The 57,671-nt window shown below is 61.6% G+C and carries 45 protein-coding genes; 21 read left to right on the forward strand and 24 right to left on the reverse strand.

Features of this window, described 5'->3' with window-relative positions:
• The first annotated feature begins 35 nt into the window (after positions 1 to 35).
• The 6 genes from WI754_RS03655 (at position 36) to WI754_RS03680 (ending at position 5,764) form a co-directional block, all read left to right on the forward strand.
• A complete protein-coding gene (locus tag WI754_RS03655; protein WP_349437716.1) occupies positions 36 to 413 on the forward strand; it encodes a YkvA family protein in 378 nt (125 codons plus the stop codon).
• Positions 414 to 891: 478 nt separating this feature from the next.
• A complete protein-coding gene (locus WI754_RS03660) occupies positions 892 to 1,395 on the forward strand; it encodes an invasion associated locus B family protein (RefSeq protein ID WP_349436281.1) in 504 nt (167 codons plus the stop codon).
• A gap of 330 nt (positions 1,396 to 1,725) precedes the next feature.
• The gene (gene rlmN / locus WI754_RS03665; protein ID WP_349437717.1) at positions 1,726 to 2,898 is read left to right on the forward strand and encodes a 23S rRNA (adenine(2503)-C(2))-methyltransferase RlmN; all 1,173 of its coding nucleotides are present in this window, start codon (positions 1,726 to 1,728) and stop codon (positions 2,896 to 2,898) included.
• Positions 2,899 to 2,992: 94 nt separating this feature from the next.
• Positions 2,993 to 3,946 (forward strand): ABC transporter substrate-binding protein, encoded by a 954-nt coding sequence (locus WI754_RS03670; protein ID WP_349436282.1) that lies wholly within the window; start codon positions 2,993 to 2,995, stop codon positions 3,944 to 3,946.
• A 148-nt stretch (positions 3,947 to 4,094) separates the two neighbouring features.
• The gene (locus tag WI754_RS03675) at positions 4,095 to 4,973 is read left to right on the forward strand and encodes an ABC transporter permease (RefSeq protein ID WP_112849180.1); all 879 of its coding nucleotides are present in this window, start codon (positions 4,095 to 4,097) and stop codon (positions 4,971 to 4,973) included.
• Positions 4,970 to 5,764: an ABC transporter ATP-binding protein gene (locus WI754_RS03680; RefSeq protein WP_349436283.1), complete on the forward strand. Its 795-nt coding sequence runs from the start codon at positions 4,970 to 4,972 to the stop codon at positions 5,762 to 5,764. Before WI754_RS03675 ends, WI754_RS03680 begins: the two co-directional genes overlap by 4 nt.
• A gap of 7 nt (positions 5,765 to 5,771) precedes the next feature.
• Here the strand turns inward: WI754_RS03680 and WI754_RS03685 are convergent, their stop codons facing one another.
• On the reverse strand, positions 5,772 to 6,413 hold the full coding sequence (locus tag WI754_RS03685) for a LysE family translocator (protein ID WP_349436284.1): 642 nt from the start codon (positions 6,411 to 6,413) through the stop codon (positions 5,772 to 5,774).
• A 205-nt stretch (positions 6,414 to 6,618) separates the two neighbouring features.
• Between WI754_RS03685 and WI754_RS03690 the strand changes: the two genes are divergently transcribed.
• On the forward strand, positions 6,619 to 7,170 hold the full coding sequence (locus tag WI754_RS03690; RefSeq protein ID WP_349436285.1) for a BA14K family protein: 552 nt from the start codon (positions 6,619 to 6,621) through the stop codon (positions 7,168 to 7,170).
• Positions 7,171 to 7,413: 243 nt separating this feature from the next.
• Positions 7,414 to 8,631 carry an argininosuccinate synthase gene (locus tag WI754_RS03695; protein ID WP_349436287.1) on the forward strand — a complete coding sequence of 406 codons (1,218 nt, stop codon included), beginning with the start codon at positions 7,414 to 7,416 and terminating at the stop codon, positions 8,629 to 8,631.
• 60 nt (positions 8,632 to 8,691) lie between these two features.
• On the opposite strand, the gene WI754_RS03700 is transcribed toward WI754_RS03695, so the two are convergent.
• Both WI754_RS03700 and WI754_RS03705 read right to left on the reverse strand, forming a co-directional pair.
• Positions 8,692 to 9,906: a multidrug effflux MFS transporter gene (locus WI754_RS03700; RefSeq protein ID WP_349436289.1), complete on the reverse strand. Its 1,215-nt coding sequence runs from the start codon at positions 9,904 to 9,906 to the stop codon at positions 8,692 to 8,694.
• Positions 9,903 to 10,382 carry a MarR family transcriptional regulator gene (locus WI754_RS03705; RefSeq protein ID WP_349436290.1) on the reverse strand — a complete coding sequence of 160 codons (480 nt, stop codon included), beginning with the start codon at positions 10,380 to 10,382 and terminating at the stop codon, positions 9,903 to 9,905. Before WI754_RS03705 ends, WI754_RS03700 begins: the two co-directional genes overlap by 4 nt.
• A 246-nt stretch (positions 10,383 to 10,628) precedes the next feature.
• Between WI754_RS03705 and WI754_RS03710 the strand changes: the two genes are divergently transcribed.
• From WI754_RS03710 to typA, 5 genes are all read left to right on the forward strand, one after another.
• A complete protein-coding gene (locus WI754_RS03710) occupies positions 10,629 to 10,892 on the forward strand; it encodes a hypothetical protein (protein WP_349436291.1) in 264 nt (87 codons plus the stop codon).
• A gap of 100 nt (positions 10,893 to 10,992) precedes the next feature.
• Positions 10,993 to 11,634, forward strand: a complete 642-nt coding sequence (locus tag WI754_RS03715) for a LysE family translocator (protein ID WP_349436292.1) — start codon at positions 10,993 to 10,995, stop codon at positions 11,632 to 11,634.
• 118 nt (positions 11,635 to 11,752) lie between these two features.
• Positions 11,753 to 13,843, forward strand: a complete 2,091-nt coding sequence (locus tag WI754_RS03720) for a M3 family metallopeptidase (RefSeq protein WP_349436293.1) — start codon at positions 11,753 to 11,755, stop codon at positions 13,841 to 13,843.
• Between the two features lie 131 nt (positions 13,844 to 13,974).
• Positions 13,975 to 15,540 (forward strand): alkaline phosphatase, encoded by a 1,566-nt coding sequence (locus WI754_RS03725; RefSeq protein ID WP_349436294.1) that lies wholly within the window; start codon positions 13,975 to 13,977, stop codon positions 15,538 to 15,540.
• Between the two features lie 136 nt (positions 15,541 to 15,676).
• Positions 15,677 to 17,500: a translational GTPase TypA gene (gene typA / locus WI754_RS03730; RefSeq protein WP_349436295.1), complete on the forward strand. Its 1,824-nt coding sequence runs from the start codon at positions 15,677 to 15,679 to the stop codon at positions 17,498 to 17,500.
• 89 nt (positions 17,501 to 17,589) lie between these two features.
• Here the strand turns inward: typA and gfa are convergent, their stop codons facing one another.
• The 8 genes from gfa to WI754_RS03770 all read right to left on the reverse strand — a co-directional run bounded on the left by gfa (position 17,590) and on the right by WI754_RS03770 (position 27,197).
• Positions 17,590 to 18,165 (reverse strand): S-(hydroxymethyl)glutathione synthase, encoded by a 576-nt coding sequence (gene gfa, locus WI754_RS03735; RefSeq protein WP_349436296.1) that lies wholly within the window; start codon positions 18,163 to 18,165, stop codon positions 17,590 to 17,592.
• 227 nt (positions 18,166 to 18,392) lie between these two features.
• A complete protein-coding gene (locus tag WI754_RS03740; protein WP_349436298.1) occupies positions 18,393 to 19,031 on the reverse strand; it encodes a metallophosphoesterase family protein in 639 nt (212 codons plus the stop codon).
• 169 nt (positions 19,032 to 19,200) lie between these two features.
• A complete protein-coding gene (locus WI754_RS03745) occupies positions 19,201 to 19,770 on the reverse strand; it encodes a CarD family transcriptional regulator (protein ID WP_037129806.1) in 570 nt (189 codons plus the stop codon).
• Between the two features lie 415 nt (positions 19,771 to 20,185).
• Positions 20,186 to 20,524 carry a ferredoxin FdxA gene (gene fdxA / locus WI754_RS03750; RefSeq protein ID WP_349436299.1) on the reverse strand — a complete coding sequence of 113 codons (339 nt, stop codon included), beginning with the start codon at positions 20,522 to 20,524 and terminating at the stop codon, positions 20,186 to 20,188.
• A gap of 203 nt (positions 20,525 to 20,727) precedes the next feature.
• Entirely contained in the window at positions 20,728 to 21,141 is a 414-nt protein-coding gene (locus WI754_RS03755) for an RNA-binding S4 domain-containing protein (RefSeq protein WP_349436300.1), read from the reverse strand.
• 4 nt (positions 21,142 to 21,145) lie between these two features.
• The gene (locus tag WI754_RS03760) at positions 21,146 to 24,217 is read right to left on the reverse strand and encodes a helicase-related protein (protein WP_349437718.1); all 3,072 of its coding nucleotides are present in this window, start codon (positions 24,215 to 24,217) and stop codon (positions 21,146 to 21,148) included.
• Positions 24,218 to 25,161: 944 nt separating this feature from the next.
• A complete protein-coding gene (locus tag WI754_RS03765) occupies positions 25,162 to 25,887 on the reverse strand; it encodes a beta-ketoacyl-ACP reductase (protein WP_349436301.1) in 726 nt (241 codons plus the stop codon).
• A gap of 128 nt (positions 25,888 to 26,015) precedes the next feature.
• Positions 26,016 to 27,197, reverse strand: coding sequence for an acetyl-CoA C-acetyltransferase (locus WI754_RS03770; protein WP_349436302.1), 1,182 nt, complete (start codon positions 27,195 to 27,197; stop codon positions 26,016 to 26,018).
• 228 nt (positions 27,198 to 27,425) lie between these two features.
• On the opposite strand from WI754_RS03770, the gene phaR reads away from it, so the two are divergent.
• Entirely contained in the window at positions 27,426 to 28,007 is a 582-nt protein-coding gene (phaR, locus tag WI754_RS03775; protein WP_113003661.1) for a polyhydroxyalkanoate synthesis repressor PhaR, read from the forward strand.
• A 46-nt stretch (positions 28,008 to 28,053) separates the two neighbouring features.
• Here the strand turns inward: phaR and WI754_RS03780 are convergent, their stop codons facing one another.
• The 4 genes from WI754_RS03780 to mtgA all read right to left on the reverse strand — a co-directional run bounded on the left by WI754_RS03780 (position 28,054) and on the right by mtgA (position 30,499).
• Positions 28,054 to 28,461, reverse strand: coding sequence for a hypothetical protein (locus tag WI754_RS03780; RefSeq protein WP_349436303.1), 408 nt, complete (start codon positions 28,459 to 28,461; stop codon positions 28,054 to 28,056).
• A gap of 217 nt (positions 28,462 to 28,678) precedes the next feature.
• Positions 28,679 to 28,864, reverse strand: a complete 186-nt coding sequence (gene rpmF / locus WI754_RS03785) for a 50S ribosomal protein L32 (RefSeq protein WP_026203804.1) — start codon at positions 28,862 to 28,864, stop codon at positions 28,679 to 28,681.
• A 158-nt stretch (positions 28,865 to 29,022) separates the two neighbouring features.
• Positions 29,023 to 29,670 carry a glutathione S-transferase family protein gene (locus WI754_RS03790; RefSeq protein WP_349436305.1) on the reverse strand — a complete coding sequence of 216 codons (648 nt, stop codon included), beginning with the start codon at positions 29,668 to 29,670 and terminating at the stop codon, positions 29,023 to 29,025.
• A gap of 79 nt (positions 29,671 to 29,749) precedes the next feature.
• Complete coding sequence (mtgA, locus tag WI754_RS03795; protein ID WP_349437719.1) at positions 29,750 to 30,499, reverse strand: monofunctional biosynthetic peptidoglycan transglycosylase; 750 nt, start codon at positions 30,497 to 30,499, stop codon at positions 29,750 to 29,752.
• Positions 30,500 to 30,658: 159 nt separating this feature from the next.
• On the opposite strand from mtgA, the gene WI754_RS03800 reads away from it, so the two are divergent.
• The 3 genes from WI754_RS03800 to WI754_RS03810 all read left to right on the forward strand — a co-directional run bounded on the left by WI754_RS03800 (position 30,659) and on the right by WI754_RS03810 (position 33,562).
• Positions 30,659 to 31,573, forward strand: coding sequence for a polyprenyl synthetase family protein (locus WI754_RS03800; protein ID WP_349436306.1), 915 nt, complete (start codon positions 30,659 to 30,661; stop codon positions 31,571 to 31,573).
• Positions 31,574 to 31,576: 3 nt separating this feature from the next.
• Positions 31,577 to 32,632 carry a histidinol-phosphate transaminase gene (gene hisC, locus WI754_RS03805; protein ID WP_349436308.1) on the forward strand — a complete coding sequence of 352 codons (1,056 nt, stop codon included), beginning with the start codon at positions 31,577 to 31,579 and terminating at the stop codon, positions 32,630 to 32,632.
• Between the two features lie 291 nt (positions 32,633 to 32,923).
• Positions 32,924 to 33,562, forward strand: coding sequence for a LysE family translocator (locus tag WI754_RS03810; protein WP_349436310.1), 639 nt, complete (start codon positions 32,924 to 32,926; stop codon positions 33,560 to 33,562).
• Position 33,563: 1 nt separating this feature from the next.
• Here the strand turns inward: WI754_RS03810 and ispG are convergent, their stop codons facing one another.
• The 4 genes from ispG to WI754_RS03830 form a co-directional block, all read right to left on the reverse strand.
• Positions 33,564 to 34,817, reverse strand: a complete 1,254-nt coding sequence (gene ispG / locus WI754_RS03815) for a flavodoxin-dependent (E)-4-hydroxy-3-methylbut-2-enyl-diphosphate synthase (protein ID WP_349436312.1) — start codon at positions 34,815 to 34,817, stop codon at positions 33,564 to 33,566.
• Positions 34,818 to 34,938: 121 nt separating this feature from the next.
• The gene (locus WI754_RS03820) at positions 34,939 to 36,132 is read right to left on the reverse strand and encodes an MFS transporter (RefSeq protein ID WP_349436314.1); all 1,194 of its coding nucleotides are present in this window, start codon (positions 36,130 to 36,132) and stop codon (positions 34,939 to 34,941) included.
• A gap of 24 nt (positions 36,133 to 36,156) precedes the next feature.
• Positions 36,157 to 36,537 carry a VOC family protein gene (locus WI754_RS03825; protein WP_349436315.1) on the reverse strand — a complete coding sequence of 127 codons (381 nt, stop codon included), beginning with the start codon at positions 36,535 to 36,537 and terminating at the stop codon, positions 36,157 to 36,159.
• Positions 36,534 to 37,316: a DeoR/GlpR family DNA-binding transcription regulator gene (locus WI754_RS03830; protein ID WP_349436317.1), complete on the reverse strand. Its 783-nt coding sequence runs from the start codon at positions 37,314 to 37,316 to the stop codon at positions 36,534 to 36,536. Before WI754_RS03830 ends, WI754_RS03825 begins: the two co-directional genes overlap by 4 nt.
• A 296-nt stretch (positions 37,317 to 37,612) precedes the next feature.
• Between WI754_RS03830 and WI754_RS03835 the strand changes: the two genes are divergently transcribed.
• The 3 genes from WI754_RS03835 to WI754_RS03845 all read left to right on the forward strand — a co-directional run bounded on the left by WI754_RS03835 (position 37,613) and on the right by WI754_RS03845 (position 39,939).
• Positions 37,613 to 38,389: an amino acid ABC transporter substrate-binding protein gene (locus WI754_RS03835; protein ID WP_349436319.1), complete on the forward strand. Its 777-nt coding sequence runs from the start codon at positions 37,613 to 37,615 to the stop codon at positions 38,387 to 38,389.
• Positions 38,390 to 38,500: 111 nt separating this feature from the next.
• Positions 38,501 to 39,181: an amino acid ABC transporter permease gene (locus WI754_RS03840; RefSeq protein WP_112847512.1), complete on the forward strand. Its 681-nt coding sequence runs from the start codon at positions 38,501 to 38,503 to the stop codon at positions 39,179 to 39,181.
• Positions 39,178 to 39,939 (forward strand): amino acid ABC transporter ATP-binding protein, encoded by a 762-nt coding sequence (locus WI754_RS03845; RefSeq protein WP_349436321.1) that lies wholly within the window; start codon positions 39,178 to 39,180, stop codon positions 39,937 to 39,939. The genes WI754_RS03840 and WI754_RS03845 overlap by 4 nt, the downstream gene beginning before the upstream one ends.
• A gap of 86 nt (positions 39,940 to 40,025) precedes the next feature.
• On the opposite strand, the gene pyc is transcribed toward WI754_RS03845, so the two are convergent.
• Together pyc and WI754_RS03855 are read right to left on the reverse strand one after the other, a co-directional pair.
• Complete coding sequence (gene pyc, locus WI754_RS03850) at positions 40,026 to 43,484, reverse strand: pyruvate carboxylase (protein ID WP_349436323.1); 3,459 nt, start codon at positions 43,482 to 43,484, stop codon at positions 40,026 to 40,028.
• A 110-nt stretch (positions 43,485 to 43,594) separates the two neighbouring features.
• Positions 43,595 to 44,335, reverse strand: a complete 741-nt coding sequence (locus WI754_RS03855; protein ID WP_349436325.1) for an autoinducer binding domain-containing protein — start codon at positions 44,333 to 44,335, stop codon at positions 43,595 to 43,597.
• 453 nt (positions 44,336 to 44,788) lie between these two features.
• Here WI754_RS03855 and WI754_RS03860 point away from each other — a divergent pair, with 453 nt between their 5' ends.
• Complete coding sequence (locus WI754_RS03860; RefSeq protein WP_349436327.1) at positions 44,789 to 46,540, forward strand: glucan ABC transporter ATP-binding protein/ permease; 1,752 nt, start codon at positions 44,789 to 44,791, stop codon at positions 46,538 to 46,540.
• A gap of 57 nt (positions 46,541 to 46,597) precedes the next feature.
• On the opposite strand, the gene WI754_RS03865 is transcribed toward WI754_RS03860, so the two are convergent.
• From WI754_RS03865 to WI754_RS03875, 3 genes are all read right to left on the reverse strand, one after another.
• Positions 46,598 to 47,524 (reverse strand): LysR substrate-binding domain-containing protein, encoded by a 927-nt coding sequence (locus tag WI754_RS03865; RefSeq protein WP_349436329.1) that lies wholly within the window; start codon positions 47,522 to 47,524, stop codon positions 46,598 to 46,600.
• 232 nt (positions 47,525 to 47,756) lie between these two features.
• The gene (gene opgC, locus WI754_RS03870) at positions 47,757 to 48,920 is read right to left on the reverse strand and encodes an OpgC domain-containing protein (protein WP_349436331.1); all 1,164 of its coding nucleotides are present in this window, start codon (positions 48,918 to 48,920) and stop codon (positions 47,757 to 47,759) included.
• A gap of 130 nt (positions 48,921 to 49,050) precedes the next feature.
• A complete protein-coding gene (locus WI754_RS03875) occupies positions 49,051 to 57,540 on the reverse strand; it encodes a glucoamylase family protein (protein WP_349436333.1) in 8,490 nt (2,829 codons plus the stop codon).
• Between the last annotated feature and the right edge of the window lie 131 nt (positions 57,541 to 57,671).

A 57,671-nucleotide genomic window follows, 5' to 3' on the forward strand; every position in this document is an offset into this window, starting at 1 on the left:
GACAGACATTTCCCATGACGGACGGGGCAAAGAAGATGGATGACGTCAAGATCGGCGAGATTTTGCTGCCTGGCGAAGAGAGCGAGCAGCAAGCAAAGGCCCGCAAGGTAGAGCGCCGCTTCTGGCCCACCCTGAAGCGCGCCATGCGGCAGGTGCCCTTCAGCCGCGACCTCGTGGCCGCCTACTATTGCGCCATGGATCCGGCGACGCCGATGCGCACGCGTGGCATCCTTCTCGGCGCGCTCGCCTATTTCGTCCTGCCGTTCGATTTCATCCCCGACGTTCTCGCCATGGTCGGCTTTTCCGATGACATCGCCGTCCTGACAGCCGCCTTCGCCGCGATCGCCGGCCAGATCAAGGAACAGCATTACGTCAAGGCGGACGAAGCATTGCAGGACAAGCTGCCGGACTGAACCGCCGTTGGCGAGCGGCGAAATGCCGTCTTGCCGACATCCATTCCCTTGACGGCCGTCCCGCCATGTTTTCTCAGTATCCTCCTACAGCGACGGCTTTTTTCGAAGGTCAAACTCTTGCCTAATTCTTTGTGACATAAACGAGCGCCGAGCACGCTTTGGCTGATGGGCAGTCGCCCGGCAAGCGAAGCGCGCAAGGCAGACGGAATTCGGCATGTTCTCGCCGGGAACCGTTCCCTGGATTTTCGCACAACCGTGGACCAAACAGGCTTGCATCGTTCGGGCGCGTTTCCGCAAGCCTGAAACTCGGGCAGGATTTGCGTCGTAATGTGTTCCGTATTAAAGCGAATGCGCCGTGAATTCAGAGAATGTTGACGGTTTGGTAACCTGAATTAAGTCAAAATAAAACAAATCGTGGCCATGCGTTGCCCGGCTGATGCTGATCGGGCCTTGGCAGCCAAGAAACCGGCAGGACAAGATGTTTGTAAGAAAGCTTAACCTCGCACTCGCACTCGTGACGGCATTTGCCGGCGTGGCTTCGGCCCAGTCGCCGACCCGTATCCAGCAGTTCAATGCCTGGGGTGCTTATTCCTATCAGTCCGGTTCCAGCAAGGTCTGCTACGTTCTTTCCGTGCCGAAGGAAAAGAGCCCGGCCAATGTCGATCATGGCGATATCTTCTTCCTCGTGTCGCAGCGCCCCGGCCAGAACATCTCTTACGAGCCGCAGGCGATGATGGGCTACCCGCTGCAGGAAAATTCAAAGGTGACCGTCACGATCGACGCCAAGGACTTCGTCATGTTCACCAAGGGCAACTCCGCCTGGGTCGAGAACGCCGCCGAAGAGCCGGCTCTCGTCGCTGCGATGAAATCCGGCAAGGCGATGTCCGTTGCCGCCAAGTCGCGCAAGGGCACGCCGACGGCCTACTCCTACTCCCTGTCGGGCATTTCGGCCGCGCTGAAGCAGATCGAAGGCTGTAAGTAAGACCGGTTCGATCCTATCGTTGTCACAGAAGGCCGGTTCGTCCGGCCTTCTGCCGTTAAGGCATTCGTCTTTTTGCAGATCTGCCCTGATGCGCCGGATGGTGACGTCAGGCAAAAACCGTGCTAAAGGCCCGCTCCATGATGGCTGCGCGGATCCTTGGCGATCCCAAGGCGCGGCAAACGAACTCTGATCTCAGCATTTTACGCGACCGGCTCCAGGCGAAAGCGCTTGAACGGGCGTTGCGTATCCAGGACACGGGAACTGGCGAGAATGGCCGCGACTGAAGCACTCAATCTGGACCGCCCTTTAACGGCACCGGTCCGTCCGGCCATGCCGGCCGAAATGCCGTCGCTGATCGGTCTCGCGCGCGAGGACATGGGCAAGGCTCTGGCCGAAATCGGCGTTCCTCAGAAGCAGGTGAAAATGCGGGTGAGCCAGCTCTGGCACTGGCTCTATGTGCGCGGCGTCTCCGATTTCGACCACATGACCAATGTGTCGAAGGACATGCGCGAGATGCTGAAGAAGCATTTCACCATCGCCCGGCCGGAAATCGTCGAGGAGCAGATCTCGACCGACGGCACCCGCAAGTGGCTGTTGCGCTTCCCGCCGCGCGGTGCCGGTCGCCCGGTCGAGATCGAGACCGTCTACATTCCCGAAGAAGGTCGCGGCACGCTGTGCATTTCCAGCCAGGTCGGCTGCACGCTCACCTGTTCCTTCTGCCACACCGGCACGCAGAAGCTGGTGCGCAACCTGACGGCCGAGGAAATCCTGGCGCAGCTTCTGCTTGCCCGCGACCGGCTGGGCGATTTCCCAGACCGCGATACGCCGGCCGGCGCCATCGTGCCGGCTGAGGGCCGCAAGGTCTCCAACGTCGTCATGATGGGCATGGGCGAGCCGCTCTACAATTTCGAGCACGTCAAGACGGCGCTGCTGATCGCCACCGACGGCGACGGGCTTTCCCTGTCGAAGCGGCGCGTGACGCTCTCGACCTCCGGCATCGTTCCGGAAATCCACCGCACCGGCGCGGAACTCGGCGTGATGCTGGCGATCTCGCTGCATGCCGTGAAGGACGATCTGCGCGACATGCTGGTGCCGATCAACAAGAAATATCCGCTGAAGGACCTGCTGGATGCCTGCCGCACCTATCCCGGTCTGTCGAACGCGCGCCGCATCACCTTCGAATATGTGATGCTCGAAGGCGTCAATGACAGTCTCGAAGACGCCAAGGAACTGGTGCGGCTCTTGAGGGGCATTCCCGCCAAGATCAACCTCATCCCCTTCAATCCGTGGCCCGGCACGAACTACCAGTGTTCCTCCTGGGAGCACATCGAGAAATTCGCCGATTTCATCAATGCCGCCGGCTACGCCTCGCCGATCCGCACCCCGCGCGGCCGTGATATTCTCGCCGCCTGCGGCCAGCTGAAATCCGAATCCGAACGCATGCGCAAGGTCGATCGCATGGCCTTCGAAGCCATGATGATCTCCAATCACGGCGAGGATTGATCAGCAAATTTGATGGATCCAGGTCTCCAATTCGATTGATTTAACCTTTCGCGCTTCCTAAGAAGGCCGGAAAAATCAGTCTCGGAGGACACCCATGCGCTCAATCCTGCTTGCTCTCGCAGCAACCGTCGCCCTCGCCCTGCCCGCGCGGGCAGACGAAGTGACCGTCGCCGTCACCGCCATCGTCGAACACCCGGCGCTCGATGCCGTGCGCGACGGCGTCAAGGAAGCGTTGGCCGCCGCCGGATACAAGGAAGGCGAGAATCTCAAGTTCCTCTATGAGTCCGCACAGGGCAACCCGGCGACAGCAGCGCAGATCGCCCGCCAGTTCGCCGGCGAAGCCCCTGATGTCATCGTCCCGATCTCAACGCCCTCGGCCCAGGCCGTCGTCTCCTCGACGCGCGACATTCCGGTCGTCTTCACCGCCGTCTCCGATCCGCTCGGCGCGCAGCTCGTCAAGGACATGGACAAACCCGGCGGCAATGTCACCGGCCTGTCGGACCTCTCGCCGGTCGCCGAGCACGTTGCACTCATCAAGGAAATCCTGCCGAACGTGAAATCGATCGGTTATCTCTACAATTCCGGCGAGGCGAACTCGGTTTCGCTGCTCGCCGTCCTGAAGACGGAAGCCGAGAAGGCCGGCCTGACCGTCGTCGAATCCGCCGCGACGAAGTCCGCTGAAGTACAGGGCGCCGCGCGCGCCCTCGTCGGCCGTGCCGACGTCATCTATATCCCGACCGACAACACGATCATCTCGGCGCTCGAAGGTGCTGTCGCGGTCGCCGAGGAAGCCAAGCTGCCGCTCTTCACGGCCGACACGGACTCCGTTTCGCGCGGCGCGGTCGCTGCTCTCGGCTTCAACTACCATGATGTCGGCAAGCAGACTGGCGACGTCGTCGTGCGTGTCCTGAAGGGTGAAAACCCGGGCGATATCGCCGTCAAGGTCGCAGCAGGAACCGATCTCGTCATCAACAAGGCTGCCGCCTCGAAGATGGGCGTGACCTTCCCGGAAAGCGTGCTCGGCCGCGCCACCCGCGTGATCGAATAGGCGCGCATCGCATCACGCCTGCACAATCCGATTGATTTCGAACCGCCCTCCTTCCATGCGGGGGCGGTTCATCTGTAAAAGCACTCGCTCTTCCATTTGCCGATGCGGGCGGAAGCGCGGAGACTTCAAGAGAAGAGGACCGACAGCGGTGAGCCAAATTGCCTTCTGGGGAGCGGTGGAGCTGGGGCTCGTCTATGCCTTCGTCGCAATCGGCGTGTTCCTTGCCTTCCGAGTGCTCGATTTTCCGGACCTGACCGTCGACGGCTCGTTTCCGCTCGGCGCCGCCGTCACCGCCGTGCTGATCATCGCCGGCGTCAATCCCTGGCTTGCCGCAGGTGTTGCCATGATTGCTGGGGCCGCCGCCGGGATCGTGACTGCGATCCTCAACGTGCGCTTCCGCATCCTCAACCTGTTGGCCTCGATCCTGACGATGATTGCGCTCTTCTCCGTCAATCTGCGCGTCATGGGCAAGCCGAACGTTGCGCTGATCAACGCCGACACGATGCTGTCGCCGTTCTACGGCCTCGGCCTGCGCGATTTCTATGTCCGGCCGCTGTTCGTCGGACTGCTGGTGGTGATCGCGGCGCTCGCCGTGTGGCGCTTCCTCGAAAGCGACGCCGGGCTTGCCATGCGGGCAACCGGCGCCAATGCTCGCATGGCCCGGGCGCAAGGGGTCGACACCAGCCGCCAGATCTATCTCGGCATGGCGATGTCGAACGCGCTGGTCGCGCTGGGCGGTGCGCTGTTTGCCCAGACGAACGGTTTTGCCGATGTCACCTCCGGCGTCGGCACCATCGTCGTCGGCCTTGCTGCCGTCATCATCGGTGAAACCCTGCTCGGCAGCCGCGGCATACTGATCGCGCTTGCCGGCTGCGTGCTCGGCTCGATCCTCTATCGCATCGCCATCCAGCTCGCCCTTTCGACCGACATGCTGGGGCTGCAGGCCTCCGACCTCAATCTGGTCACCGCAGCGCTCGTCACCGTCGCCCTCGTCCTTCCCCGCCTGCGCCGCGGAGGTGCCGCATGATCAAGCTCGACAACATTCAGGTCGTCTTCGGCAAGGGAACGCCGCTTGAAAAGCGGGCGCTGAACGGCATCGGCCTCACCATCGACGAAGGCACCTTCGTTACCGTCATCGGCTCGAACGGCGCCGGCAAATCGACCGTGCTTGGCGTACTCGCCGGCGACGTGCTGCCGACCGCCGGTCAGGTCACGATCGGCAACACCGATGTCACCCGCAAGGGAACCGCCGCCCGCGCCGGGCTCGTTGCCCGCGTCTTCCAGGACCCGTTGGCGGGAAGCTGCGGGGCGCTGTCGATCGAGGAAAACCTGGCGCTTGCCGCAAGGCGCGGCGAAAAGCGCGGCCTGGCGCCGGCGCTTGGGGCCAAACGCCGCGAACATTTTCGCGAACGCATCGCCGAGCTCAATCTCGGCCTTGAAAACCGCATGAGGGACCGCATGGACCTGCTCTCGGGCGGCCAGCGCCAGGCGGTTTCGCTGGTCATGGCGACGCTCGCCGGCTCCGAAGTGCTGCTGCTTGATGAGCATACGGCAGCACTCGATCCCGGCATGGCCGAGTTCATCATGAACCTCACCCAGAAGATCGTCTCGGAGCGCAAGTTGACGGCGTTGATGGTCACCCACTCGATGCGCCAGGCACTCGATTTCGGTCACCGCACGATCATGCTGCATGCCGGTGAAGTCGTGCTCGACGTTTCGGGCGACAGCCGCAAGACGCTGCAGGTCGAGGACCTCATCGCCATGTTCCGCCGCATCCGCGGCCAGACGCTGGATGACGACGCGCTGCTGATCGGCTGAAGGCCGGTCAGCGCGTCTGCGTGAACAGGATCTTCACCGCAAAGATCGAAAAAACGCCTGCAAACGTGTAGTCGATGCCGCGCATGACGCTCTTCCTGCGCTGCAGCCAGCCCGACAGCCAATCGGCAGTCAGGATCACCAGCACGTTGACCGGCATCGCCGCGGCGATGAAGAAGAAGCCGAGGAAGAGCAACTTCTGTGTCACGGCCGGATCATTGGCGGTGACGAATTGCGGCAGAAAGGTCATGAAGAAGATGATGACCTTCGGGTTCAGCAGATTGACCCATAGCCCCGTCGAAATATTGGCCATGGCGGATGCGCCGGTATCCTCCACCTTTTTCACCGACAGGCTCGATCCGTAACGGATCGCCTGCACCGCCAGCCAGAACAGATAGGCCGCACCGCCGGTCTTGAGGATCATGAAGGCTGTCGGCGAAGCGGTGATCAGCGCCGAGATACCGAAGGCGACGAGAAGCGTGTGCACGACGCAGCCAAGGCTCGTGCCGATCACGATGAAGAACGCGGCTGCCTTGCCCTGCGACAGCGCCCGGCTGATCGACAGCGTCATGTCAGGACCCGGCGTCGCGGCCAGAAGCAGCGTTGCGGCGGTGAAGGCGAGAAGGGTCGGCAGGCTGGGCAGAAAATCCATGAGCGAATTCCTCGAAAGGCAACATGCGCGATCGCTGGAGCATGTACCGAAAACAACGCGATATCGCTAGTACAAAAAGCGAGCGCGGCGGATGTTCTAAAAGCGCAGGACCGCTTAGGACCCCCTTCGGAACGTTTGAGCATGTTCGAGAGTTCTTATATAAGAAAAAGAGGAGAGGAGAAGGGCTGACACAGGAGAGAAGCTGATGAGAAAACTCGCGATCATTTTGGTGTCGCTGATCACAGCCTTCACAAGCATTACACCGGCACAGGCTTTCCCGCCCGTCAATATGGCCACCGCCGTTAAAAATCCGGATGTCATCGACGTCCGTCACCGGCGCTATCATGGCGGGCACTACTCCGGCTACGGGCGAGACCACTACCGCCACGGCTATTACCGCGGACACCACGGGCACAACTATGGTGGCGCGGTTATCGGTGGTCTTGCGGCCGGCATGGTCTTCGGCAGCATGCTCGGCTACCCGTACTATGGCTCGAGCTACTATGGATCGAGTTACTATGGCCCAGGGGCTTACTATGGCCCGGGGGCTTACTATGGCTATGGCCCCAGAGCTTTTTATGGTCCCAGAGCTTACTATGGTCCCAGAGCCTACTATGGTCCTAGAGCGTATTACGGCCGCGGAGCTTACTACGGCGGCAACGCACATGTTCGCTCGTGCTTTGCCCGTTATCGCTCCTATCGCGCGTGGGATAACACCTACCAGCCGTATTATGGCCCTCGCCGGCTGTGCTGGTAAGGTGGTGTGACACAGACCAATCAGGGGCACACCCGCCGCCATCCCTGGCGGCGGGGCGATCTTTCACGCTGGTCGATGCTGAGACCGCTCTTCGCCCTGCCCGAGAAAGGCACGCTGCACGCAATTCCCTTGACCGAAAGGCTTGCGCACCCCGGCAATCTCGCTAAAAGTGCCCCAGAATTTTTTCCCGAGAAATCCCCTGGGGCGCGCGATCAGCGCTTTCCGACAGACGGACAGACAAACATGGCAAAGCAAGTGAAAAAGGTCGTCCTCGCCTATTCCGGCGGTCTCGACACCTCCATCATCCTCAAGTGGCTGCAGACCGAACTGGGCGCGGAAGTCGTCACCTTCACCGCCGACCTCGGCCAGGGCGAGGAACTCGAGCCGGCCCGCAAGAAGGCGGAGATGCTCGGCATCAAGGAAATCTACATCAAGGACGTCCGCGAGGAGTTCGTGAAGGATTTCGTTTTCCCGATGTTCCGCGCCAACGCCGTCTATGAAGGCGTCTACCTGCTCGGCACCTCGATCGCCCGGCCGCTGATCTCCAAGCACCTGATCGACATCGCCCGCGAAACAGGCGCCGACGCGATCGCCCACGGCGCGACCGGCAAGGGCAACGACCAGGTCCGTTTCGAACTGTCGGCTTACGCGCTGAATCCCGACATCAAGATCATTGCCCCCTGGCGCGACTGGTCGTTCAAGAGCCGCACCGACCTGCTGGAATTCGCCGAAAAGCACCAGATTCCGGTTGCCAAGGACAAGAAGGGCGAAGCGCCGTTCTCCGTCGACGCCAACCTCCTGCACTCGTCCTCCGAGGGCAAGGTGCTCGAAGACCCGGCGCAGGAAGCCCCTGAATACGTGCACATGCGCACGATCTCGCCGGAAGCCGCTCCGGACAAGGCGACCGTCATCAAGATCGGTTTCGAAAAGGGCGATGCCGTCTCGATCAACGGTGTCCGCCTCTCGCCGGCATCCCTGTTGGCCAAGCTCAACGAATATGGCCGCGACAACGGCATCGGTCGTCTCGACCTCGTCGAAAACCGTTTCGTCGGCATGAAGTCGCGCGGTGTCTACGAAACCCCCGGCGGCACCATCCTGCTCACCGCCCATCGCACCATCGAATCGATCACACTCGACCGCGGAGCTGCGCATCTCAAGGACGAGATCATGCCGCGTTACGCCGAGCTGATCTACTACGGCTTCTGGTTCTCTCCGGAACGCGAGATGCTGCAGGCGCTGATCGACAAGAGCCAGGAACATGTCGAGGGCGAAGTGACGCTGAAGCTCTACAAGGGCAACGTCATGGTCACCGGCCGCGAGAGCGCAAAGTCGCTCTATTCCGACAAGCTGGTCACCTTCGAGGACGACCAGGGCGCCTACGACCAGAAGGACGCCGCCGGCTTCATCAAGCTCAATGCGCTGCGCCTGCGCACACTGGCTGCCCGCAACCGCGACAAGTAAGCGGGACACACCGCATGATCCAGGCCCGTATCCGCGAGGATGCGGGCCTTTTTATTGTTTCTATTCGCCGGCCGCCGTTTCCGCCATGACAGTCCGCCGGGTGACGTGCAGGAACAGGCAATAGCTTGCGATCGCCGTCAGGGTCATCGCCGGGATGATGATCCCGAACGCCGTGAGCGGAATGCCGATCAGCGCCGCCGCGAAGCCGCCGAGGAAGCCGCAACCCATCTGGATGAAGCCCAGCATTGCCGAGGCGGAGCCCGCGATATGCGGAAAGGGGAGCAGGGTCGCCGTCGTCATGTGGGGCGTGAGGAATGCGATGCCGAAACTCAGGAACCCAACCGGCACCATGATCGAGACATAGCTCGGCTCGACCAGCTGCACGGAGAGCCCCGCCAGCAGGCCGGCAAGCCCGAGCGAGACGAGGCCGGCGCGAACAGAACCCTCACCACCGAGCCGAGGCGACACCAGCCGCAGGCAGACCGATCCGAGGAAATAAGGCACCGTTTGCCCCAGCATGCCGATCCCGAAGGCGGTCGGCGTCATCCCGACACGCTCGATCAGGATGAATGGCAGCATCGTCGCCTGCGCATAGAGCGTTCCAATCGACCCTCCGAGAACCAGCGCCCCAAGGAGGAACCGCCAGTGGGAGACCAGTTCGCCATAGGCGGCAAGCAGCCTCGACGGTCGGGCGCGAGATCGATCGGGGACGCTGGTTTCACGCATGAAGGCAATGACGGCGCCAGCGACCAGCAAGCTGAACCCGATCAGGAGGAAGAAGATCGCCTGCCAGCCGAAGGCGGCCAGCGCCAGCCCGCCGAGCGTCGGCGCCATGGCGGGGCCGATTGCCAGCATGATGCCGATCAGGTTCATGATGCGCGATGCTTCGACGCCGGTGAACTGGTCCCGGACGACGGCGCGGGCGACGGTGATGCCGACCGAAGCGCCGATACCCTGGACCAGCCGGCCGGCGAGCAGCCATTCCACGGATGGTGCGAAGGCGCAGACGAGGCTGCCCAGGAGGTTGATGCCGACGAACGCCAGCGTCGCGTTTTTGCGGCCAAAGGCATCCGACATCGGCCCGGCAACGAGTTGCGCGATGGAAAAACCGCCAAAATAGACGGAGAGTGTCAGCTTGATCATCGATTCCGTGGTGCCGAAGGCCTGCACCAACTCCGGCATGGCCGGCGTGTAGATCGACATGGAGATCGGTCCAAGGGTCGCCAGCAATGCGCCGAGCATGCTGGTGCGGCGCTCGCTCATCCGGACGCTCATTCGGCAATACCCTTCTTGTCGGCGGACCCGCAACGATCCAGCAGATGCAGGTTCTCGCGCAAGCCCTTGAGGCTCAGCCGCAATGCCTCGCGACCATCGGCGTCCAGGCCAGCCGTTACCTGGTCCATCAGCGCGCGCACTTCCTTGCGGATATTGAGGAGCAGCAGATCCGCCCTGGCTGTGACAACCACGTTCTTGGCCCGCCGGTCGCAGGGGTCGGGAACCCGCTCGACGAGCCCAAGTCCTTCAAGCCGATCGAGATAGGTCGAGAGCGTCATCGGTTCGATGCCCATCCGGATCGCGATATCCGCCTGCTTGATGCCTTCGGTGGCCGCGACCTGGATCAGCGCGCGGGCCTCTCCCGGTGTCACGCCGAGGCCGGACGCTGCGATGCGCCGGTCGAAGGCGCCGCGCAAAAGCCGCGACACATCGGTCAGCAACATACCGATCGTATCGCTTTCTAATCTGACGGGCATAAGAACTCGTGGCACCGTTTATCGTAAGTTTTACTTAGCATCTTGCGACGAAGGCGACAAGTTTGGCCCCGGGGACGCATCTGAGCATGCGCGACAACAGGAATGGACAGATCACGGAAATATCACAGACAGGCACGCCAGATAACAACGGCGTGCATCGCGAACGCGTGAATTGAACGTGTTCGCATGGCGGGCGCACAGTCCGTCTTGGGGCAACCACGCCCCGTGTTCTCTGGGAGAGAGAAAATGTTGAAGACAATTCTTGCCGCCACGGTCCTCGTTTCCTGCCTGTCGGCCCCGGCCTTCGCTCAGGGCATGATGGCCTGCGACGAGGCTTCGATCATGAAGACCGAGGAAATGGCCAAGGGCATGACCGATCCGATGAAGAAGGACGCGATGATGATGGCGATGAAGGAAGTCGACAGCGCCAAGATGGCCATGAAGGACGGCAAGACCGACGACTGCGCCAAGCATCTCGACAATGCCATGAAGGCGACCGAAGCGAAGTAGTTCGAATTACCCGGCGCGGCAGGGCCCTCAAAAGCCCTGCCCCATCTTGACGGAATCGACAACGCAAGGTGGAATGGCATTCCACGCGCAAGGAGATTCCATGACGCAGGCCCTGCTCTTCGGCGCCTTTTTGGCGGCACTGTTCTACGTGCTCATTCCCGGCCCAGCCTTTCTTGCCCTGCTCGGCATCGGCGCCGGTCAGGGCCGCACGGCGGGCGCACTGTTCATGGGCGGCCATCTGGCGGGCGATCTTCTCTGGTCGGCGCTGGCGCTGGTGGCGATCGTCGGTGCCAAGACTGTCGGCAGCACGATCTTCGATATTCTCGGTCTGCTCTGCGGCTTCTATCTCGCCTGGATCGGCTGGACGGCGCTCCGGGCGAAGCCCCGCGGCGAAAACCGGCCCTTGCTCACCGTCGAACGGCCTTATCGCCGCGGCCTCATTTTCGGCCTCACCAACCCCAAGGGATATCCAGTGGCGCTTGCCACGTTTACGGCCCTGCTTGCCAGCTCCTCGAATGTACTGGATTTCCACGCCTTGCCGGCGCTGCTCGCCGTGTCCGTCCTCGGATTTCTCGTCGCCTACGCTATCCTGATCGGCATCATCGGCGCGTCCGTCGTGCGGCGTTTCTATCGCAGACACGAACTAGCCATCGTCCGGCTTTCGGGCGTGCTGTTCATGGGCTTTGCCGTGCAGGCGATCTGGCATGCGGCGCCGGGGCTACTGGGCGTCCGCAAGGCTTGATCCGGAGCCGGCACACGCCCACCTGACAATCTTGATATTTCCACAATCGCTGCCGACAAGATCAGGCAGCACCCGCCATCTTCGGTGGGAAAAATCGGAATGCGAAAGGACTGACCCCATGACTTCGAGCCCCGCGCTGAACCCCGCCATCACCGACTGGAATGGCCCGGATGGCCTGCCCCGCTTCGAGGCGGTCAGCGATGGCGATTTTGCGCCGGCATTCGACGTAGCGCTTGCCGAGCATCAGGCGGAGATCGATGCCATCGCCGATGATGCCGATGCGCCGACCTTCGAAAACACCATCGTGGCGCTGGAGATCGCGGGCGACCGGCTGTCGCGCGTCTCCTCACTGTTCTGGAACCGCGCCGGTGCCCATACCAACGACGCGATCCAGGCGCTGGAGCGCGATATCGCGCCAAAGATGTCGCGGCACTATTCGAAGATCGGCATGAACGCAGCACTTTTTGCCCGCATCGACGCGCTGTGGGAAGGCCGCGACAAGCTGGGGCTCGACCTTGAGGCGACGCGCGTCCTCGAGCGGCACTGGAAGGGTTTCGTCAAATCGGGCGCGAAACTGCCGAAGGCCGAGCAGGAGCGGTTGGCGGCGATCAACGAGACGCTCGCAAGCCTCGGTGCGAAGTTCGGGCAGAACGTGCTGGCGGACGAGAAAAGCTGGGCGCTGGTTCTCGACAATGAAGGCGATCTCGCGGGCCTGCCCCAGTTCCTGAGAGATTCCATGGCCGCCGCCGCGAGCGATCGTGGCGAGAACGGCGAATATGCCGTCACCCTGTCGCGCTCGATCATCGAGCCGTTCCTGACCTTTTCCGAAAAGCGTGACCTGCGCGAACAGGCCTTCAAGGCCTGGGTCGCCCGCGGTGCCAATGGCGGCGGGACCGACAATCGCGACATCATCCGCGAAACGCTGGCCCTGCGCGCCGAAAAGGCACAGCTGCTCGGCTACGAAAACTATGCGGCGCTGAAGCTCGACAATACGATGGCCAAGACGCCGGAGGCTGTGAACGGGCTTCTTACCCAGGTCTGGGAAAAGGCGGTCGTTCGAGCGCGGGAAGAAGAGGCCGATCTTACCGCGTTGATCGCGGCGGAGGGCCGCAACCACCCGGTCATGCCCTGGGACTGGCGCCACTACGCCGAAAAACTGCGGGCGCAGAAATTCAACTTCTCCGAAAGCGAGCTCAAACCCTACCTGCAGCTCGAAAAGATCATCGACGCTTGCTTCGACGTGGCGCAGCGGCTGTTCGGCATCACGGCAACGGAGAAGAAGGGCGTCAGAGGATATCATCCGGATGTCCGGGTGTTCGACATCCGCGACGCGGACGGCAAGCTCGTTGCGTTGTTCCTCGGCGATTATTTCGCCCGCGCCTCGAAGCGCTCCGGCGCCTGGATGAGTTCCTTCCAGTCCCAACATCGCCTGCCGCTGAAGAGCGGCGCGATCGGCGAGCTACCGATCATCTACAATGTCTGCAATTTCGCCAAGCCGGCGGACGGCAAGCCCGCCCTGCTGTCGCTCGACGATGCCCGCACCTTATTTCACGAATTCGGCCACGCCCTGCACGGCATGCTGTCGGATGTGACCTATCCCTCCGTTTCCGGCACCAGCGTCTCGCGCGACTTCGTCGAACTGCCCTCGCAGCTTTACGAACATTGGCTGACGGTCCCAGCGATCTTGAAGAAATATGCCGTGCACGAGGCAACCGGTGAGCCGATGCCGCAGCAATTGCTCGACAAGGTCCTCGCCGCCCGCACCTTCAATTCAGGCTTCGCCACCGTCGAGTTCACCTCCTCGGCGCTGGTGGATATGGCGTTTCATACGCAGGGCACGGTCGCGGATCCGATGGCGGTGCAGGCGGAGGTCTTGGAAAAGATCGGTATGCCGGCCTCGATCGTCATGCGCCACGCGACGCCGCATTTCCAGCACGTCTTTTCCGGCGACGGCTACTCGGCCGGCTACTATTCCTACATGTGGTCGGAAGTGCTCGACGCCGATGCCTTCGCAGCCTTCGAGGAAACGGGTGATGCCTTCGATCGAGAAACGGCGAAAAAGCTGAAGGACAACATCTATTCCGTCGGCGGCGCCATCGATCCGGAAGATGCCTACAAGGCCTTCCGCGGCAAACTCCCGAGTCCGGAGGCAATGCTGAGGAAAAAGGGGCTGGCAATGATGGAGGAACTGTCCGGCTCCGACGCTTGATACGCGTCAGTCATGGAACTGTCGCCAAACCGTTGGAATAGATTCATCCAACTGTAAAGCAGCTGACATCTGTTTCACCAAAGGTCCGCCTCGGGAATCAAGTGATTCCCGAGATGGTATCGGAGACAGATTTGGCGACTATCCAGGATACTCTGACCCGCCGCTCCTTTCTGCTTTCTGCGGGGGCGGCAGGCTTTGCGGCCACGTCGGTTCTTGCCAAGCCCTTCTATGCGCGAAACTTCGGCAGGCCTTCCTTCACCCACGGCGTCCAGTCTGGCGATGTCGATACCAAGTCCGGCATGATCTGGACTCGGGTGGATCGCCCATCGCGCATTGCTGTCGAGTATTCGACGACCGAGAGCTTTACATCGCCTGTACGACTGCCGTCGATCGACGCTCTGCCGAACAGCGATTTCGCCGCAAAGTGCCTGCTCGACAACCTGCTGCCCGATCAAGACATCTTCTACCGCTTCACCGCGGCCGACCTTTACGACAGCAACAGCGTCTCCGAGCCGATCGTCGGCCGCTTCCGCACCGCGCCGCTTGATAGGCGTTCCGTCCGCTTCGTCTGGTCCGGTGACACGGCCGGACAGGGCTGGGGCATCGACGATGTCGGCATGAAGACCTATTCGACGATGAAGCTGCACGAACCGGACTTCTTCATCCATTCCGGCGATACGATCTATGCGGACAATCCGATCCCCGACGAGATACCGCTCAGGGACGGGACACTGTGGAAGAACCGCATTGTCACGCCCGAGAAACGGGAGGTGGCACGAACGCTGGACGAATATCGCGGCCAGTGGAAATACAATCTTCTCGACGAGCACGTCCGCGCCATGAACGCCGTTTGTCCAACCTTCTATCAGTGGGACGACCACGAGGTGCTGAACAACTGGTCGGCATCGACCGACCTTCGCGACGATCCGCGCTATCCGGAAAAGGATGTCTCGGTCTACGCGGCGCGCGCCATGCGCGCCTTCCAGGACATGACGCCGATCCGCTCCATTCCGGCCCAACCGGGACGCATCTTCCGCAAAATCCCCTATGGCCGGCTGCTCGAAGTCTTCTTCGTCGACCTGCGCTCCTATCGCGGCGCCAACCAGGGCGACGCGAAGGCCGATCTCTTCGGCTGGCGCCAAGTGGACTGGCTGAAGCGGGAACTGGCCGCCTCCAAGGCCACCTGGAAGGTGATTGCCTGCGACATGCCGCTCGGCCTTGTCGTCTGGGACGACTACGCCCATCGCCGCGGCTCAGACGCGATCGCCAATGGCGACAACGGCCAGCCCAGCGGGCGCGAGCGGGAATTCGCCGATGTCCTACGCTTCATCCGCGACAATGCCATAGAGAACATCGTCTGGCTGACCGCCGACGTGCACTATACCGCAGCCCACCACTACGACCCCGCCCGCGGCGCCTTCAAGGATTTCCTGCCCTTCTGGGAGTTCGTCTCCGGCCCGCTGCATTCCGGCACCTATGGGCCGAAAGAACTGGACATGACCTTTGGCCCCGAAGTGCGCTTCGTCAAGGCCTCCGGCACCGGCATCGACCAGAACCTGCCGCCTTCGGCCGGCCTGCAATTCTTCGGCCTCGTCGATATCAACGGCCAGACCGAACAGATGACGGTCAGGCTGATGGACCGGGAGGATCAGGAGTTGTGGCGGGTCACGCTCGATCCGGCGGGAAACAGCGTATAGCGTGCTTTGCGGATTCACCGATCATCAAGACTTTGCCGCCTGCCCCCTTTCGCAAATGCAAAAAAACCTGTATGAGCCGCGCAATTGTAGATGCGGCGTTCCTCAGATACGCCCCGAAACCTCCGAGTATTCACACATGAAAATGCGCAACATCGCGATCATCGCACACGTTGACCATGGGAAAACCACGCTTGTCGACGAACTTCTGAAGCAGTCGGGTTCCTTCCGCGACAACCAGCGCACGACCGAGCGCATGATGGACTCGAACGAGCTCGAAAAAGAGCGCGGCATCACCATTCTCGCCAAGGCGACCTCGATCGAGTGGAAGGGCACGCGCATCAACATCGTCGACACTCCCGGCCACGCCGACTTCGGCGGTGAAGTCGAGCGCATCCTGTCGATGGTCGATGGCGCAATCGTCCTGGTCGACTCCTCGGAAGGCCCGATGCCGCAGACCAAGTTCGTGGTCTCGAAGGCGCTGAAAGTCGGCCTTCGTCCGATCGTCGCGATCAACAAGATCGACCGCCCGGATGGCCGCCACGAGGAAGTCATCAACGAAGTCTTCGACCTCTTCGCCAATCTCGACGCGACCGACGAACAGCTCGACTTCCCGATCCTCTACGGTTCGGGCCGCGATGGCTGGATGAACGTCAACCCGGAAGGCCCGAAGGACGCAGGCCTCGCGCCGCTGCTGGACCTCGTTCTGGAACATGTTCCGGAGCCGACCGTCGAAGAAGGTCCGTTCCGCCTGATCGGCACCATCCTCGAAGCCAACCCCTTCCTCGGCCGCATCATCACCGGCCGTATCGCATCCGGTTCGATCAAGCCGAACCAGGCGGTGAAGGTTCTCGGCCAGGACGGCAAGCTGATCGAAAACGGCCGTATCTCCAAGATTCTCGCGTTCCGCGGTATCGAGCGCACGGCGATCGAGGAAGCGCATGCGGGCGACATCGTCGCGATCGCCGGCCTTTCCAAGGGCACGGTTGCCGACACGTTCTGCGATCCGTCCGTAACCGAGGCGATGAAGGCGCAGCCGATCGACCCGCCGACCGTTACCATGTCCTTCATCGTCAACGATAGTCCGCTCGCCGGCACCGAAGGTGACAAAGTCACCTCGCGTGTCATCCGCGATCGCCTGTTCAAGGAAGCAGAAGGCAACGTCGCGCTGAAGATCGAAGAATCCTCCGAGAAGGATTCGTTCTTCGTTTCCGGTCGCGGCGAATTGCAGCTCGCCGTTCTGATCGAAACCATGCGCCGCGAAGGCTTCGAGCTTGCCGTTTCGCGTCCGCGCGTCGTCATGCACAAGGACGAAGCAACGGGCCAGATGCTGGAGCCGATCGAAGAAGTCGTGATCGACGTCGACGAAGAATATTCCGGCGTCGTCGTCCAGAAGATGTCCGAGCGTAAGGCCGAGATGTCCGAGCTTCGTCCCTCTGGCGGTAATCGCGTTCGTCTGAAGTTCTTCGCACCGACACGCGGCCTGATCGGCTACCAGTCGGAACTTCTGACCGACACGCGCGGCACGGCGATCATGAACCGCTTGTTCCACGACTACCAGCCTTACAAGGGCGATATCGGCGGCCGTGTACAGGGCGTTCTGCTCTCCAATGATGCCGGCGAATCCGTCGCTTATGCCATGTTCAACCTGGAAGACCGCGGCCCGATGATCATCGACGCCGGCGAGAAGGTCTATGCCGGCATGATCATCGGCATCCATACGCGCGACAACGATCTGGAAGTGAACGTGCTGAAGGGCAAGAAGCTCACCAACATGCGCGCCTCCGGCAAGGACGAGGCCGTCAAGCTGACCCCGCCGATCCGTATGACGCTCGACCGCGCGCTTTCCTGGATCCAGGACGACGAACTGGTTGAAGTGACGCCGAAGAACATCCGCCTGCGCAAGATCTATCTCGATAGCAACGACCGCAAGCGTTTTGAAAAGTCGCGCGGCGCCGCATAAGCGGCAGCTTCACGCTGAACAGGAAAGAGGGCGCTGCGATGGAGATCGCGGCGCCCTCTTTCATTTCTCACAGGTCGTCCGGCAGGCCATCAGGATTGCAGGACACCGCTCTTCTTGGCCGTCCAGGTGGCGATGTAGTCCATCAGCCCCGGCGACAGGCAATCGGAGGGTGGCAGGCCGAGGTCGCTGAGGCGCTGGCGGATAGCGCTCATATCGGCCGGATCGGTGCCGGATTCGATGATGGACGAGACGAAGGCGGCGAATCCGGGCGGTGCCCAGCCATCCTTGTCGAACCGTTCGGGGTGAATGAAATCCAGTCCCTGGAAAGGATGCTCGCGCACCACCGGGCCGTACATGTGCACACCGCAGCCCTGGCAGGCGTGCCGCTGGATCAGCGCCGATTTATCGACCACTTCGAGCTTGTCGCCGTTTTCAAGAACGGTGATCTTGTCATGCGGAACGACAGCAACGATCGAAAACGTCGCACCGGCCGGTTTCCAGCATTTCGTGCAGCCGCAGGCATGGTTATGGGCGACGTCGCCTTCCACCTTGACCTTGACGGGTCGGTCTGCGCATTCGCAGACGAGAGTCCCGCCTGTAAAGCCCGGCGAGCCCGTGGGCAAGCCCTTGTCGAGTAGCGGATGTAGAGAAACGGTACCTGTCATTTTCTCCTCCAGTGCCGGTCATGGTTTCGCCCTGCCGCGCCGGCAGATCGCAACAGGACGCCTCGCCGACAGCATAGCACGATGGCGCTACAGCACCGCGCGTCTTTTAAGACACACCAAGGTCGCTGTAAAACTTTGATCTGCTGCATAATTTTATCCTTAAATCGATTCCGATTTAAGGAATTATGCAGTAGGAGTCGCCCGTGTTCATGAGGTCCGCGGAGCGCTCACCATCCCGCTTTAAGGAACTCAAGCGGGCCACCGGCCACATCATCGTCGAAGACCGCGCAGGTCAGCTTGCCGCCAAAGACACAGCCGCTGTCGATATTCGTTCTGTTACCGATGGTCCGAGGATTGGCTCTGGACGGCGTATGTCCATGGCAAAGGTGTTTGCCCCAGTAGTACGCTGACGTTTGCGGCCGCAGCCAGAGCAGGTCCTGCGGCGATTGTTTGTCGAGCGGGACATCGGGATCGACGCCCGCATGGACGAAGATTCGGTGTGTGTCCAGAAGCATGAGTGGCAGCCGCTCGGCCCATGCCAGATCCTCAGTCGGCACCCTGCCATTATAGGACAGCTCGGTCTCCAACCCGCCATTGTCGAGCCACCAATTCCGATCATAGCGGCCCGCATAGGCGCCAACCATCATGTCCTCATGATTGCCCTTGAGCATGATCCATCGCCAGCCTGGTTTTGCCGGGCCAGCCTTGAGCAGATCGATCACGCCCCGGCTGTCGGGGCCCCGATCGATATAGTCTCCGATATACACGATGGTTCCTGAAGCCCAGCGAGCCTCGATCATGGCCTGGAGCTTGCGCAACGGTTCGCAGCAGCCATGGATATCACCGATTGCGAACGTGTAGCTCATGGGACATTCCGGCCTGTATAACGATGACGCAACAGCGTCGCCACGCAGCCAGAATACAACGATCTGCGACAGACAGATATGGCATCGCCAAGGGCGTGGCGCGGACAAAAAAAGCCCCGTCATTGCTGACAGGGCTTTTTGAATGTGGGCGCCGGCCGTTGAAGCGTGCTTACGCTGCTTCTTCCTGCGCTTCGTCTTCTTCGAGGGCCTTGCCGCGCTTCGGACCCTTGCTGAGGTTGGCTTCGACGAGACGGACAGCTTCCGTTTCCGACATCTTGTTCACGGCTGCGATCTCGCGCGCCATGCGGTCAAGCGCAGCTTCGTAGAGCTGACGTTCGGAATAGGACTGCTCCGGCTGGTTTTCAGCACGGTAGAGGTCGCGTACGACCTCGGCGATCGAGATCAGGTCGCCGGAATTGATCTTGGCATCATATTCCTGCGCGCGGCGGGACCACATGGTCCGCTTGACGCGCGCCCTGCCCTGGACAACCTTCAATGCACGCTCGACGAAATCGGTTTCGGACAGCTTGCGCATGCCGATGCTGACGGCCTTTGCAACCGGCACCTTGAGGCGCATCTTGTCCTTTTCGAAATCGATCACAAACAGTTCGAGCGACATGCCCGCAACCACCTGCTCTTCGATTGCCACGATCTGTCCAACACCATGGGCCGGGTAAACGATCGATTCACCGGTCTTGAAGCCATGGCGTGTTGAAGATTTTTTCTGCTGGGTCGTCATTCGTTTCAAAAACTCCCTGTTACGCTCCCGGCTGCAAGCCGGGGCCGGGTCAGTCAGGCCCGGGATGGACGGGGGCACCGTCGGGTGACTCCATGCTGATCCGAGCCAACGGTCACCAAATCGATCTTCTGCGGGGCGATCACACACAAGCAACAGACGTTGCGTATTTGGGGTCAGCCGCGCCGTGGGACTCTTTTGCTTTCGTGATGGTTTTCAGGCACACGTACGTGCCGTGATGTGGATCAGTTTTTCGACCCTATCATAAAAAACTGCCTAAATCAATAATTTGCTTTACAACGGGAGGCAAGGTCAACCCGTCCGGCACGGACATGGTTAAGCCACAATTCCCCAAATTTCGCCACTTTTTTCGACCGGAAAATCACACCCTGAACCGGTCGCACAAAGCCCTTGAAGGTCAATCGCCCTTGCCGGGCTCGGGCGAAAAATATTTCTCGTACTTGCCTTCAACGCCGTCCATTTCCTTGGCTTCCGGCATCTCGTCTTTCTTGACGGTGATGTTCGGCCACTGGGTCGCGAATTCGGCATTGACTTTCAGCCACGCGTCGAGGCCCGGCTCGGTATCGGGCTTGATGGCTCCTGCCGGACATTCCGGTTCGCAGACGCCGCAGTCGATGCACTCGTCGGGATGAATGACCAGGAAATTCTCGCCTTCGTAGAAGCAGTCCACCGGGCACACTTCCACGCAATCAGTATATTTGCAGCGTATGCAATTGTCGGTCACGACATACGTCATGAGGTACTCCAGCGATTTCTCACATTCGATGGCAGACAGCAACCGAGAGCGAAGTCCGCTTGTCCGCATCCGTTCGGGATATCAGCCCGCCAGCGCCTTTGGCGGCGCCATGGGACTGCTCATTTGTCCCGTCAGGTAAAGGCTTTGCCTGGGCTTTGCAAGAATAATCCATGCGCCAAAGCGCCGTCCGGCGAGACAGTTTTCTAATCCTCCTGCCAGCCCGGCCGCAGCCGGTCTACCTCTCGGCGCTCCTTCTTGGTCGGCCGGCCGCTGCCGCGCTCACGCGTCGCCTGTTCGAAAGCATTCGGCTTTTCGCCCGGCACTGGCGGCGGCGTCAGATCCTCGTAGAGAAGCCGCGCTTCCTCGTAAGGGCCGCGTCGATTGCCAGGCTGCAGGACGCGCACCGTCATATCGCACCGGTCGAGCGAAAGAATGACGACATCCCCGGCTTTCACGGCGAAGGACGGCTGGGTGGTGCGGGTCTCGTTGACCCGGACATGACCAGCCTCGATCGCCTTCTGGGCGATCGAGCGGGACTTTTGCAGCCGCGTGAAAAACAGCCATTTGTCGAGACGCTGGCGGAGAACCGGCAGGGACTGGGGCTGCTTTTCGGTCATGGCCTTATTTTTTCATCTGCTCCTTCAGGGCAGCGAGCTTGGCGAAGGGCGAATCCGGATCGATCGGTTTTTCCTTGCGCGGAGGACGCGCCTCGAACTTGGCGGCCTGCGGCTTAGTGCCGCGGTCGTTGCGATCGGGACGATCCTGGCGCTCGCCCTTTTCAGGACGCTGGCCACCCTGCGGCTTGCCACCGTCGCGGCCGCGATTGCGGTCCGGCCGGCCACCGTTGCCCTTGCGGCTGTCATCACCACGCGCTTCGCGACGACCGTCGCCGTCGCGGCGCTGCTCACCGCCATCGCGGCGGGCTTCACCCTGCTGCGCCCGGTTGTTGGCCCCACGGTGATTGCCGTGCGGACGTCCGCCTGCGCGCTGGTTGTCGTTGCGGCCGCCGGGGCGCCACAGAAGAACCGGCTTGGCTTCGACCGGCTCTGCGGGTTCGCCAGCCGGTTCAGCAACGGCTTCTGCCTCCGGAGCAGCCGCAGCGGGCGCTGCCTGTTCCTGTGCCGGCTCGGAAGCCTGGGCCTCGTCGCCTGGGGCATCCGCATCATCGTGGTCGGCCGTCTCGGTCGGCGTTTCGACGGCCGTCGGCTCCGCCGGCGTGGTCGCATTGCCCGTCTGCGCAGACAGGAATGCGGCAGCTTCTTCGGTCTTCACACTGTCGGCACGATAACCGAGACCCTTGAGGATCTCTTCCATATCGTCGGGCGTCGCACCGAGAATGGACAGCATGGCCGTCGTCGCGGTGAAGCGGCGACCGTCATAGGCGCCGTCCGGACGCGGCGTCGTGCCCGGCTTCCACTGCAAGAGCGGCCGGATGAGGTCGGCGAGCCGCTCGAGGATATCGATGCGGACGGCGCGCTTGCCGAGGAAACGGAAGCCTGCCAGCTTGTAGAAGGTGCGCTCGAACGACGGATCGGTGACGACCGACGTACGGCCAGCCGCCAGGACCGGGATGAGGTCGCCGTAACCGGGCTTGTCCAGGCCGTCATTCTTCAAGGCCCAGAGGAGTGTGATGAGCTCGGCCGGAGCAGGCTTCAGCAGAGCCGGCATGAAGATGTGATAGGCGCCGAAGCGGATGCCGTGGCGGCGGATCGAGGCGCGCGCCTCCTGATCCAGCGACTTGACCTCGTCGGCGACGTCGCGGCGGAACATCACGCCGAGATTTTCAACGAGCTGGAACGCCAGACCCTTGGCAAGGCCCTCGAGATCTTCAGCACGCGACAGGTCGTCGAGCGGCTTCAGGACCGTCGAGATATGGTGGTTCACGAAACGCTCGATGCGAGCAAGGACATGGTCGCGGGCGTTGCCCTGAAGCTGCTCGTCGGCCAACAGGATGACGCGCGGGCGCATGACATGCTCGCTCGCTGCCAGCCGCGCTACGGGATCGCCGAGCCAGCGCACGAGACCATCGGAAGCAAGCGCCAGATCGGCATTGCCCGCCGCATGCAGGCGCGCTGCCCGCGCTTCGAATTCCAGCGCCAGCGCCTTTTGTGCCGCCCCCTGCACCGCGCGCGCGTCGAGACCGTCGGTCACTGCCGCCAGCGTGAAACGGAACCCGGCCAATTGTCCCACATGATGTCCTTCAACAAAGACATCGCCATTTACACTGATTTCAGCTTCCAGCATCGCATTCTCTCTCAGGCGCTTCATGAGCACAGATGTCCTGCGATCAACAAAGCGTTTCGTCAACCTTTCATGTAACGCGTCAGACAATCGATCTTCGATTTCCCGCGTCTTTTCTTGCCAGTGTGTCGGATCGGCAAGCCACCCCGGACGGTTAGACACATAGGTCCATGTCCTGATTTGTGCAATTCTCGCGGACAATGTGTCGATTTCACCTTCCGTAAGGTCCGCGCGGCGAACCTGTTCGGCCATGAAATCTTCGTTCACTGTGCCACGCCGGACGAGATCGGCATAGATCGTCGAGATCAGATCCGCGTGTTGCGCCGGCGTTATACGACGATAGTCTGGAAGCGCACAGGCCTCCCAGAGTTTTTCTACACGCTCCGGTGTCGTTGCGACACTGGTGATTTCCGGATAACGCGAAAGATAGTCCAGCGCCTGCTGGTCGACGGCCGGCAGAGCCCGCGTCAGGCCGTTTACCGTGGGTGCGGCATCGAGGCTCTTCTTCAAAGCCGCTATCGAGGCGAAGTTGAGCGCCTTCGAGCGCCATTGCAGCACCCGCACGGGGTCGAACTGGTGCGATTCGATGCGGTGGACGAGCTCGTTGTCGAACGGCTCCACCCGCGAGGTGACGCCGAAGGTCCCATCGCGGAGGTGGCGGCCGGCGCGGCCTGCGACCTGCGCCAGTTCACCCGGGTTGAGATTGCGGAACTGATAGCCGTCATACTTCCGATCCTGGGCGAAGGCGACGTGATCGACATCGAGGTTCAACCCCATGCCGATCGCGTCGGTTGCCACCAGATACTCGACGTCGCCCGCCTGATAGAGTGCCACCTGCGCGTTGCGGGTGCGGGGCGACAGGGCTCCGAGGACGACGGCGGCACCACCCCTCTGGCGGCGGATCAGTTCCGCGATCGCATAGACCTCTTCCGCGGAGAAGGCGACGATCGCCGTGCGCTGCGGCAGCCGGGTGATCTTCTTCGCGCCGGCATAGAGGAGCTGCGACAGGCGCGGCCGCTCGACGACGGTAATGCCCGGCAGCAGGTGCTCGAGGATCGGCCGCATGGTCGCTGCGCCGAGAAGCAGGGTCTCGTTTCTGCCGCGCAGATGCATCAACCGGTCTGTGAAGATGTGGCCGCGCTCGAGATCACCGGCGAGCTGCACCTCGTCGATCGCGACGAACGCTGCCTTGGTCTCGCGCGGCATGGCCTCGACCGTGCAGACCGAGAAGCGCGCCATATGCGGCGTGATCTTTTCCTCGCCGGTGATCAGCGCGACATTGTGGGCGCCGACCTTCTCGACGAGACGGGTATAGACCTCGCGGGCAAGCAGCCGGAGCGGCAATCCGATCACGCCGGATTCATGCGCGACCATGCGCTCGATCGCATAATGCGTCTTGCCGGTATTGGTGGGGCCGAGGACCGCGATCACACCGCGGCCGCTCAAGATCATGGGTTGGTCAGGCACTGTCTCGATCCTGCGCACTTTCAGTCTGCGAAGGCCATTCACGGCGGTAAAGCCGTTCAACCGGCGCAGCACACATGCCCACGCGGCAACACAAACGCAAGGGTGCAAGGGCATGAAACAATGCAAATGGGGCTCGCGACGCGCATTTCCACCCGGATTTTCCGGAATCGGAACAGCGATGGAACGAATCGGCGACGAATCACTGACTCTTTCTGATTCATCTTTTGTTCACCGCTAGATATTGATTTTCTGAGCCAGATTCGCACCAGATGCTGAATCGCCAAATTCGGGCGGAAATGCCCGCGGATATTGATCTCGACAACATCCGGAGTTTCATGAGATTCAGAATCCAAATAACTGAAAATTCAGAAAAATTTAACCATAATCGTTACTCAGTTCGCCGCGGATGCACCGCTTGCCGATACCGTGGCCAAAGGCGGAACGAATCGGCGACGAATCGCGACGCTACGGATTTCCCGATTTGTTCCCCACAAGATATGGTATGAATAACGGAAATTTAACCATAGGAAAAATTGTGTCTTTTGCCAGATTCCTATTGGCTCGTTAGTATTTTCATCTCCGAAATCGACGACGTCCCATCGCAGGCGTGCACTGGTAAAGCGGAGAGGCAGGCGAAAAAGCACCGCATGCTGTCGAGAATCGGGGCGTCCAAAAAGCCTTCGAACGGGACCTTCCAGCTGCCATATTGATCTTCTCAGCCAAAGCGGGAAACGAATCGGCGGTGAATCGCAGACACGGAATGTGTCCCGGTTTCTTCACCACAAGAGATTGTTTAAAATCAATTTGTTAACCATAGGAAACGGTGGATAACCTGCTCTGCAGGGATACCAAGAACGACGGCGTCAATCTTTTCCCATAACGAGAACGGCGCCACAGGGGCGCCGTTCGCAACAGCAAGAACCAATCGATCAGACGAAGAACTGGCCGCCATTGGCGGAGATCGTGGAACCGGTGATGAAGCCGGCATCGTCGGACGCCAGGAACACGGCAATACGGGCAATCTCTTCCGGCTCGCCGAGACGACCGACAGGGATCTGCGGGATGATGCGTTCCGCCAGAACCTTTTCAGGGATCGCGCGGACCATCTCCGTACCGATATAACCGGGGCAGATGGCGTTGACGGTGATGCCCTTGGCGGCACCTTCCTGCGCGAGTGCCTTTGTGAAGCCGAGATCGCCCGCCTTCGCTGCCGAATAGTTGGCCTGGCCCATCTGGCCCTTCTGGCCGTTGATCGAGGATATATTGATCACACGACCGAAATTGCGGTCGCGCATGCCGGTCCAGACCGGGTGCGTCATGTTGAAAAGGCCGCTGAGGTTGGTGTCGATGACGTCCTTCCAGTTCTCCGGCGTCATCTTGTGGAACATGGCGTCGCGCGTGATCCCGGCATTGTTGACGAGAACTTCGATCGGACCGAGATCGGCCTCGATCTTGGCGATGCCTGCAGCGCAAGCCGCGTAGTCGGAAACGTCCCATTTATAGGTCGGAATGCCGGTTTCGGCGGTAAAGGCCTGCGCCTTCTCATCATTGCCGGCATAGTTTGCCGCGACGTTGTATCCTGCGCCCTTCAAGGCGATGGATATGGCAGCGCCGATGCCGCGTGATCCACCAGTGACCAAAGCTACTCTGCTCATCCGTCTCTCCCCTGTTACCCTGTTCTTGGCTTGATGCCGCGCCCGCGGACGCAAACACTATTCTTCCCGCTGTTGCCGGGAAGTCTGCTCCGGCCGCGAGGCCGGAGCGAATGCCTAGCGGATGATTGTCACAGCCGTTCGACACACATGGCGACACCCATGCCCCCGCCGATGCAGAGTGTTGCGAGACCTTTGGACACGCCGCGGCGCTTCATTTCGAACAGCAGCGTGTTGAGAACGCGCGCGCCGGAGGCGCCGATCGGGTGACCGATGGCGATTGCACCGCCATTGACGTTGACGATCGACGTATCCCAACCAAGATCCTTGTTGACGGCGCAGGCCTGCGCCGCAAAGGCCTCGTTGGCCTCGACAAGCTCGACATCGCCGACCGACCAGCCGGCCCTTTCAAGCGCCTTGCGCGAAGCGGGAATGGGGCCGGTGCCCATGATCTGCGGATCAACGCCGGCGGTCGCCCAGGAGACGATCCGGGCCAGCGGCTGGATGCCGCGGCGGCCGGCTTCTGCCTCGGTCATCAACAACGTTGCGGCCGCACCATCATTGAGCCCGGAGGCGTTGCCGGCGGTGACGGTGCCCTCCTTGTCGAAGGCCGGGCGGAGCTTTGCCATCGAGTCCAGCGTGGCGCCGTGGCGGATATATTCGTCCTGATCAACGGTGACGTCGCCCTTGCGGCCCTTGACGATGAAGGGAATGATTTCGTCGGCGAAGCGGCCGGCCTTCTGGGCGGCCTCGGCCTTGTTCTGCGAGGCAAGCGCGAACTGGTCCTGCTCGTCGCGCGACAGCTGCCATTTCTTGGCGATGTTCTCGGCGGTGGTGCCCATGTGATAGCCGTAGAAGGCATCGGTCAGGCCGTCCTTGATCATGGTATCGACCATCTTGAAGTCGCCCATCTTGACGCCGCCGCGCAGGTGCGCGCAGTGCGGTGCCATCGACATCGACTCCATGCCGCCGGCCACGATGATCCTGGCGTCACCCGTGGCAATTTGCTGCATGCCGAGTGCAACCGCGCGCAGGCCGGAACCGCAGAGCTGGTTCATGCCCCAGGCGGTCGCTTCCTGCGGAATGCCGGCCTTCATGGCCGCCTGGCGGGCCGGATTCTGGCCTTCGCCGGCCGACAAGACCTGACCGAGAATAACCTCGTCCACTTCGCCGGCATCGACGCCGGCGCGCTCAAGCACACCCTTGATGACCGCGGCGCCGAGTTCGTGCGCAGGCGTATTGGCAAAGGAACCGTTGAAAGACCCGACGGCGGTGCGGCCGGCGCTGGCGATGACGATGGAGGGAGTGCTCATCAGATATTTCCTCGTTCATTTTTTTCGCGACGACCGAAGACTGGCAAAGGTCATCGCGCAAGTCAAACGCCATAATGTGACGACCGCTGCAGTTTCGATCCGCAATCGTAAGATGAGACGAATTTTCGCACCTGCGTCGTCGCATTGCACAAAGAGATTGTCAGAACCGGTTTTTTACGGATACTCTGAAAAACACAATAAAGACGGGAGCATGGGGAGGAGACCCTGATGGCAAAACACGACGGCCAGATCGTTATCAAGAAATATGCCAACCGGAGGCTCTACAATACCGGAACCAGTACATACGTCACGCTCGACGATCTCGCGGTCATGGTGAAGAAGGGGGAGGAATTCACCGTTCAGGACGCCAAATCAGGCGAGGACATCACGCATCAGGTGCTGACGCAGATCATTTTCGAGCAGGAATCGAAGACCGGCAACACGCTTTTGCCGATTTCCTTCCTGCGCCAGCTGATCTCCTTCTACGGAGACCAGATGCAGATGGTGGTGCCGAGCTATCTCGAACATTCGATGCAGGCCTTCACCGACCAGCAGGTGCAGATGCGCGAGCAGATCAACAAGGCCTTCGGCGACACGCCGCTCGGCAAGAACCTGTCCGTCCCGCTGCAACTGGTGGAAGAACAGGTCCGGCGCAATACCGAGCTCTTCCATCAGGCGATGCAGATGTTCTCGCCCTTCATGGCAGCGACACCGCAAGCCAAGGAGCCGCGCAAGGCTGAAGCCAAGGACATCGATGAACTGAAGGAACAGCTTCGCGCGCTGCAGACGAAACTGGAAAACCTCGGCTGACCAGCCTTTGCCGCGCCGCCGGAGGGCGCGGCATTTGGCCCCATCCTTAAAGTCCGATCGAGACGTCCCGCCCGGCCGTGCGCATCGACACCGAGAAACCGGCGATCACGTCGATGAAGCTGATCGTCATCAGGATGAAGAAGACGTGCGTCGCCGCGTTGGGGACCAGCAGGAATTCCACCAGGAAGACGATGAACAGCACCATCGACAGAAGATGATCCATCAGCGCCTTGGAGCTGATGCGGGTCGCCTTGATGATTTCGACGAAAAGCAGCGCCAGCGCGATGACGATCAGCAGATCCCCGACGCTCATCGTCCAGACGGCGCCCGACAGCATGGTCAGCGACAGGATCGTCTCTTCGAAGACCGCGACACCGCCGCTTCCCAGGACGCCGACCATTCCAAGATTGTAGAGAATGAACGGCAGGATCAGCAATGGAATGGCGGCAATCATCGGCACTAGCTCCCAGTTTGGCGCGCCGGACCTCACGAGCCGGGCGTCGATCGATATTTGCTTACAGCACGGTTATGGTCAAGAAAATGACCGCCCGACGCAGATAGGGCGACGATCCCGGAAACCGACCCGAAGGCCGGACGTGCCCGCAAGCAGACAACAGAAAAGGGCCGGCGAAAGCCAGCCCTTCAAAAATTGAGCCTGACGGCGACGCTGATTAAGCGGAAGCCTTCGGGGTCAGAACCTGGCGACCGCGATACATGCCGGTCTTCAGGTCGATGTGGTGCGGACGGCGCAGTTCGCCGGAGTTCTTGTCTTCGACGTAAGTCGGAGCCTTCAGCGCGTCAGCGGAACGGCGCATACCGCGCTTGGACGGGCTTGTTTTTCTTTTCGGTACAGCCATTTCATACTCCACTTATCGGGCAAAACTCTGTTGAGCGGCCAGACCGTTGGCCGGGACAAACAGATGTCAATCTCGGAATTTGCCGGGCTTATACATGCCTCACAGGCGTTTGACCAGTCCCCAAGGCCATTTTTTCGCGATCGCCGGCCTGAGACAGATCAAGCCTCGTCTTCCGGTACGATCCATGTTTCCTGGAGCGCAGCCTCCTGCCATTTCCGGAAGGAGGGATGGGTCTTCACCGCATCCATGTATGCGAGCGAGCCTGGATTGCGGGTGAGGTCGTAAACCTCGAACCGGTTGACCACCGGCGCAAACATGGCATCTGCGGCGGTGAAGCGTCCGAACAGGAACGGACCACCCGAGCGGGCTACGGCCTCGCGCCAGATCGTCTCGATCCGCTCGACATCGTCCATGACGCCGTCCGGCAGGTTGATCGCCCGCTTCTTGCGGCGGATGTTCATCGGGCAGGCGCCGCGCAGCGCGCGGAAACCGGAGAGCATCTCCATGGAATAGCTGCGGGCGACCGCCCTTTCGGCGGGATCCTGCGGCCAGAGTCCGGCTTCGGGAAAAAGCTCGGCGACATATTCGATGATCGCCAGCGATTCCCAGACGCGGACATCGCCATGGTGCAGCACCGGAACCCGCCCCGTCGGCGAGATGTCCCTGAACTTCGGATTACCAGCCGGAAAGTCGAACGGGATGACGACATCCTCGAACGGCACGCCGCAGGCTTCAAGCGCAAGCCATGGCCGAAGCGACCAGGAGGAATAGTTCTTGTTGCCGACATAGAGCGTGAGCTTGGTCACCGGTCTTCTCCAATCCTCGTGAATGAGGCTCTCGCTATAAAGGGAAAGCCACGTTCAGCGCCAATGAAAAGGCCTGATCTCATTCATAAAGGCATTTGATATATTCGCCCGATCGGCCGGCGCGGCGCTCGATCAGCGAGGCGAGCCGCCGCAGGCCGCGGCCGGGCTTGCCGGCATTGCGCTCGATCGGATTGGGAAGCGCGACCGCCAGAAGAGCAGCCTGGCGACGCGTGAGCTTGGCGGCCGAAACGCCGAAATGGTGCCGGGCGGCGGCTTCCGCACCGTAGATTCCCGGCCCCCATTCCGCGACATTCAGGTAAAGCTCCATCATCCGCCGCTTGCTCCAGACGAAATCGGCCACCAGCGCCAGGGGTAGCTCCATGCCCTTGCGGAGGAAGGAACGGCCGTTCCAGAGAAACAGGTTCTTGGCCGTCTGCATCGGGATCGTCGAGGCGCCGCGGGTGGATTCGCCTTCCAGCGCATCGTTGACGACGCCGCGCATCTGCACCCAGTCGACGCCGTCGTGAATACAGAATTGGCCGTCTTCCGACATCATCACCGACTGCACGAGATTGGGCGAAATATTGTCGAACGAGACCCATTGGCGATCATAGCCGCGCAGAAGCACGAGATCGCGCAACATCAGCGTCGAAATCGGATGAATGAAACTCGGTACATAGAGGATGATCAGGATATAGGGGAGCACGAGGATGCCGAACATGGCCATTGCGATGCGCCGCCAGCGCTGACGCAGAACATCCCGCCACCCTCGCGAACGGCTGGAAGACACGTCCTCCTCCTCTTCCCGAGTCTCCGGTACGATGTCCACCCCTGAAGCGCCCGCCTGATAATCCATAAAATTCTCATAGAGCAAGAACGGGCAAAATTGAACGGTTTTCTCGGCTTTGCACTGCAAGCCGCGCCGACGCCTGCCGATATGGTAAAATCCCGTTGCCAGCGGCCTTACAGTCATGCCAAAGAGCGCCGCATGAGCGAAAACTCCGCATCCTTCAAAATCCGCCTGAAGAACAATGCTGCAGAGGTCGAGGCCTGTCTGGCCAGTATTCTCACCGACACGGCACAACCGGATGAAATCGCCCGGCCGGAACCGCTGCTGGCGGCCATGCGCCACGGCGTGCTGAACGGCGGCAAGCGCCTGCGCCCGTTCCTGGTGATGGAAAGCGCCGCCCTTCTCGGGGGCGATCCGGAGGCCGCCTTGCGCGTCGGCACGGCATTGGAATGTGTCCACAGCTATTCGCTCGTTCATGACGATCTTCCGGCCATGGACGACGACGACCTCCGCCGTGGCCAGCCGACCGTGCACATCGCGCACGGTGAGGCGAATGCGATCCTTGCCGGCGACAGCCTGCTGACACTCGCCTTCGATATCATCGCCGCACCGGAAACACGGCTCCCCGACCGGCAGAAGACCGAGCTGGTCCTCGCATTGGCGCGCGCCTCGGGCGTCGGCGGCATGGCCGGCGGCCAGGCCCTCGACCTGGCGGCGGAAGGCTGCGCGCTCGACGAGACAGGCATCACGACGCTACAGGCGATGAAGACCGGCGCACTGATCCGCTTTGCCTGCGAGGCCGGCGCCATCATAGCCGGTAGCTCCGATGCCGATCGACGGCTGATGCGGCAATACGGCGAAAAGATCGGGCTCGCGTTCCAGCTGGCCGACGACCTACTCGACCTGACGGCCGACGCGGAGACGATGGGAAAGGCGACCGGCAAGGACGCCGCCCGCGGCAAGGGCACGCTTGTTGCCCTGCATGGGAAGGACTGGAGCGAGGCCCAGCTCGCCCGGCTGGTGCAGGAGGCTGCCGCACTGCTTGAACCATTCGGTGAGCGTGCGGACATTCTCAACGAAACGGCCCGTTTCGTCGCCAATCGCAGGAGCTGACTGATGAGCAAGTTCTGGTCGCCGATTGTCGGCACGCTGAAGCCCTATACGGCAGGCGAGCAGCCGCGCATCGCAAACATGGTCAAGCTCAACACCAACGAAAACCCCTATGGTCCGTCGCCCAGGGCGATCGCCGCCATGCAGGCGGCCGTGGCCGATACGCTGAAGCTCTATCCGGACCCGAGCGCGCGTGCGCTGCGCGAAGCGATCGCCAGGGAATACGGCGTTTCGCCGGACGAAGTCTTTGTCGGCAACGGTTCCGACGAGGTCCTGGCACATGCCTTCGTGGCGCTTCTCAAGCACGAGAAGCCGCTGCTCTATCCCGACATTACCTACAGTTTCTACCCGACCTATTGCCGCCTGTTCGGCATCGAGGCCGTGGAAGTCCCGCTGAACGACGATTTCTGTATCGACTTCGGCGACTATGACCGGCCCTGCGGCGCGATCATCCTGCCGAATCCGAATGCGCCCACCGGCATCGGCCTGCCGCTGTCGGCGATCGGGACCCTTCTTGCAGCGCATCCCGAGCAGCCGGTCGTGATCGACGAAGCCTATATCGACTTCGGCGGCGAGAGTGCGATCCCTCTCACCCGGAAATACGACAATCTGCTGGTCGTCCACACCTTGTCCAAGTCGCGCTCGCTGGCGGGCCTGCGCGTCGGCTATGCCATCGGCCAGCGGCCACTGATCGATGCGCTGGAGCGCGTGAAGGACAGTTTCAACTCCTATCCGCTGGACCGCATCGCACAGGCTGGCGCCACCGCCGCCATAGAAGACACCGCATGGTTCGACGAAACACGCCATGCCGTCATCGCCTCGCGCGACCGCATCTCCGGTGCACTGCGCCAGCGGGGCTTCGAGGTGCTCCCTTCGCAAGCCAACTTCGTGTTTGCCCGTCACCCGGACCACAGCGGCGAGGCACTGGCAAAGGGCCTGCGCGCGCGGGCGGTGCTCGTGCGCCACTTCGCCAAGCCGCGTATTTCCGATTTCCTGCGCATCACGATCGGCACGCCGGAGCAGTGCGACGCACTCATTGCGGCACTGGAAGACATTCTCTGAGGGCTTTCGTTCGGGCGGTTCAGGTCGTTTCAACCTCTGCAACCCGATGTCCGACATCCTGCCCTGCCTGTCGCAACTCGTCGTCGCCTGGACCGCCTACCTGATCGCCAACGCCTCGCCCGGCCCGGCTATCCGCCATCATCGCGACTCTGTCAGCCAGGGTCGCAAGGGGGCTCGTCGCTGGCCTTCGGATGGGCAGCGGCAGGGAATATTGTCACCACAACAAAATGCCTGTTTCGCTGAAAAAAGGAACGGGCATAGTGGCGGTGAAAAACCAACCGGAAATCGCTTATGTCTTCCCTCATGCCCTACTTGCCACAACTCATGGTCGCCTGGGGCGCATACATCATCGCCACGGCTTCACCCGGACCGGCGATCGTTTCCATCATTTCCACCGCGATCAGCCATGGCCGCAATGCCGGTCTTGCGCTCGCCTTCGGCGTTCTGACAGGGTCCTATACTTGGGCGATGCTGGCGGCAGCCGGGCTCTCTGCGCTGATCAGAACCTATGGGAATGCCTTGTTCGTCCTGAAAATCGCGGGCGGGCTCTATTTGCTCTGGCTGGCCTTCAAGGCTTTGAAGGCTGCGATGCGGAAGGAAGCCGACAGCATACTTCTGCTGGAGAAGCAGTCACCCTCGCTGCGCCGCCTCTACCTCAAGGGCCTCGGCATTCACCTGACGAACCCGAAGGCGATCTTTTCCTGGCTCACGCTGGTTTCGCTCGGCACACCGCAGGACGCGCCGCATGTCATGCCCGTCCTGATCGGCGGATGCATGGTGCTCGGCGTCGTCATCTTCGTGGGCTTTGCGCTGCTGTTTTCCATCGAACCGGTGCACCGCGGCTACAGGAAGGCGCGCCGCGGGATCGAAGCGGCCATGGCCGGCTTCTTTGCCTTTGCGGGATTCAAGCTTCTGACGGCACGGCTGTAGCCTACTCGGCCGCCGCCTGGCCCCGGCCGAAGCGCTTCTCGATATAGTCGGCGACGAGCGCTTCGAAATCGCCGGCGATATTGGTGCCGCGGATCGTCATCGCCTTCTTGCCGTCGATATAGACCGGGGCTGCCGGAAGCTCGCCGGTGCCGGGCAGCGAGATGCCGATATCGGCATGTTTGCTTTCGCCCGGGCCGTTGACGATGCAGCCCATGACCGCGACCTTCAGGCCTTCGACGCCCGGATATTTCTCGCGCCAGACCGGCATGTTGCGGCGGATATCGTCCTCGATCTTTCGGGCAAGTTCCTGGAACACCGTCGAGGTCGTCCGGCCACAGCCGGGACAGGCGGCAACGACCGGGATGAACTGCCGGAAGCCCATGACCTGCAACAGTTCCTGCGCCACCTGCACCTCGCGGGTGCGGTCGCCGCCGGGCTCGGGGGTGAGCGAAATGCGGATCGTATCGCCGATCCCCTGCTGCATCAGGATGCCGAGCGAGGCGGCAGACGCAACGATGCCCTTGGACCCCATGCCGGCTTCGGTGAGGCCGAGATGCAGCGCATGGTCGGAACGTGTCGCCAGCATCGCATAGACGGCGATCAGGTCCTGCACGTTCGAGACCTTGGCCGAGAGGATGATGCGGTTGCGCGGCAGGCCGATTTCTTCCGCCAGTTCCGCCGAGATCAGCGCCGACTGGACGATGGTTTCGCGCATGACTTGGCTGGCGGTGAGCGGAAATCCCTTGGCCTGGTTGTCGTCCATCATCCGCGTCAGCAGTTCCTGATCAAGCGAGCCCCAGTTGACGCCGATGCGCACCGGCTTGTTGAATTCGATGGCGCGTTCGATGATGGCGGCGAACTGCTTGTCCTTCTTGTCCTTGAAACCGACATTGCCGGGATTGATGCGGTATTTCGCCAGCGCCTCGGCGCAAGCCGGATGGTCGGCGAGCAGCTTGTGGCCGATATAATGGAAATCGCCGATCAGCGGCACGTCAAGACCGAGGCGCTCGAGCCGCTCGCGGATCTTCGGCACGGCGGCAGCGCTTTCGTCACGGTCGACGGTGATGCGCACCAGTTCGGAGCCGGCACGATGCAGCGCCGCGACCTGCGCAACGGTGGCGTCGACGTCGGCCGTGTCGGTATTGGTCATCGACTGCACGATGACGGGTGCAGCTCCCCCGACGATCACTCCACCGACATCGACGGCAACGGAGGCGCGGCGCGGCTGCGGATCAAAATCGAAGGCGGAAGACATGAAAGCCCCTTGAACATGCTGTTGCGGCTACTTTTCCTCAGGTGGATGAGGAAAGCCGCCTTGTCAACGGCAACATCATGGATTGACGGCGAATTGATGACCGCGAGGCCGCACGTTGACCTCAGTCGTGCCCCTTCGGATCGGCGTGAACCGCATGATGCGACAAGAGAAGCACCACGATGAACAAGGCCGGAATGCAGGTGAAGATGATCGAAAAACCGGTGTGCTCGGCGATGAAGCCGATCAGCGACGGGGCAAACAGCATGCCGGAATAGCCCATGAAGGTGGCGACCGACAGCCCGATGCCCGGCGCCAGGCCCGGCATGTTGCCGGCGGCGGAAAAGGCGATCGGCACCATGTTGGAAATGCCGACGCCAGCCAGCGCAAAGCCGAAAATGGCCAGCGGCGCATTCGGCGCAAGACCGGCAAGGACGAGGCCGACCAGCGCCGCCAGCGTGCAGACGCGCAGCGTCGTCACGCCGCCGAAGCGGTCGCGCACGTGGTCACCGGCAAAGCGCATGATCGCCATGGTCGCCGAAAAGGCGGCAAAGCCGAAGCCGGACAGGGCGACCGAGGCACCGAGTTCGTTGCGCAGGTAAAGCGCGCCCCAATCCAGCACGCTTCCCTCCGGCACCATCGAGAACAGCGCCACGAGACCGACCAGCCAGGGCAGCGGCGTCATCGGCAGGCGCAGTTTCTCCTTGGCCACATCGGGATGCGGCCGGTCGTGGAGAATCATCGGCCAGGCGACGGCGAGCACCACAAGGCAGAACAGCGTGACGAGAATCGCGTGCGGCAGCACGCCAAATTGCGCCATGATGACACCGCCACTTGCCGATCCGATGAGACCGCCAAGGCTCCAATAGGCGTGGCAGGACGACATGATTGCCCGGCGCATCGACTTCTCGACTTCGACCGCATTGGCATTCATCGCCACATCCATGGCGCCGACGAAGCCGCCGAGCAGGAACATGCCGATCACCGCCGTCCAGACATTCGGCAGCAGCGTCAGGAGCAGGAGAAGCGGCGACAGGATGATAGCCGTGACCTTCACCACCTTCTGCGAGCCGAGCCGGGCAATGAAGCCGCCGGCGATCGGCATCAGTACCAGCGAACCGATGCCGAAAGCGAGAATCAGCAAGCCAAGCACGCTCTCGCCGATGCCCAGCCGCTCCTTGAATTCCGGAATCTTCGGCGCCCAGCTGCCGGTGACGAAACCGTTCATCAGAAACAGCAGCGACACGGCCAGGCGGGTTTTCGGCATATAGCCTGACCGAACGGCGGCCTGCGGCTGGAGGAGGTTGCGTTGATCCATGGTCTTTTCCTGTCGTGTCCGGACTCAAACCGTGATTTCAATGAGATTGCCGTCGGGGTCCCTGAGGACCGCCTCGTAGAAGCCATCACCCGTCATGCGGGCGGGAGAGATGAGAATTCCTGAAGCCGCCGCCTGCGCCGCCATTGCATCCACCGCCTCGCGGCTGCCGAGCGACAGGGCGAGATGGGCGTAGCCCTGCCGTTCTTCCAGCACCTCTCGCGCGATCCAGGGCCCCTGCATCACCTCGATCGAGGGGCCGTCCTTCAGCGTCAGGAAGCGCGAGCAAAAGCCGGGGCGGCGGGCGCTCTTGTAGAGATCACCCACGACCGCGCCAAACGTCTCGGCCCAGAAACGGCAGAGGCCATCGAGGTCGGCGGTCCAAAGAGCGATATGCGCGATCCTCATGCCTTGGCCTTTCGCGCGTGTGCGATGGCGATCCCGGCCTCTTCGTAGCAACGGACAGCGGCCGCCGGCGCATCATGCTCGACGACAAGTGCCGAGCAGCGACGTGCGGCGATGACCCGATGCGGCGCCGAGGTCCCGAATTTGTCGTTGGTGATTGCCGCCAGCACAGATGCGCTGCTCAGCGCCACAAGCCGCTTGAACTCGGCATCCTCGTATTCGAAGACGGTCAGTCCGGCGTCGATATCGGCGCCACAGGCGCCGAGAATGCAGAGATCGGGTCGCAGCGTCTCGATGTCGCGCTGCGCCCTGGCGCCGATCGCGGCGCCCACACGCCTGTCGATCTTGCCGCCGATGACAATCAGATCGATCCCGGGCTTGTCCATCAGCGCGGCGGCAATCAACGGCGTGTTCGTTACCGCCGTCAGCTCCAGATCGCTCGGAAGAGCCTCTGCGATCGCTAGATTGGTCGAACCAGCATCGAAGAAGACCGTCATTCCCGGTTTGATGAAGGCAAGGGCGGCAGCGGCAAGTGCTGCCTTGCGCTCGGGCGCCTCGCCGACACGCTGGGCAAGGGTCGTGCTGCCGGGCGAGACCGGCAGCGCGCCGCCATAGACTCGCTCGCAAAGCCCTGCGGCAGCAAGCTCACGCAGATCGCGGCGAATCGTATCCTCGGAGACGTTGAATTCCTGCGCGAGATCGACAGCCAGCACCCGGCCGGACGCCCGCAGGCGGTCCTGGATCAGCCGTTGACGTTGTTGAAGAAGCAGTTCTGCCTGCATGGGTTCGGCCACATCGTGCATAATTACGGATAAATCGGCACAAACAGGCATACACACACGCTCTTCGGAATTCAACCGATTTGTATGATTTCTGCAAAAATGTGCCGCGAAAACCGGCAAGCCGCCTTGAATTTGAGCGATCGGCGCCAATTTTGGCGTGGGAACGGCCGGAATTGGAGAAAAACCTTCGCTGTTGCGCCGCACAATTGAAGTTTTGTGCGCTGTGGACGGCGGGACCATATGCGATTGTCCTCTCACACCGGCGACGGGCCGGATAGAAAGATGGAAAAAGCACAATGAAATGGGTTCACACACTTCTCGCCGCCGCCGCCATCGCGCAGCTGGTTTCGATCGCTCCGGCCTTTGCCGGCGAAAACCTCGAGGCCGTCAAGTCGGCCGGGGCGCTGAAGATCGGCACGGAAGGCACCTACGCACCCTTCACCTATCACGACGAAAGCGGCAAGCTCGTCGGCTTCGACGTCGAGATCGGTGAAGCCGTCGCCAACAAGCTGGGCGTCAAGGCAGAGTTCCTCGAAGGCAAGTGGGACGGGCTGATCGCCGGCCTCGATGCCAATCGCTACGACACCGTCATTAACCAGGTCGGCATCACCGAGGAGCGCAAGAAGAAGTACGATTTCTCCGAGCCTTACATCGCCTCCAAGGCCGTTCTGATCGTCAAGGCCGAGAATGAGGAGATCAAGGATTTCCCGGACCTCACGGGCAAGAAGGCCGCGCAGTCGCTGACAAGCAACTTCGGCAAGCTGGCTGAGGCCTCCGGCGCCGAACTCGTCGGCACCGATGGCTTCGATCAGTCGATCCAGCTTGTCCTGACCGGCCGCGCCGATGCGACGATCAACGACAGCCTGTCCTTCCTCGATTTCAAGAAGCACAAGCCGGATGCGCCGGTGAAGATCGCCGCCGAGCAGGCGAATGCCGACTATTCCGGCATCATCATCCGCAAGGGCGAGCCGGAGCTTCTGGACGCGATCAACAAGGCGCTGGCCGAGATCAAGGCGGACGGCACCTATGACGCGATTTCAAAAAAGTATTTCGGCGCCGACGTTTCGAAGTAATCCCGGTCGCGGCGTGACCGCACTGGTTTCGCCGCGTGCCTCACTCCAGTATAAGGCATGATCCGTTCCGGAGGCTCCGGGGCGGATCATGTCGTTTGAAAGGCCCTGTCCGTGCCCTCCTGGCTCCAACTCATGCTCGATTCGCTCCTGCCGCTTTTGCGGGCCGGACTGATCTTCACCATTCCGCTGACGCTCTTGTCCTTCGGTCTTGGCCTGGCGCTTGGGCTTCTGACGGCGATTACCCGTCTCTTCGGGGCCAAACCGCTCGTTGCCGTGGCGCGGTTCTATGTCTGGGTCATTCGCGGCACGCCGCTTCTCGTACAGCTTTTCGTCATCTTCTACGGCCTGCCGAGCCTCGGCATCCTGCTTGACGCCTTTCCCGCCGCGCTGATTGGCTTCACGCTCAACATCGGCGCCTATACCTCCGAAATCATTCGCGCCGTCATTTCGTCGGTGCCACGCGGCCAGTGGGAAGCAGCCTATTCGATCGGCATGAGCTGGGGCCAGGCAATGCGCCGCACCATCCTGCCGCAGGCGACCCGCGTTGCCGTGCCGCCGCTGTCCAACACCTTCATTTCGCTGGTGAAGGACACCTCGCTTGCCGCCGCCATCACCGTGCCAGAACTCTTCCAGACGGCGCAGCGCATCGTTGCCACGACCTACGAGCCGCTGATCCTCTATATCGAGGCGGCGCTGATCTACCTGGCGCTCAGCTCCGTTCTCTCCGCCCTGCAGGTGCGTCTGGAAAACCGCTTTGCCCGCTATGGCGGCTTCCTGGAGGCGCGCGCATGATCGAGCTCACCCATATCGAAAAGCGCTTCGGCGACAATGTCGTCCTGAAGGACATCAGCGTCACCATCGCCGAAGGCACGGTCACGGCGCTGGTCGGCCCCTCCGGTGGCGGCAAGAGCACGCTGCTGCGCTGTGTCAACCTCTTGGAAATCCCGACATCCGGCGCGATCCGGCTGGGCGAGGAGCGGATCGAGTTTGCGCCCCACAGGAAGACCGGCTGGGATGCCATCCAACGCTTGCGCCGCCAGACCGGCATGGTCTTCCAGAACTTCCAGCTTTTCCCGCACCAGACCGCGATCGAGAATGTCATGGAAGGGCTGGTCACCGTCCTGAGGTGGCCGAAGGACAGGGCAAGGGGCCGCGCGCTCGAACTGCTGGAAAAGGTCGGCATGGCCCACAAGGCCGATGCCTGGCCGGCAACGCTCTCCGGCGGCCAGCAGCAGCGCGTGGCGATTGCCCGTGCGCTGGCCCCCTCGCCGCGCGTCCTCCTCTGCGACGAGCCGACCTCGGCGCTCGACCCGGAGCTGGCCGAGGAAGTCGTCGAGGTCTTGAACCGGCTCGCGGCTGAAGGCACAACGATGATCATGGCGACCCACGACCTGCGGCTCGCCTCGAAAGTCGCCGACCAGGTCCTGTTCCTCGATGGCGGCCTGATCGTCGAAAGCGGACCGCCGAGGAACATCTTCCAAGCACCGCAGCGGGAACGCACGAAGAAGTTCATTTCGTCGCTGAACATGGGGAACGACTACGAGATTTGAGGCCGAGCAGTCCCTTGTGTAATCGCTTGCTGTTTGCGAGAGGGGGGTAAGCCACGGCATACTCCACCCCCACCTTCAAACCGGCCTCACCCCCCGTAGACGATCAGCAGATCCTTGGCGTCGATCTGGTCGCCGGTGCGCACGAGCACCTCGGCGATGGTGCCGTCCTTTTCGGCGTGCAGCGCGGTTTCCATCTTCATTGCTTCGATCGACAAGAGCACGTCGCCGGACTTGACGGTCTGGCCGGCCGAAACGGAGACCGTCGAGATGACGCCCGGCATCGGCGCGCCGAGATGGGCGGCGTTACCAAGATCGGCCTTGCGGCGCGCGGCGCTCGAGGCCGAGCGGTTGCGGTCCGGCACCTTGATCAGGCGCGGCTGGCCGTTGAGCTCGAAGAATACCTTGACCATGGCCTGCTCGTCCGGCTCGCTCTTGGCCTGGTGCAGGATGACCAGCGACACACCCTTTTCGAGTTCCGGCAGCAGCTCCTCGCCGGCCGATAGCCCGTAGAAGTAAGCGGGCGTCGGCAGGACAGAGACGGGACCGTAGGTGTCGGCAGCCTGCGCATAGTCGGTGAAGACCTTCGGATACATCAGATAGGAGGCGAATTCGAAGTCGCTGACCTTGCGCTCCAGCTTGGTCTCGATGTCCTTGCGCTCCTTCTCGAGATCGGCATCCTCAAGCAACGAACCCGGACGGGCGGTATAGGCCTTGTCGCCTTTCAGAGCCTTCTTCTGCAGGGCCTTCGGCCATCCGCCCGGCGGCTGGCCGAGATCGCCCTTCAGCATCGACACGACCGAATCCGGGAAGGAGACGTCCTTGGCCGGGTTCTCGACATCGGCGACCGTCAGGTCCTGGGAGACCATCATCAGCGCCATGTCGCCGACCACCTTGGAGGACGGCGTCACCTTGACGATATCGCCGAACATCTGGTTGGCATCGGCATAGGCCTGCGCCACCTGGTGCCAGCGGGTCTCCAGCCCGAGCGAACGGGCCTGTTCCTTGAGGTTGGTGAACTGCCCGCCCGGCATCTCGTGCAGATAGACTTCCGATGCCGGCCCCTTGAGGTCGCTTTCGAAGGCCGCATACTGGTTGCGCACCGCCTCCCAGTAGAAGGAGATGCGGCGGATCCATTCGGGATCGAGGCCGGGATCACGCTCCGAGCCGCGCAGCGCCTCGACGATCGAGCCGAGACAGGGCTGCGAGGTGTTGCCGGAGAAGGCATCCATCGCCGCATCGACGACATCGACGCCGGCATCCACCGCGGCAAGCACCGTCGCCGCCGCAATGCCCGACGTATCGTGCGTGTGGAAATGGATTGGCAGGTCCGTCGCCTCGCGCAGCGCCTTGAACAGCACGGTCGCTGCGGCAGGCTTCAAGAGGCCGGCCATGTCCTTCAGCGCGATCATATGCGCACCGGCCTTTTCCAGCTCGGCAGCCAGTGCGGTGTAGTATTTCAGGTCGTATTTCGGCCGGGCGGAGTTGAGGATATCGCCGGTGTAGCAGATCGCCGCCTCGCAGATCCGGTTCTCCTCGGCCACCGCATCCATCGAGACACGCATGTTTTCAACCCAGTTGAGGCAGTCGAAGACGCGGAAGACGTCGATGCCGCCCTTGGCCGCCTGGCGGACGAAGTATTTGACGACATTGTCCGGATAGTTCTTATAGCCGACGCCGTTGGCGCCGCGCAGCAGCATCTGCAGGAGCAGGTTCGGCGCATCCTCGCGCACCTTGGCGAGACGCTCCCAGGGGTCCTCGGTCAGGAAGCGCATCGAGACGTCGAAGGTGGCGCCGCCCCAGCATTCGAGCGAGAACAGGTTGGGCAGGGCGCGGGCATAGGTGCCAGCGACCCGGGCGATGTCATAGGTGCGCACGCGGGTGGCGAGCAGCGACTGATGGCCGTCACGCATGGTCGTGTCGGTCAAAAGCACGCGCTTCTCATTGCGCACCCATTCGGCGAACTTCTTCGGGCCGAGCGCGTCGAGCTTCTGCTTGGTGCCGTCGGCGATCGCGGCGTTGCTGTGCGGAACGATCGGCTTTGCCGCATCCGCGCTCGGCTTCGGCCGGCCCTTGGCTTCCGGGTGACCGTTCACCGTCACGTCGGCGAGATAGGTCAAGAGCTTCGTCGCGCGGTCCTGGCGCTTCACCTGCTGGAACAGCTCCGGCGTCGTATCGATGAAGCGGGTGGTGTAGGAATTGTCGGTGAACTTCGGGTGGCTGATGATCGCTTCGAGGAACGTGAGGTTGGTCGCGACGCCGCGGATGCGGAATTCGCGCAGCGCCCGGTCCATGCGGGCAATCGCTTCCTTCGGCGTCGGCGCCCAGGCGGTGACCTTCACCAGCAGCGGGTCGTAAAAGCGGGTGATGACCGCACCCGGATAGGCCGTGCCGCCGTCGAGACGAATGCCGAAGCCGGAAGCGGAGCGATAGCCGGTAATGCGGCCGTAGTCCGGGATGAAATTCTGTTCCGGATCTTCCGTGGTAATGCGGCACTGCAGCGCGTGGCCGTTGAGGCGAATGTCGTCCTGTTTCGGCACGCCCGATTCCGGCGTTCCGATGGCAAAGCCGTCAAGAATGTGGATCTGCGCCTTGACGATATCGATGCCGGTCACGACTTCCGTGACGGTATGCTCGACCTGGATGCGCGGATTGACTTCGATGAAATAGAATTTGCCGGTGTCCATATCCATCAGGTACTCGACAGTACCGGCCCCGACATAGTTTGTCGCCTCGGCGATCCGGGTCGAATAGCTCGCCAGTTCCTGGCGCTGCACGTCGCTCAGATAGGGAGCTGGGGCGCGCTCGACGACTTTCTGGTTGCGGCGCTGGACCGAACAATCGCGCTCGAACAGATGCACCACGTTACCATGCGTATCGCCGAGCACCTGGCTTTCGACGTGGCGGGCACGCTCGACCAGCTTTTCCAGATAGACCTCGTCCTTGCCGAAGGCGGCCATCGCTTCGCGCTTGGCTTCCGTCACCTCGCGCGACAGGTCCTTCGGATCGCGGATTGCCCGCATGCCGCGGCCACCACCGCCCCAGGACGCCTTCAGCATCACCGGGTAGCCGATCTCTTCGGCCATCTTTGCCACGATATTCATGTCGTCCGGCAGCGGCTCTGTCGCCGGCACGACCGGCACGCCGATCTCGATGGCAAGATTGCGGGCCGCGACCTTGTTGCCAAGACGCCGCATGGTGTCGCCCGTCGGGCCGATGAAGATGATCCCGGCCGCCTTGCAGGCATCGACGAATTCCGGACTTTCCGACAACAGGCCGTAACCCGGATGGATGGCATCGGCGCCGGACAGCTTGGCGACGCGGATGACTTCCTCGATCGAGAGATAACTCTCGATCGGCCCTAGATCGCGGGCGAGATGCGACCCGCGGCCGATCTGGTAGCTCTCGTCCGCCTTGAACCGGTGGAGTGCCAGCTTGTCCTCCTCCGCCCATATCGCAACCGTTTTTATTCCCAGTTCGTTTGCGGCGCGAAACACGCGGATGGCAATTTCGGAACGGTTGGCGACAAGGATTTTCGAGATGGGCAAGTCGGACTCCTCAAGACTTGGACGCGGTCATGCTGCACCGCGAAAAGGATTATTAGCGGTTCATGACGTGAAGTTCAATTTCATAGTCGGCATGAGGGTGTTCATTTCCGTCAGGAAATCAATCCCAGACGGAAGGACAGGGCAACCGCGTGATGGCGGTTTTTCGCGCGTAGTTTTTCCTGGATGCCGTTCATGTACCAGTCGACCGTATGGTTGGAGATGTCGAGGATCCGGCTGATCTCGTTCGAGGTCAGCCCGTCGGCCAGATAGTTCAAGGCCTCCATTTCGCGGCGAGTCATCTGGACATCGACGCTGGAGACCATTTCAGCGAGAACCGTGGGATCCGTCAGCTCCAGAAGCCGCCAGAAGACCTTCTTGGCAATGCCGTCGAACAGGCTCATCTCGACCGGGCTGAGATCGACCACGCGGCCGCCGACCGACAAATTGCCGAGCAGTCCGCGGCGCCCGTGGACGGGAAAAATGTACCCGTCGTGGAGGCCGTAGCCGCGTGCCTCGACCATCATGCGCTCCATGCGCTTGCGGTGTGGATCGGAGCGGAAGGCAACCAGCGTCTCCCTCCAGCGGAAGCCGCGCTGCGCATGGCCGAGAAAGCGGATCGTCGGATCGATGATGACAAATTTCTTCTTGATGTAGATCTGTGGCCAGCCATCCGGCCAGCGTCCGGTCAACAGCAGGCTCAGCGGATTTTCGTTCGGCTTCGGCTGGCGGACGACGCCGTAAAAGTCGAAGCCGTAGCGGTCCAGAACCCGCTCGAATTCCTGAACGATTTCGTCCCTGCTCTTCATCTCGTCTATGAGCGCCAGAAACTGTACCAGCAATGTAATATTCATGAATGCCCCTTCAAAAAATCCATTCCGGCCTGTGACCGTTTATATCGCAGCGCAACATGAATGTCCTGTTCAGCACCCATTCATGTTGCAATCGCAATAATCCCCAATGTCAGTCGTAAAATCACCTAACACCGCGTCGCCGGTGAGCCGCAAGGCGCGAAAAATAGCAAGCTATGAATAATCAACTTCGAGGCGTCCGGACTCTTCCACTCACCTTGAAGGTTTATCATAACCAAGTTTGCTCGGCGAAGCCAAAAGATGAACTTTGGTGAAAAGAATAGGACGGAAGGATGAGGAAAGATCAGTTTTGGAATTTTTATTCTGCAGCCCCCAAATGCGGGAATGAATACTTTTTCCAGGCTTTTCTTTTCTATTTCAGCCGTTTTCCGGCGATGCAAGGGCTGAGATGTTTTTCATTGCGTCACATTCCAACTGCCCAAGAGGGATAAGACAGTGTCATTGTTCCAGGTCTATGCAAGAGCGCTTCAGTATCTTGCCGTTCACAAACTTCGCGTCTCCGCGATCGTCATCGCCAACATCGTCCTGGCGATCATCACGATTGCCGAGCCTATTTTGTTCGGCCGCATCATCGACGCGATCTCCTCCAAGCAGACCGTAACCCCGATGCTCCTGATGTGGGCCGGTCTCGGCGTCTTCAACACGATCGCCTTCGTGCTGGTCGCCCGCGAGGCCGACCGGCTGGCGCATACGCGCCGCTCGACCCTGATCACGGAAGCCTTCGGCCGCATCATCTCGATGCCGCTGTCCTGGCATAGCCAGCGCGGCACCTCCAACGCCCTGCACACGCTGCTGCGCGCCTGCGAAACGCTGTTCGGCCTTTGGCTCGAATTCATGCGGCAGCATCTTTCGACTGCCGTGGCGCTGGTCCTGCTCGTGCCGACGGCCTTTGTCATGGATGTGCGCCTGTCGCTGGTCCTCGTCGTGCTCGGCGTTCTCTACGTCGTCATCGGCAAGATGGTGATGACACGCACCAAGGAAGGCCAGGCCTCCGTCGAGGACCACTATCACACCGTCTTTTCGCATGTCTCCGACTCGATCAGCAACGTTTCGGTCGTGCACAGCTACAACCGCATCGAGGCGGAGACCCGCGAGCTGAAGAACTTCACCCAGAAGCTGATCTCGGCCCAGCTGCCGGTCCTCGACTGGTGGGCGCTTGCCAGCGCGCTGAACCGCATGGCATCGACCATCTCGATGATGGCGATCCTCGTTATCGGTACCTTCCTCGTCCAGAAGGGCGAACTCGGCATCGGCGACGTCATCGCTTTCATCGGCTTTGCCGGCCTGCTGATCGGCCGCCTCGACCAGATGAAGGCCTTCGTCACGCAGATTTTCGAAGCCCGCGCCAAGCTCGAGGACTTCTTCACGCTGGAGGACTCTGTCCGCGACCGGGAAGAGCCTGTCGATGCCGGCGAGTTGAACCATGTCCGCGGCGAGGTCGAATTCCGCGACGTGTCCTTCAACTTCGCCAACTCGAACGAAGGCCTGTGCGATGTATCGTTCACCGCCAGGGCCGGCCAGACCATCGCGATCGTCGGCCCAACCGGTGCCGGCAAGACGACGCTGGTCAACCTCTTGCAGCGTGTGCATGAGCCGGCACGCGGCAAGATCCTGGTCGACGGCGTCGACATCTCGACGGTGACCCGCAAGTCGCTGCGCCGCTCGATCGCCACCGTGTTCCAGGACGCGGGCCTCCTTAACCGGTCGATCTGCGAGAACATCCGCCTTGGCCGTGAAGACGCATCGTTGATCGAAATCATGGAAGCGGCCGAAGCAGCAGCAGCAGCCGACTTCATCGAAGGTCGTCAGGGCGGCTACGACACCAAGGTCGGCGAGCGCGGCAACCGGCTCTCGGGCGGCGAACGCCAGCGTATCGCCATTGCCCGTGCGATCCTCAAGAACGCGCCGATCCTCGTCCTCGACGAGGCGACCAGCGCGCTTGACGTCGAAAACCGAGTGAAGACGGCGATCGACAATCTGCGTAAGGATCGTACGACCTTCATCATCGCCCACCGCCTGTCGACGGTGCGCGAGGCAGATCTGGTGATCTTCATGGATCACGGCCGGATCGTCGAGATGGGCGGTTTCAACGAGCTCAGCCAGAGCAACGGTCGATTTGCATCGCTGTTGCGCGCGAGCGGCATCCTCACGGACGAGGACGTCCGCAAGAGCCACGCTGCGGCCTGATTAACGGGCAAATGCTTTTCCAAATATCCCCTCATGGCGTTGCCATGGGGGGATTTTTTATGCGGGAATTGATCCGCCCGCTCCCAGCACGTCATCCGTGGATGAGGCCAGGCTTGCCGTCAGCCAGCCAACAAAAGCCGAGGCGGCATGTGGAAGGCGGTCGAAGCGGCGCGCCACCAGCCAGTAGGCACCGTAGGGCAGGGATATGTCGAAAGGCCGAACGAGCCTGCCTGCGGCAAAGTGCTCTACAGCGAAAAGTTCATCGACGAGGGCTACGCCTTGCCCGCTCATCACCGCCTGCAAAATCAGGCCGCCATCCGCATAGACCGGACCGCGCTCTACATCAGCAACAACGCCCGCAGTTTCGAACCAGTGACGCCATGGGTCGCGATTTTCCTCGTGGAGCAGAGGAAACCGGAGAAGGTCTTCTGGCGAGGTCACCGCTGTTCCCGGCGTCAGCAGCCCGGGCGCGAAAGCCGGCGTGAGCCTTACATCGGTAAGGTGCTGGCTTTCAGTTCTCGACCAACTTGTCGATTGGACGCTGTGCCGGATAGCAAGGGCTGCTTGGTTGCTTCGAAATTCGATCAAACGAGGCTCTGCGTCGAGTTGAATGTCGATATGCGGGTGATCTTTCTGAAAATCGGCAAGATGGAACACCAGCCAGCATGACGCGAAGGAAGGTTCCGCGCTGACCGAGACGACGGAGATCGCGTCCCGGCGCCGCAATCCGTCGAGGCAATCGCCGATGTCGTCGAAAGCCCTTGTCAGGTTTGCCAGCAATGTCTCGCCGGCAGAGGTCAGGCTGACGCGGCGATGCTGCCGCTCGAAAAGCGCCAGCCCCAGAATGGTTTCCAGTTCACGAACCTGCCGGCTCACAGCAGCCTGGGAAATATAAAGCTCGGCCGCGGCCAGCGTGAAACTCTGCAGCCTACCGGCCACCTCGAAGCTCCGCAGGGCGGTCAAGGGTAAACGTCCTCGTTTCATGCATAACCCCAAGTCATCCGACCCTCACGATAAGCTCGTTTGAACCTGATCGGCAAGAAGGATGGAATGGCCGCAAGGGAGATACGGCCATGTGGATGCAAATCTACGAGACAATCATGGATGCGCTGCGCGTCGCCACGTTCCAGCCGCGGCAACCGCCAGGAGGGCGCAACTTGCCAACTCGCCCGGCGGAAAATCCGGTGGTGATCGCAAGTGACGGCAGGCGCGCCAGTTAGACCCTCACGGCCTCAGGTCGGGACAGGCCGCCGAGCCAATCGAGATAGCGCGCATAGGCGAAATGGAGACCGATGCCGACGATGACGAACAGCGAACCCCAGAGCGGATCACGCCCCGTGACGAACAGAAGCACCTGGCCCGCCATGGCAAGGATCGTGCCGAGAATGAAGACCGGCAGCGAATGGCGCCCGATCATCACCAATGGATGATCGAGGCGCAGCCGCGCCATTCGGCTGAAAACCGGAAAGACCGCCAGCAGATAGGCAAGCGCCAGGACGTGCAGCAGCCGCGTCAGCGAGAGGAAGGTCTTGTCGAACCCCGTCAGAACAGCGGGCAGACCATAGGAGAAATCGATGTTCCACCAGGAGAACACGACCCAGAAGAACGACAGAACGACATAGCCGGCGGACAGGGCGATGAGCAGCGGGTGGCGCGGCAGCGGCTTGCCGGCGCGCGAGCGCATCATGCAGATCATGCCGATGACGAAGAGGAACTGCCAGGACCAGGGATTGAGGAACCAGTAGCCTTCATCGAGAAAATTGATCGGCACGATCATGAAGATGCCGGCGGCGAGCCACAGCGTGGCCGATGCCACGAACAACAGCAAGGGGCTGCGGCCATGGAGCCAGAGCATGCCCGGCAAAAGCAGGAAGACGACGGCGTACATCGACAGGATGTTGTTGTAGCCCAACTGGTGACCCAGCAGGACCATGGCGACGAAGCCCTGTTCGGTATGATCGACCAGAGGTCGGATATTGATCTCGCTGATCAGGTCCTGCCGGCCGAAATAGAGCGCCCCGCCGGCAAAGATCGCCAGCGTGATGATACTGGTCATGATATGCGCGACGTAGAGCGTGAACGCCCGGCGCCAGATCTTCAGGCTGAGGGCGAGGCGATTGCCGAGTTTGAATTTCCGCCCATAGGCAAGCCCGGCCGAAAGCCCCGAAATCAGCACGAAGGCTTCCGCCGAATCGGAGAAGCCGAAGTTCTTCGTCGTCAGATATTCGAGATATTGCCCCGGCACATGATTGACGAAGATGGTGATGAGGCAAAGAGCGCGAAACACGTCGAGGCGGGTGTCACGCTCAGGAGGGATGGATCGCTTCGTTCCGGTCTGTCCGTCATCGGCAGACGGTTCGAATTGCAGTTTTTGAAGCATTCAGATTGTTCTCGTCCGAGTTCAGTGCCCCCTGCCCCCTTGACGCAATACGACTGCTGGCAATCAGAACGAAGCCGGCTTTGCAACTTCTGGTACAAAGCCGGCTGCACGTCTGACGAAGCGCCAGAAGCTACACCAAAACGCCTTCATGCGCGTTTTTTGTGACAGTTTTATTGACGCTGACGATCGGCTCGCCGCTTTCCGCATCTTTCGTCACAGAAATTACATGCACCTTGCCGTCGATGGTCAGCGTCGCCGAGAAACCATCCCAGGCTTTCGGCAGGACCGGGCGAACAGTCAGCGTCCCGCCCTGCCTGCGAATGCCGAGGATGCCTTCGACCGCTGCTCGATAGAGCCAGGCCGCCGAACCCGTATACCAGGTCCAGCCACCGCGTCCGGTCAGATCGCCGTCGCCATAGATATCGGCGGCGACCACATAGGGTTCGACGCGATAGTGATCGGCGCTGTCGCGATCTCTGGAGTGATTGACCGGATTGAGCATCTCGAACGCGTGCCAGGCGTCTTCCGAGCGGTTCTGCGCCGCAAGTGCCAGCACGACCCACGTCGCCGCATGGGTATATTGTCCACCATTTTCGCGGACGCCAGGCGGATAGGCCTTGATGTAGCCCGGATCCTGCTCCGTTCCGGAGAGCGGCGGCGTGAACAGACGGATGATCCGGTGATCGGCATCCGCCAGTTCCGAAAGCACGGCATCCATGGCCTGCGCCGAGCGAGCCGGATCACCTTCGCCCGACAGAACACTCCAGGACTGGGCGATCGAATCGATGCGGCATTCGCTGCTGTTGGCGGAGCCGAGCGGCGTCCCGTTGTCGTAGTTGCCACGACGATAGTATCCACCATCCCAGCCGGCCGTTTCAAGCGCCTGCTTGAGACCGGTAAGTTGCGTTTCCCAGGCCGAAACCCGCTTGCTGTCACCGCGCTCGCGTGCGATCTCGACGAAGGAGCGAAGGGTGGCCGCAAGGAACCAGCCGAGCCAGACGCTGGTGCCGCGCCCTTCGATGCCGACGCGGTTCATGCCGTCGTTCCAGTCGCCGCCAAGGATCAACGGCAAGCCGTTTTCGCCCTTGCGGGCAATCGCCAGATCGAGTGCCAGCGCGCAATGCTCATAGAGAGACGCACGCCGCTCGGACACCAGTGGCTGGAAGAAATTGTCGTGCTGGCCGGGTTCAAGGGGCACGCCCTCGATAAAGGCAATCTGCTCGTCGAGAATGTCCTTGGTACCGGTCACGTTGCAATAATATTGCACCGCGTGACCAAGCCAGACTACGTCATCGGAGATCAAGGTGCGGACGCCCGAGCCATTGCCGGGCAGCCACCAGTGCAACACATCGCCTTCCGGGAACTGCCGCGCCGCGGCGTTGAGGATCTGCGCGCGTGCAAGTTCCGGACGATGCACGATGAAGGCGAGCGTATCCTGCAACTGGTCGCGAAAGCCGAAGGCACCGCTTGCCTGATAGAAGGCCGACCGCGCCAGGAGGCGGCAACCCAGGCTCTGATAGGGCAGCCAGGCATTGACCATGTTGTTGAACGCCTTGTCGGGCGTATCGACCTGGAGAATGCCGGTGAAGTCCTGCCAGAAACTGTTCGAGGCTTCGAGAACCGCCTCGAAAGTCGTGCTGCGCGCCGTCTCGAGATGTTCTAGCGCCTGATCGGCATGGTCGGCGTCGCCCATGTAGAAGGTCAGCTCGCGGCTTTCGCCCGGCGCCAGCGCCACATCGAGAACGAGCGCCGCACAAGGATCGCCATCCGCATCGATCGCGCCTGACAGCGAGTTGCCGTCAAGCACCGCTTTCGGCGCATGAATGCTACCGGCGAGCCCGATGAATTCGCGGCGGCTTGCCGTGAAGCCCACCGGCATTTCGCTCGCCGCCAGGAAAGCGGCGCGGCCGGAATAGTCGATGCTGTAGGGGTTGGTGGCCAGCACCGCGCCGCTTGCCTCGTCGAGATGCGACAGGATGAAGGGCGCCGTCTTGCTGCGATTGTTGCCGAGCACCCATTCAGCATAGCCGTAGACCTTCAGGCTTCGGGCCTCGCCGGAGAGATTTTTCAACCGCATCCGCCAGTATTTCACCGGCGCCTTGCGATGAACGGCCTGGCTTACCTCCATCTCCAGCTCGTCCTGCACGCTCTTGAAGACCGAATAGCCGAGGCCATGCCGCGTTTCGAAGAGCACGGACTTGCGCCGGGACAGGGCGGCATAGGGCGACATCACCGCACCGCTGTCCATATCTCTCACGAAGATCGCTTCACCCGGCCGGTTGATCACCGGATCGTTGGTCCAGGGCGTCAGCTGGTAGTCGCGCGAATTGCGGGCCCATGTGAAGGCAGCGCCTTCCGCCGCCACATGGAAACCGAAGCTCTCGTTGGAAATGACGTTGATCCACGGCTGCGGCGTCGCTTCGCCGCCGCGCAGGCGCGTCACATATTCACGGCCGTCCTTGGAAAAGCCGCCATAGCCGTTCCAGAAGTCGAGCCCGTCGCCAGTGATCGAGGCTGGTTCCACATCACGATCCGCAGCTGGAGCTGCGAGCAGTGGCAGGACAATCTTTTTCCGCTTGACGGCAGGCGTGGCGAACAACGCTTCCGCACGGGAAATCTGGTCCGAGATCTTGCCGTTGCGGGCATGGAAAACGGCACGCGACGCCGACAGCAGCGCCGACCACGTCTGCGGCTCCATGATGTCGCGGCGGACCGCGAAGATATGCTGCCGGGCGCTATCTGGCAGACGCAGGCGCAGGTTTTCACACATCGCATCGAGCGTGTGCTGCATGTCCTGCGCATAGGACGAGGCCCGTTCGTTGATAACGACGAGATCGGCTGTGACGCCGCGCGTGCGCAGATATTCTTGCGCCTTCAGGGCTTCACGCGCGATGCCGAGGTCAACGTCATCGTTGATGCGGACGGCAAAGATCGGGAAGTCGCCCGAAATCGCCAGCGGCCAAAGCGACGATTGCGATGCGAGACCCGCCTGAACGGTTGCAATATCGGCACGCAGCTGCATGTCGGGATAGGTGAGGTAGCGGCCAAGCGTCTGGAAACTTGCCGCCTCCTGCGAGGTCACGCCGACGTGGCGCATCTGCACCTGGCTGCGGGTCCAGGCGTGGATCATCTCGTGATTGAAGCTGTCCGGATGGCGATAGCGATCGACGGCCTTGTCGATCTGCTCGCGACCGGGCGCAGCGATGGTCCAGAAGATCACGCTGACCTTCTTGCCCGCCGGCACACGAACGATACGGCGAAGCGAGACGATCGGGTCGAGCGTATAGCCGTCCGTGCCTGAAAGCTTCGCGTCGGTATCGAAGGCCTGCGCTTCGGCAAGCGTGCGGCCCGTTCCGATGAACCGGCGCCTGTCCGTCTCGGCCTCCGTGTGACGGCTGCTGCCGGCATTGTCGGCGATCAGGTGAGCCACCTGCATATCCGGGTCGCCGGGACTACGCTTGTTGCGCGTGACGCGGATGACGTCGCCCTTCGGATCGATCTCCGTGCGCAGGAACATCTTGGCAAAGAGCGGATGGGCGCTGTCGGTATCGTCGGTTGTCAGCACCGGCTCGGCATAGGAGGTCACCTCGATGAAGCGATCCTCAGAGCCCCTGTTGAGAAGGATCACCCGACGGCCTTCGGCATCGTGCTCGGTGGCGACGATGCATTCGACCTCGCTGGTGAGTTCGCCGACGGTCTTGACGAATTCGGCCTTGTCGTCGCCGAAGCGGATCATGGCTTTTTCACCTTCCGCCCGGCGCGGTTCGGCAGTTGCCGACCACCAGTCGCCAGTCGCCATATCGCGCAGGAAGATAAACGTGCCGGACCGGTCTTCGCTCGGATCGGCATTCCAGCGGGCAACGGTCTGACCGTTCCAGCGGGAATAGCCGCTGCCGGTCGCCGTCAGCATGACGGAGTAGTGGCCGTTCGACAGGAAGACCGTCTCGCGATCCTTGATCAGCGGATTGTTGACGACCCGGACTTCCGGGCGGAGCAGGTCTTCCGGGCCCTTGCCGACAGATTCCGGTTCCTTCTTGGTGTTGATGATCGGGATATCGCGCGGTGCCTTTTCCTGCAGCAGCAGTTCGGCCGCTTCGATGACCGGATCGGCATGGAACCACTCGCGCAGACGCCCGTTGAAGACGACGTTGGCGACCGCCGCGATCGACATGCCGTGGTGGTGGGCATAGTAGTTGCGCACCACCGCGCAGGTCTTGCCTTCCGGCACGCGGGTCGGCGTGAAGTCGACGGCATCATGGAAACCATAGGCCCCGAGCGCGCCGACGCCGCGCAGCCGCTCCAGATTGGCGAGCGCCGCCTTCGGATCGTACATGCTGGCGAGGATCGAGGCATAGGGCGCGATGACGGCATTCTGGCCGAGGCCACGCTTCAAGCCGAGCGTCGGCACACCGAAATTGGTGTACTGATAGGTCAGTTCATGGTCGCGGGCATTGAAGGCCGCTTCCGAAATGCCCCACGGCGTGCCGAGGCGGCGGCCGTGGTTCATCTGTTCCTTGACGATCAGATTGTTGGTCTGGTTCAGGATGCCACCCTGAGGCTCCTGCATGACCAGCGGCGGCATCAGATATTCGAACATCGAGCCCGACCAGGAGATGAGCGCACCGCGGGCGCCGATCGGCACGATCGGACGGCCGAGCTTGTACCAGTGTTCCGTCGGCAGGTCTCCCTTGGCGATGGCAAACAGGCTGGTGAGGCGCGCTTCCGACGCGAGAAGGTCGTAGCAGGCTTCGTCAAGCTCGTTCGAATTGACGCGGTAGCCGATCGACAGAAGCCGCCGTTCCGGACGGAAGAGGAAGCTGAAGTCCATCGAGAATGCGATATCGCGCGCCCGGTCGCGCACGACGATCAGACGCTGGCGCAGCACCTCGATGGCACCGAGGTCGAAAACGCCGTCGGCAATGTGGGATTCGCAGGTGTTGACCAGAACGGTCGCCCACTTCGTCACTTCGCCGCTCTGGGCGCTCCTGACCTCGTGGTCGAGATTGGCGGTGAGCTTCTGGATGTCGCGCGCCAGAACCGCCAGGTTGATGACCCGGATCGAGGCAAATTCATGCTCGCGCTTGACCGCCTGCAGAGCATTGTGGAAACCGACGATCCGCTCCTCCATCAGCCGCCGCAGCGGCCGCACTGTCTTGCGGTCATCCGGCAATTCGGCCAGCACTTCGGACAGAATGGAGGCAACATCGCCGATACCGTCCAGATTGCCCTGGATATGCGCGGACGGCGCTTCAGCCCATTCGCGGCACATCGAGGACACGGCGATCAGATGGCCGGCGAGGTTGCCGCTGTCGACGGCCGAAACATACTTCGGTTCCATCGTCTCGAGCGGGTTCGTCGTATACCAGTTGAACAGGTGCCCGCGGTATTTCGGCATGCGGTCGATCGTAGCAACCGTCTCCTCCAGGCGCCGCACGGTTTCTTCAAAACCGATCCAGCCGAAATCGCGAGCCGACATAACCGATAGCAGGTAGACGCCGATATTCGTTGGCGAGGTCCGTTCGGCCAGAACCGGATGCGGGATTTCCTGGAAATTGTCCGGCGGCAGGAAGTTCTGCTCGGCGGTAACGAAGGTCTCGAAATAAAGCCAGGTCCGACGCGCGATCTTGCGCAATTCCTCGACGACATTTTCCGGCACGACCAGCTGGTCTTCGGTCTCGGCGGACTGGCTGACGAACCAGGCGATGGCCGGAGACAACGCCCACAGCAGGGCAAACGGAATGCCGATAAAGGGAACGCCGGTATCGGAGATGGCTGCAAGCAGCAGCGAAACGACCGACAGCGCCGGCGCGGTCCACATCGAACGATAATAGTCCCAGATGGTACCGCTGGCCGAGCTCTGCACCTGCGCTGCGGTGCGCCACTCGAGCATCAGCTTGCCGCTGACAAAGGTTCGGTAGAGGGAGCGCACGATGGCATCGGCCATCATTGCGGCCGAATGGGCGATGAAGACGATGCGCAGCGCGACCTGCGCGTTGGCCGCCTGGATTTCCGAGAGAACAGCATGCAGATGGGCGCGGGCTACGATATCGTTGCGGCGCGGCATGATACCGGAAATGAGCGACAGGGTCGGCGCGACGAACAAGCTGAAGATCAGCACGAACTGCCAGACCAGCGCCTGTGTCGGCTCCATGTAATACCAGCCCATGACCGAGGCAACGAGCCAGGCGCAGGGGATCAGCGAGCGGCGCAGATTGTCGTACATCTTCCAGCGGCCGAGCATGCTGACGCCGTTGGAAAGATCGAACATGTAAGGCAGGAGCTGCCAGTCGCCGCGCGCCCAGCGATGCTGGCGCGACATCTCGACTTCGTAGCGGATCGGGAAATCCTCGACCAGTTCGACATCGGTCACCAGCGCGCACTTGGCAAGCGAGCCTTCCAGGAGGTCATGGCTGAGAACCGCGTTTTCCACGATCCTGCCCTTCAGCGCTGCCTCGAAGGCGTCGACATGGTAGAGGCCCTTGCCGGTGAACGTACCTTCGCCGGCAATGTCCTGATAAACGTCGGAGACGGTGAAGACATAGGGATCGATGCCGCGATTGACCGAGAAGATCCGCTGGAACGCCGAAGCTTCGTTGCCGGTGGTCAGCGACGGCGTCACCCGCGGCTGCAGGATACTGTAGCCTGCAGTCACCTTCTGCGTGACCGGATCGACGACCGGGCGGTTGATCGGGTGGTAGAGCTTGCCGACCAGCTTGGTCACCGCGTCGCGCATCAGGCGCGTGTCGGAATCGAGCGTCATGACGTATTGCACGTTTTCCGGAACGATATTGGCGCCGGCAAGGAAGCTCGTGTCGCTGTCGCCGCGCAGAAGCAGGTTCATCTCATGAAGCTTGCCACGCTTGCGCTCCCAGCCCATCCAGACGCCCTCCGCCTCGTTGTAGAGGCGGCGGCGATGCAGGAGGTAGAAGCGGGTCCGGCCGTCATGGGCGTAGCGCTCGCTCAAAATCGCGATTTCGCGCTTGGCGTAGTCGAGCACGTCAAGATCGGCGGCAGTTTCCTCCTCCTTGCTGTCGGCCCAGTCGCTCAGAAGCGCGAAATAGACCTCACCCTTCGGATTGGCGAGATAATGCACCTCGATGTTGCGCACGAGCTCATCGACGTGATCGCGCTTGGAGATCAGGCAGGGCACGACGACGAGGGTCCGCGCATCCTGCGGAATCCCGTTGAGAAACTCATATCCAACCAGGCGCGACGGCGTCACGCAGAGCGTGACCAGCGTGTTGAACAGACCGGCAGCACCTTCCGAGGCCGGAAGCGCGAACAGGAGCAGCATGATCAGCTTTGCACCCGTCGGAATATCCATCGGGCTGACGAAGACATAGACCGCGATCATCGCCAGAATCGTCAGTACGATGTTGGGACCGGCAATCGCGAGCCAATCGAGCTTACGGCTCACACGGATGATGTTCTGCAGAACGGTCGGACGGTAGCCGATCCTCTGCTCCAGAAGCCGGCGCTGCTTGCCGACGAGGAACCCGCCGACATTCGGCTCATGCGGGATTTCCTCAGGCGCCGCCGCCTGCTCCCTTACCATCTCCAGGGCGATCTGGGTCACTTCCAGTTCGGTATAGCCGGACCGGCGCGCCAGCCGCTCGATGGTGTTGCGATACTTGTTGCGCGAACCGAAATCGAGCAGGGAATAATCCGAATCGTCCCGGAGCGCGTCATCGAGCTTGCTGACACTCTCGAACCAGACGGCCCAGTCATTGTCGTCGATTTCGCGCAGGCTGCGGATGATGTTGCTCATCGTCGCATTGCCGGACGACAGGCGGTTCTGCTCGGCGACCAGAGCTTCCTCGACATTGCTGCCGCGTTTTTCCAGCTGCTCTTCGAGCCAGGTGATCACGTAACCCGATGTCTGCGATCCGTCGCGCAGGCGGTAGAGAAGCTGGGTCACGAAGGTATTGTCGGCGGTCAGCGGCTGAGCATCCGCGAGAACCGACCTGAACCTCTCGGGTTCACCCAGCCGGACGATCTGATCGGCGACGTCGTTTGCCTTCTTGCGCATGCCACGCGAACGGTCGACGCGGATGGCGATGCGGCGCAGGTTCTCGATCAGCACGAAGCGGAGAATGGACGGCAACGCCCAAAGCTCGCCGATCTTGAAGGTCTCGTGATTCTGGAAACCGGCAACCATCGCCGTCAGGCTTTCGCGCGACACCGTGCTGTGGGTGTGGGCGACGTAGAGCCAGGCAAGCGCCATGGTGCGCGGGATCGTCGTGCCGGCGACGGACAGCGTCGGCAGTTGGCGATAGAACTTGCGCGGAAAGTCGCGCCGGACTTCCTGAATCGACTCTTCAACCAGATAATGATTGTCAAGCAGCCATTCCGCGGCGGGCGTAATCGAAGCGCCGGCTTCGACGTCGGCAGCCGTCACCTTGTAGACGCGGAAAATCTCGTGTTCGTTTTCGCGATGACGCGGACGGAACTCGAATGGGAAAAAACCCGGAAGGCTTTCCACGCCATCGCGGGCCAAGGCGGCCCCGCATTCATGAAGCTGGTCAATCGTAAAATAGGTCGACCGGATCGAATCGTTATAATCGATCGGCTTGATTTCAGCTTCGCCAGGAGGCGTGAAAGGCGTATTTTGAAGGTTCATAGGTACGGGTTCTGGATCCAGGCGGTGTTGAAGGGTCCGGCCGTGGTCGTCGTGCCGGATGGGCTGCAGCCCTGATGTTTTGCTCTGCGCCGCCACGACCCTAAACGCTCGTCTGTGTTCTACCGTCAGCC

It is taken from the genome of Pararhizobium sp. A13 (genome assembly GCF_040126305.1).
Taxonomy (GTDB): domain Bacteria; phylum Pseudomonadota; class Alphaproteobacteria; order Rhizobiales; family Rhizobiaceae; genus Pararhizobium.

What these genes read in the sequence shown, in the direction of transcription:
- WI754_RS03655 (WP_349437716.1), top strand. Translation starts at nt 36, where the DNA reads ATGGATGACGTCAAGATCGGCGAGATTTTGCTGCCTGGCGAAGAGAGC.
- WI754_RS03660 (WP_349436281.1), top strand. Translation starts at nt 892, where the DNA reads ATGTTTGTAAGAAAGCTTAACCTCGCACTCGCACTCGTGACGGCATTT.
- rlmN (WP_349437717.1), top strand. Translation starts at nt 1,726, where the DNA reads ATGCCGGCCGAAATGCCGTCGCTGATCGGTCTCGCGCGCGAGGACATG.
- WI754_RS03670 (WP_349436282.1), top strand. Translation starts at nt 2,993, where the DNA reads ATGCGCTCAATCCTGCTTGCTCTCGCAGCAACCGTCGCCCTCGCCCTG.
- WI754_RS03680 (WP_349436283.1), top strand. Translation starts at nt 4,970, where the DNA reads ATGATCAAGCTCGACAACATTCAGGTCGTCTTCGGCAAGGGAACGCCG.
- WI754_RS03685 (WP_349436284.1), bottom strand. Translation starts at nt 6,413, where the DNA reads ATGGATTTTCTGCCCAGCCTGCCGACCCTTCTCGCCTTCACCGCCGCA.
- WI754_RS03690 (WP_349436285.1), top strand. Translation starts at nt 6,619, where the DNA reads ATGAGAAAACTCGCGATCATTTTGGTGTCGCTGATCACAGCCTTCACA.
- WI754_RS03695 (WP_349436287.1), top strand. Translation starts at nt 7,414, where the DNA reads ATGGCAAAGCAAGTGAAAAAGGTCGTCCTCGCCTATTCCGGCGGTCTC.
- WI754_RS03700 (WP_349436289.1), bottom strand. Translation starts at nt 9,906, where the DNA reads ATGAGCGTCCGGATGAGCGAGCGCCGCACCAGCATGCTCGGCGCATTG.
- WI754_RS03705 (WP_349436290.1), bottom strand. Translation starts at nt 10,382, where the DNA reads ATGCCCGTCAGATTAGAAAGCGATACGATCGGTATGTTGCTGACCGAT.
- WI754_RS03710 (WP_349436291.1), top strand. Translation starts at nt 10,629, where the DNA reads ATGTTGAAGACAATTCTTGCCGCCACGGTCCTCGTTTCCTGCCTGTCG.
- WI754_RS03715 (WP_349436292.1), top strand. Translation starts at nt 10,993, where the DNA reads ATGACGCAGGCCCTGCTCTTCGGCGCCTTTTTGGCGGCACTGTTCTAC.
- WI754_RS03720 (WP_349436293.1), top strand. Translation starts at nt 11,753, where the DNA reads ATGACTTCGAGCCCCGCGCTGAACCCCGCCATCACCGACTGGAATGGC.
- typA (WP_349436295.1), top strand. Translation starts at nt 15,677, where the DNA reads ATGAAAATGCGCAACATCGCGATCATCGCACACGTTGACCATGGGAAA.
- gfa (WP_349436296.1), bottom strand. Translation starts at nt 18,165, where the DNA reads ATGACAGGTACCGTTTCTCTACATCCGCTACTCGACAAGGGCTTGCCC.
- WI754_RS03740 (WP_349436298.1), bottom strand. Translation starts at nt 19,031, where the DNA reads ATGAGCTACACGTTCGCAATCGGTGATATCCATGGCTGCTGCGAACCG.
- WI754_RS03745 (WP_037129806.1), bottom strand. Translation starts at nt 19,770, where the DNA reads ATGACGACCCAGCAGAAAAAATCTTCAACACGCCATGGCTTCAAGACC.
- fdxA (WP_349436299.1), bottom strand. Translation starts at nt 20,524, where the DNA reads ATGACGTATGTCGTGACCGACAATTGCATACGCTGCAAATATACTGAT.
- WI754_RS03755 (WP_349436300.1), bottom strand. Translation starts at nt 21,141, where the DNA reads ATGACCGAAAAGCAGCCCCAGTCCCTGCCGGTTCTCCGCCAGCGTCTC.
- WI754_RS03760 (WP_349437718.1), bottom strand. Translation starts at nt 24,217, where the DNA reads ATGATCTTGAGCGGCCGCGGTGTGATCGCGGTCCTCGGCCCCACCAAT.
- WI754_RS03765 (WP_349436301.1), bottom strand. Translation starts at nt 25,887, where the DNA reads ATGAGCAGAGTAGCTTTGGTCACTGGTGGATCACGCGGCATCGGCGCT.
- WI754_RS03770 (WP_349436302.1), bottom strand. Translation starts at nt 27,197, where the DNA reads ATGAGCACTCCCTCCATCGTCATCGCCAGCGCCGGCCGCACCGCCGTC.
- phaR (WP_113003661.1), top strand. Translation starts at nt 27,426, where the DNA reads ATGGCAAAACACGACGGCCAGATCGTTATCAAGAAATATGCCAACCGG.
- WI754_RS03780 (WP_349436303.1), bottom strand. Translation starts at nt 28,461, where the DNA reads ATGATTGCCGCCATTCCATTGCTGATCCTGCCGTTCATTCTCTACAAT.
- rpmF (WP_026203804.1), bottom strand. Translation starts at nt 28,864, where the DNA reads ATGGCTGTACCGAAAAGAAAAACAAGCCCGTCCAAGCGCGGTATGCGC.
- WI754_RS03800 (WP_349436306.1), top strand. Translation starts at nt 30,659, where the DNA reads ATGAGCGAAAACTCCGCATCCTTCAAAATCCGCCTGAAGAACAATGCT.
- hisC (WP_349436308.1), top strand. Translation starts at nt 31,577, where the DNA reads ATGAGCAAGTTCTGGTCGCCGATTGTCGGCACGCTGAAGCCCTATACG.
- WI754_RS03810 (WP_349436310.1), top strand. Translation starts at nt 32,924, where the DNA reads ATGTCTTCCCTCATGCCCTACTTGCCACAACTCATGGTCGCCTGGGGC.
- ispG (WP_349436312.1), bottom strand. Translation starts at nt 34,817, where the DNA reads ATGTCTTCCGCCTTCGATTTTGATCCGCAGCCGCGCCGCGCCTCCGTT.
- WI754_RS03820 (WP_349436314.1), bottom strand. Translation starts at nt 36,132, where the DNA reads ATGGATCAACGCAACCTCCTCCAGCCGCAGGCCGCCGTTCGGTCAGGC.
- WI754_RS03825 (WP_349436315.1), bottom strand. Translation starts at nt 36,537, where the DNA reads ATGAGGATCGCGCATATCGCTCTTTGGACCGCCGACCTCGATGGCCTC.
- WI754_RS03830 (WP_349436317.1), bottom strand. Translation starts at nt 37,316, where the DNA reads ATGCAGGCAGAACTGCTTCTTCAACAACGTCAACGGCTGATCCAGGAC.
- WI754_RS03835 (WP_349436319.1), top strand. Translation starts at nt 37,613, where the DNA reads ATGAAATGGGTTCACACACTTCTCGCCGCCGCCGCCATCGCGCAGCTG.
- WI754_RS03845 (WP_349436321.1), top strand. Translation starts at nt 39,178, where the DNA reads ATGATCGAGCTCACCCATATCGAAAAGCGCTTCGGCGACAATGTCGTC.
- WI754_RS03855 (WP_349436325.1), bottom strand. Translation starts at nt 44,335, where the DNA reads ATGAATATTACATTGCTGGTACAGTTTCTGGCGCTCATAGACGAGATG.
- WI754_RS03865 (WP_349436329.1), bottom strand. Translation starts at nt 47,524, where the DNA reads ATGAAACGAGGACGTTTACCCTTGACCGCCCTGCGGAGCTTCGAGGTG.
- opgC (WP_349436331.1), bottom strand. Translation starts at nt 48,920, where the DNA reads ATGCTTCAAAAACTGCAATTCGAACCGTCTGCCGATGACGGACAGACC.
- WI754_RS03875 (WP_349436333.1), bottom strand. Translation starts at nt 57,540, where the DNA reads ATGAACCTTCAAAATACGCCTTTCACGCCTCCTGGCGAAGCTGAAATC.